This window comes from Nonomuraea sp. NPDC003754, assembly GCF_053605785.1.
Genome location: NZ_JBSGJX010000042.1, coordinates 1 through 55910 on the forward strand (window position 1 = coordinate 1; position 55910 = coordinate 55910).

Consider the following 55910-nt stretch of genomic DNA (forward strand, 5'->3'; position numbering starts at 1 on the left):
GTACTCGTGGATCACCATGCTGCTCGGGCTCGGGCACGCGCCCCTCCGCCCGCGTCCGGCGCTCCACCACATCGATCCGGCGCGGGCGCGGGCCGAGTTCGCCGGGGTCCGCGCCGCCGCGGAACGCATGGTCGCCGCCCTGCCCACCGCGCACGAATACCTGACGAGCCTGCGATGACCACCGCCCTGGTGGAGTCCTGCCGCATGTTCATGAGCGCCTACCCGACGGGGGTGGCGGTGGTCACCGCCATCAGCCCGGAGGGCGAGCCCTGCGGCCTGACCTGCTCGTCGCTCATCAGCGTCACGCTCAGCCCGCCCACGTTCCTGGTCAGCATGAACATCCACAGCCGGACGCTGGCCGCCGCCCTCGGCTCCGGCGGCTTCGGCGTGAACCTCCTGCCCGCCCGGGCCCGCCCCGTCGCCGAACTGTTCTCCTCCCTCACCGCCGACCGTTTCTCCTCCGTCCAGTGGTCACCCTACGGACGGCTGGGCCTGCCCCGCCTCGAGGAGGACCTGCACGGCTGGGCCGAATGCCTGGTCGAGCAGGTCTGGACGGTCACCGACCACGCTCTGGTGCTCGGCCGGGTGACCGAGATCCACAGCGCCCCCGAAACTCCCCTCCTCTACGGCTTCCGCCAGTACTCCGTCTGGCGAACGGAAGGCGAAAGGACTCTCAGTGCTTGACGTTGCCCTGGTCAACATGCCGTTCGCGGATCGGCGACGACCCTCCTTCGCCCTCAGCCAGCTCGGCGCGCTGGTCCGCCGCGACTTCGGCGCCGAGATCGACGTGCGCGTCTGCTACCTCAACCACGACTTCGTGCGCTTCTTCGGCACCGAGCTCTACGACGCCATCGCCGAAGGCATGGAGCAGCACGTGGCCGGCATCGGCGACTGGCTCTTCCGCCAGGTCGCCTTCCCCGAGGAGCCCGACAACGGCGAGCAGTACTTCGCCCGCTACTTCGCCGGCCCCGACCGCGCCCCCTTCCGCGCGGAGCTGCTGCGCCGCCGGGACCGGCTGGGCGAGTTCTGCGCCTTCCTGGCCGACAAGTACCGCCTGGCCGAGGCCGACCTGGTCGGTTTCAGCTCGATGTTCATGCAGACCGTGCCCAGCCTGGCGATGGCCAGGATCGTCAAGGACCGCGCCCCGGACACCGTCACCGTCATGGGCGGCGCCAACTGCGAGGCCCCGATGGGCGCGGCCCTGGTCGAGCACGCCACGCAGCTCGACTTCGTCTTCTCGGGCCCGGCGCTGAACACCTTCCCCCGCTTCCTGCGCGCGATGCTCGACGGCGAGCTGCCGGCGGCGCACACGATCCTCGGCGTCGTCTCCCGCGACAACTGCCACGAGGAGCGCTACCGCCGCGCCATCGGGGCCGACACCGACATCGACGACAGCGTCGAGCCCGACTACGCCTCCTTCGCCACGTCCTTCGACGAGCTCACCGCCGCGGTCGAGGACAAGGTGGAGCCCATCCTCTTCTTCGAGACCTCCCGCGGCTGCTGGTGGGGCGAGCGCTCGCACTGCACGTTCTGCGGTCTCAACGGCCAGGGCATGGCCTACCGGGCCATGTCGCCGGACAAGGCGGTCGCCCAGTTCGAGCGCCTGTTCTCCTACGCGCCCTGGTGCACCGTCTACTCCTGCACCGACAACATCATGCCCCTGGAGTACCTCACCGAGGTCCTGCCCAGGATCCAGCCCCCGCCGCAGGCCTCGATCTTCTACGAGGTCAAGGTGGGCCTCGACCAGCAGGACATGGCCGAGATGGCCAGGGCCGGCGTCAACCGCATCCAGCCCGGCATCGAGGCCCTGTCCACCGGCACGCTCAAGCTGATGAAGAAGGGCTCCTCCTCCTTCCAGAACATCCAGCTGCTCAAGAACTGCGTGCGCTACGGCATCTCGCCCGCCTGGAACCTGCTCATCGGCTTCCCCGGCGAGCCCGAGTCGACCTTCGCCAAGTACGTGGACGACCTGCCGCTCCTGACCCACCTGCCGCCGCCCGAGGGCGTCTTCCCTGTGCGGTTCGACCGCTACAGCCCCTACTTCAACAACGCCGCCGAGTTCGGGCTCGACCTGCATCCGGTGGACCACTACCGGCTGACCTACCCCTTCCCCGAGGAGTCGCTGCGGCGGCTCGCCTACTACTTCACCGACCGGGCGGTCTCGCCGTACATGATCGGGGTCGCCCGCTGGATCCGGCCGCTCAGCGCGGCCGTGGGCGCCTGGCTCGGTTCGTGGGAAGGGACGCCGCCGGAGCTGCGCATGGAGCGGGACGACGACGGCGCGTGGGTCGTCCACGACTCCCGGTCCGGCTCGCCCCTGCGGTACCCGCTCGATCCCGCGGTGGCCGACGTGCTCGTCACGCTGGAGCGCCCGACGCGCCTCGACCGTCTCGCGCCCGAGGCCGCCGAGCACGTGGCCGCGCTGCGGGAACGGGGGCTGATCTTCGTCGAGGGTGAGCGGGCGATGAGCCTCGTCCTCGTCGAGACCGGGGTCGACCCGCTGCCCCGGCCGCGCCGCTCCCTGGTCAGCTCCCGTCGGAGGCTACCGGTGCTGACCACCACCTGACGGCCGGGCTAGGAGGCGGAGAAGAAGTCCATGATCAGCGAGTTGACCTCGTCGGGCTGCTCCAGGTACCCGTAGTGGCCGGACTTGGCGACCTGCGCGTACCGGCAGCCCGGGATGGCCGTGGCCACCTCCTGGCCCAGGTGGGGCGGGGTGATGAGATCGTCCTCGAAGGCGATGACGAGGCACCGCCCGCTGATCGACCGGTAGGCGTCGAGCCGGTCCGAGATGTTCTCGAGCCGGCTCTGCGCCCGCATCACCGCCGCGGCGGTGGGGAAGACCTCGAAGAGGTCCAGCCACTTGCGCGCCTCCCGCTCGTCGTTGAGCGTGTGCGGGGAGAGGCTGAGCACGGCCCGCAGCGCCGCGCCGTAGGCGGCCGGCAGTTCCACGGCGCTGGAGTACAGCTCGGCCTCGGCGGCGCACAGCCGGGCACGGAAGTGGTCGGGCCGCCCGCGGGTGGCCATGAGCACGGCCTGCGAGACCAGCGCGGGCCGGCCCAGCAGCAGCTCCTGGACCACGTGGGCGCCCATGGACACCCCGACGACCCGGCACCGCCCGCCGCACAGCGTCTCGATCAGCGCGGCCAGGTCGCCGACGAGGTCGTCGATCTCGGGCATGGGCCCGCCGTCCGGCGCCAGGCCGCGGTTGTCGAAGGTGATCACGCGGTAGCCGGCGGCGAGGAGGGCGGGCACCTGGTGCAGCTGCCAGACGTGGCCGGGGCTGCCGGTGCCCATGACGAGGATGACCGGCTCGCCCGAGCCCTGGTCAGTGTAGGTGATCGTGGTTCCGTTCACTCTGGCGACGGCCATCCGGCTCTCCAATCGAAGCTCTGGCGAGCGCCATCCGCAGCAGGGGAGGCGCCATGAGCGAGGTGGTGACGGCGATCAGGACGATGATCGAGTAGGCGGCCGGGGTGAGGATGCCCAGCCGCAGGCCGACCGTGGCGACGATGACCTCGATCAGGCCGCGGGAGTTGAGCCCGGCGCCGATGGCGAAGGACTCCCAGTGCGACAGCCCGCTGGTGCGGGCACCGACGTAACCGCCCGCGAGCTTGCCCAGGACGGCGATCGCCAGCGCGGCCGCCGCCGCGGCGGCCACCACGGGGTCGGCCAGGGCGGCCGGGTCCAGGTGGAGCCCGGCGAAGGCGAGGAAGACGGGGGCGAGCACGGCGATGACGACCGTGCGGAGGGTGGCCAGGTGCCTGGGGTCGGCTCCGCCCTTGACGCCCACGAGCAGGCCGGCGATGAAGGCCCCGACGACCGGCTCCAGCGCGGCGGCATGGGCGGCCAGGGCGGCGGTGAGGATCATCACCACCACGATCGTCATGGTGGGCGCCTGCTCGCCTCCGCGCAGCACGCGGCGGGCAAGGGGCCGGGCGGCCAGGACCACGGCCAGCAGCACCGCCAGCCAGAGGACGGACAGGCCCAGCGCGCCGACGTCCAGGCCGGTGGCCGCCATCGCGCCGACGACCGCGAGCAGCACCCACCCGACGGCGTCCTGGCACGCGCCGGAGGCCAGGATGAGCTGGCCGATGCGGTGGTCGAGCAGCCGCAGGTCGGTCAGGGTGCGGGCGATGACCGGGATGGCGCTGACGCACAGCGCCACGCCGAAGTAGATGGCGAAGACCTCGCGCCGGGTGCCCGGCCCGAGCAGCACCTCGGGGGCCGCGAAGCCCGCGGCCACCCCGAGCGCGAGCGGCACCAGCAGCCCCCAGGCGCTGATCCGGGCGAGGGTGCCCGCCTGCCGGCCGAGCGCGGCCAGGTCGAGTTGCGCCGCCGTGAGCCCGACCAGCAGCAGCACGCCCAGCTGGGCGATGGCGTCGATCAGGGCGCCGGAGCCCGGCTTGGGCAGCCACTGCGACCATTCGGGCGCCAGCTGTCCCAGCACCGCCGGGCCGAGCAGGAGTCCCGCTGACAGCTCCCCGACGATGGCCGGCTGTCCGAAGCGGGCGGCCAGCCGGCCCAGCAGCACGGCCAGCAGGAGGATCACGATGAGCTGGAGGAGGAAGAGGGGGACGCCGGTGGGCATGGCGCATCCTGTCTAACCGGGGAATTCATATGCCCGCCCAGCGTAAAAGGGCCGGCCCGGCACCCGGTCGCGCCGGGAATGAATGGCGATTTCTCGCCACAGTCGCGCCGGGCGCTTTTCCGCCCCCACTCGCGGCCCTACGTTCCGTAGCAGCGAGATCCCCATCAGGCGAAGCGAAGGATCCCCGCAGTGAATGCCCTCATACTGCAGGAGCTGAACCAGCATGCACGCCGCCCCGGACTGGCCGACGAATTGTCGGCGGCCCGGCAGAAATTCGCCGCCCACGGCTTCGCGACGGCATCTTTCCTGGTGCCGCCGAGCATCAAGGAGGCGGTGTCGGGCGACGTGCTCTCCCTCATCGAAGAATCCGGCGTGCGGCGCGATCTGCGATTCAAGGAAACCGGCGGCACACCGCGCAGGATGCGCAACGTGACGCGGGCGGAGATCGCGGAGCGCAGCAGCGTGATCCCGGCGTTGTACGAGTCGGAAGCGCTCGTCGGGCTGCTCTCGGAGATCGTGGACGAGCCGGTGCTGGCCTGTCCGTACGAGCCGGAGCAGTACGTCATCACCCGCCTGGAGCACAACGGCGACACCCACGGCTGGCATTGGGACGACTACAGCTTCGCGCTGGTCTGGGTCGTCGAGTGCCCGCCCGCCGAACACGGCGGATTCGTCCAGTGCGTGCCCGGCACAACATGGAACAAGCAGGATCCGGCCATCCATCGCGCGTTTCTCGGCAATCCCACCCTTTCGTTCGAGGTGCGGGCCGGGGACCTGTACGTCATGCGCACGAACACCACCCTGCACCGGGTTTATCCGATCAGCGCCGGGGTGCGCACGATCATCAATATGGGTTACGCCGCCAAGAGCGACCTGGAGACGGTGCTGACGCACGAGACCATGGACACGCTCTGGGCCGATTCCGGAAAAGCGTGAGCGAAATGTCGGCGAAAAAGGAGAATCCCATGAGCGCGGATTTCACGCGCGGCCCGGTTGCGGACCTGTTCTCGTCCTATCTCGTCGCGGTGTCCCTGTCGGCGGCCGCCGAGCTGGGCATCCTGGAGGCGCTGAAGGAGCAGGGCAGCTACTCCTTCGAGACCGCCGAGGCGGACGGGCTCGACCGCGGGGTGGTGCGCCAGCTTCTGGTGACGCTCTCGTGGGCGGAGGTCGTGGAGGTCGCCGACGACAAGGCGGTCACCGGCCCGCTCTTCGAGAGCGCCTACGCCGCGCGCGGCTACTTCTACTGGATGGTCCGGGGCTGCGGCGAGCTGTTCTCCGTGGTGCCGGAGGTCGCCAGGACCGAGGACCGGACCGGCGACTTCTACACCAGGGACATGCGGGCGGTGGCGGTCGGCTCCCGGCTGATCGGCGACACGGAGGTCGAGCCGCACTTCGTCGAGCTCCTGGCGGAACTGGACTACGAGGTCATCGCCGACCTCGGCTGCGGCTCCGGCCAGCGGTTGATGGGCGCCGCCGGCCGCCGGCCAGGGGTGCGCGGGGTGGGCGTGGACATCGCGCCGGCCGCGGTGGAACTGGCCAGGGCGTCGGTGGCGGAGGCCGGTATGGCCGACCGGATCAGCATCGTCACGGGTGACGTGCGGAACCTGGAGCCCAGGCCGGAGTTCGCCGACGTCGACCTGATCACCTGCGTCTTCCTCGGCCACGACTTCTGGCCCAAGGCCACCTGCGTGGCGGGCCTGCGCAAGCTGCGCACCGCCTTCCCCAACGCGCGGCGGCTGCTGCTGTGCGACGTGGTCAGGAGCGAGACGCTGCCCGGCCCCGACACGCGCATCTTCACCCTCGGCTTCGAGCTCGTGCACGCGCTGATGGGGGTCTACCTGCCCACGCGCGAGGAGTGGCACGAGGCCTTCCGGGAGTCCGGATGGGTGTGCGCCGACGAGCGCCACTTCGCCGCCCCGCCCAGGGGCATCCTGTTCGATCTGCGCCCGGAGGGCTGACATGAGCGCCAACCCCTTCGACGACGCGAACGGCGTCTTCCTCGTCCTGGTCAACGCCGAGGAGCAGCACTCCCTGTGGCCGGCGGCCTTCGAGGTGCCCGAGGGATGGAGCGTGGTCTTCGGCCCCGACAGCCGCGCCGCGGCGCTGGAGCACGTCGAGCGCAGCTGGACCGACATCCGCCCCGCCAGCGTCAGGAGAGCGCTCGCATGACGGCGGAGACGGTCGAGTACCTCCTCGACGGCAAGGAGGTGGACGCGATACTGGCCGTCGCCGAGCGCATCAGGGCCCTGGACGAGGACCCCGCCGACCCGGGCTTCTACGACCGGTGCTGGCACGTCCGCGAGGAGCTGCCGGTGGGGCTGCGGCGCTTCCTGGAGGACTTCCGCCGCACGGAGCCGGCCGGCGTCTGCATGGTGCACGGCTTCCCCGTCGACGACCGGGCGCTCGGCCCCACCCCCGACCACTGGTCGGGCGCCGGGCAGTCGCGGACGGCGAGCGAGGCGGAGATCTTCCTCGCCCTGTGCGGGATGGTCCTGGGCGAGCCCTTCGCCTGGTCCACCCTGCAGGGCGGCCGGATGGTCCAGAACATCGTCCCGATCCGCGGCGACGAGATGCGGCAGAGCGGCCACGGCAGCCAGTCCCTGCTGGAGTTCCACACCGAGGACGGCTTCCACCCGCTGCGCTGCGACTACCTGCTGCTGTTCGGCCTGCGCAACCACGACCGCGTGCCGACCACCGTCTCGTCGGTGCGTGAGCTGGAGCTGCCGCCCGAGCAGGAGGAACTGCTGGGCCGGCCCCGCTTCCACATCAGGCCCGACGACGAGCACCTGCGCCAGCTGGAGCTGCGCCAGCCGGACCATCCGGCGCTGGAGCTGATGCGCCGGATGCGGGACGAACCCGAGCCGGTGCCGGTCCTCGTCGGCGACCCGCGCCGTCCCTACCTCCGGCTCGACCGGCCGTTCATGACGTGCGTGGACGGCGACGCGGAGGCGGAGCGGGCGCTGGACGCGCTGGTGGCCGAGCTGGAGGCCAGGCAGCAGGACGTGGTGGTCGGGCAGGGCAGCCTGCTGGTGATCGACAACTACCTGGTGGTCCATGGCCGCAAACCCTTCTCGCCCCGCTACGACGGCACCGACCGGTGGCTGAAGAAGCTGACGGTCAGCAGGAACCTGCGCAGGTCCATCGGCAACCGGGCGACCGCGAGCCCGCGGGTGATCTTCTGAGGGGGACCGTCATGCGTACTGTGGTCATCTCCGGCGCCTCCAGCGGGATCGGCTTCGCCACCGCCCAACGCTTCGCGCGGTCGGGCGACATCGTGATCAACCTCGACGTGCAGCCGCCCCGCACGGTTCCCGAGGAGCCGGTCCGCTGGATGGAGGCCGACGTCACCGACTGGCCGGCCGTCGAGGCCGCGGTGGCCGAGGTCTGGGCCGAGCACGGCCGGCTGGACGTGGTGATCGCCAACGCGGGCATCAGCGTCCGGCACGGGGTGCTCAACATCGACGAGGCCACGGCGCGCCGCGTGGTGGACGTCAACCTGCTCGGCGTGCTCGGCCTGTGGCGCTGCGCCGCCGGCTACATGGCGCGCCAGGGCCACGGGGTGCTGCTGGCGACCGCCTCCGTCAACGGCTCGCGCGGCTATCCCTACTACGCGGATTACAACGCCACGAAGGCGGGGATCTTGGCGCTGTGCCGCACCTTCGCGCTGGAGCTGAGCCCTCAGGTGCGCGTGGCCTGTGTCAGCCCGGGAGCGGTCCTGACCCCCATGCAGGAAGCCGAGTACACCCCGGGGATGTTCGACGAGGTCAACCGCACCATCCCGCTCGGCAGGCACGCCCAGCCGGAGGAGATCGCCGCCGCCTTCCACTATCTGGCCTCCCCGGAGGCCTCGTTCATGACCGGCCAGGAGCTCGTCGTCGACGGCGGCGAGACGGCCGGCGCGACCACGTCCGCCTTCGGCACCGGAGGCACCACGGACGTGCCGGGCCCGCTCCCCTGGCCGCTCGCCCCGCCCCTCCCGTCGCGCAACCATCCACTCAGAAGGGACCCACGATGATGCGCCGATTCGCGACCACGGTCGTCCTTGCCGCGATCCTGACCGCCCTCTCCGGCGGCCTGGCCCAGGCCGGTGCGGACGAGCCCGGCGGCCCCGGCGAGGGCGCCAGCAACTTCCACTGGACAGGGACCGTCATCGTCGTCCCCAAGCCGTAGCGGCGCGCTCAGCAGCGTTCAGCCGCGCTCCGCAGCGAGCAGGGCGGAGGCACGGGCCCACAGCTCGTGCGCCCCCTGGTCGTTGTGGAGCATCGCCTCGGTGGCGGCCAGCGCCTCCAGGGCGCGCGCGTGCCAGACCCTGGCGCCCAGCTCCTCGAAGACCTTCGCGGCCAGGGTCAGGTTGTTGCGGGCGAGCGCGGCGTTCCCCGTCCCGAAGTAGAGATTGCCCAGCGCCAGCGAGACCGCCCCCACCACGAACTGCTCACTGACCCGGTAGGCGATGTCCCGGGAGGTGAGCAGCGCCTTCTCCGCGTTCTCCGTACGGCCCTGCTTGGCGTAGGTCTCGCCGAGCACCCGCAGCACGTAGGACTCGCCCACCACGTCGCGCAGCTGCTGCACCGTCTCCAGTGCCTTCTCGAGGGTCTGCCGGGCGGCGTCGATCCGCTGGGTGCGCAGCAGCACCTCGCCCAGCCGGTGCAGCGCCTGGGCCACCCCGCGCTGGTGGCCGATCTCCTCGAACATGCCCAGGGCCAGCCTGAGCAGCGACTCGGCCGCGCCGTACTCCCTGCGCTCCATCCGCACCTGCGCGACGCAGGCCGTGACGTGCGCCTCGGCCGCCCGGTCGCCGTGCGCCCGCAGGACGCCGCGCGCCTCCTCGTAGCGATCCAGCGCCAGCTCGAAGCGGCCGGCGATGCGGTCGAGCAGGGCGAGGTTGCGCAGCGCCAGGGCGCGGCCGTGGTCCTCGCCCTGTTCCGCGAACATGCTCACGGCCCGCAGGAGCAGCGGCTCGGCCGCGTCGTAGCGCTGGCGGAAGAGCTGGAGGCTGCCCAGGCCGTAGGTGATGGCCGCCTCGCCGCGCGCGTTCCCCGCGCGCCGCGCGGCGGTCAGCGCCAGCTCGTGCGTCACCCGCCAGTCGTCGTAGTAGCTGCGTGACTCGAAGAACGTGGCCGAGGTCATCACCAGGTCCCAGCAGAGCTCGGTGTAACCCGCCGCGGCGGCCTGTCCGATGGCCGACAGCAGCTGCTGGCGTTCGGCCTCGAACCACTCGATGGGGTCGGCCAGCAGCCGGTCGAGCACCGCGGGAGCCAGCGGGTAACGCGCGGCCGAGCCGTGCAGGACCGCGAAGTCCCCGCCGAGCAGCCGGGCGTGGGCCGCCTCCGCCAGCCCGAGCCAGCAGCCCAGGGCGCGGCGCAGGGCGGCCTCCCGCTCGTGCTCGCTCTCCTCGGCCAGGGCGCGTTCGCGCGCGTACAGGCGGACCAGGTCGTGGAAGCGGTAGCGGGCCTGCCCGCCCAGACGGGGCTGGCCCAGTTCGAGGAGCTGGGCGTCGACGAGCTGCTCGATCAGGTCCTGCGCGCGGCCCTCGGGCACCTCCAGGAGCGCCGCCCCCAGCCATGGGCCGAACTCGGCCACGTCGATCAGCGCCAGCCGCCGGAACATGACCGCCACCTGCGGGGCCAGGTCGCGGTAGCTGAGGATGAACTTGGTCCGCAGGTCCACCTCGCCCTGGCTGAGCTCGTCCAGGCGACGGCTCTCGTCGGTCAGGCGCGCGACCAGGTCCGCGCTGGTCCAGGACGGCCTGATGGCCAGCCGGGCGGCGGCCACCCGCAGCGCCAGCATCAGCCCGCCGCAGAGCTCGCTGAGCCGCATGGCGCCCTCGATGTCCTCGCTCACCCGCTGCTCGCCGGCGATGCGGGCCAGCACGCCCACGCCTTCCTCCGGCTCCAGCACGCCCAGTCGCAGCGGGGTGGCGCCCTCCAGGGTGATGAGGCCGGTGAGCTGGTCGCGGCTGGTCACCACCACGGCGCAGCCCGTCGCGCCCGGCAGCAGGGGACGGACCTGGCCGGAGTCGCGGGCGTTGTCGAGGACGAGCAGCACCCGCCGTCCGGCCAGCGCGCTGCGGAACGTGGCCGCCCGCTCCTCCAGCGTGGACAGGGGGTGGTTGCGGGAGACACTCAGTGCCCGCAGCAGGTTGTCGATGACGTCGAAGGGAGACAGCGGCGGGCCGGTCTCGGAGTAGCCGTTGAGGTCGACGAAGAGCTGCCCGTCGGGGAAGCGGGAGGCGATGGTGTGCGACCAGTGCACGGCCAGGCCGCTCTTGCCCACGCCGCCCATGCCCGTGATGACCGCGATGAACGGCAGGCCGTTCTCGAGCTTGCGCTCCAGCAGCTGGTCGAGGTAGCCGAGTTCCCTCTCCCTGGCGACGAAGCCGGCGACGTCGGGCGGGAGCTGCGCGGGGACGGCGGGCGGAGCGCCGGCCGCGGAACGCTCCACCGGCAGCCAGCCCTGCCGCGCGCCGGCCTCGCCACGCAGAATGGCCTCGTGCAGGCCGGCCAGTTCCTCGCCGGGTTCCAGCCCGAGCCGCTCCACGCTGAGCCGGTAGCCCTCTTGGTAGGTGGCCAGGGCCTCGGCCCGGCGCCCGGCCCGGCTCTGGGCCAGCATCAGCAGCGCGCGCAGCCGCTCGCGCAGCGGGAACTCGGTGACCAGAGCGGTCAGCTCCCCGACGATCTGGTAGTCGCGCGAGAGCTCCAGTTCGACCTCGAAGAACTCCTCCAGGATGGCCAGGCGCCACTCCCTGAGCCGCTCGGCCTCCGAGCGGATCACTTCGCCCTCCACGCTGGTCAGCGGCTCGCCCCGCCACACCGCCAGGGCGTCGGCGAGGAACTCCGAGGCCTTCTCCGGACGGCCGGCCGCGCGCACCGCCCTTCCCTGGCGCAGCATCTCCTCGACCTGCTTGACGTCCAGCACGTCGTCCTCGCCCAGGCGCAGCAGGTAGCCGGAGGGCGCGGTGACGATGGGGTCGTGGGCGACTCCTGCGGCGGCGAACTCGCGGCGTAGCCCGGAGACGCAGATCGCCACCTGGTTGCGGGCGGTGGCCGGCGGCCGGTGCCCCCAGATGGCCGTCCCGAGCCGGTCGGTGGTGACCACCCTGCCGACGTTGATCAGTAACATCGCCAGGACCGCGCGCTGGCGGGGCCCGCCCAGCGGGATATGCCGATCACCGGAGACGGCCTCGAGGGGACCGAGGATGCGAAACTCCATGCGCATGCCCACCTGGGTTCGTCTCAGACGTGGTCAGATGCCGTTCCTGAGCTCTCTCCACCGAAGATCGTACGGTACCCGCGGAAGATCAGTAATGCCACAAATGCCGAGAAGGGTGGGCGGTATTTGTGGCGGTGCACATGGACTTCTACCGAGCGGATCCGAATCACCCCCGACATGTACCGATAAATACCGATAACTCGCCGAAATCGCATCCACATAGCGCCCATCTACCGTTCATGGCAGATGGTCCCCCTCAGGTGAGCTGGTTGGTATCGATGTCTCTGACCGCACAGCACAGGCCCCGCACGACCCGGAACGCGGATCGCGATCACTCCCCCTCCGACCTCGGCATCTCGCTCGTCGAACTGGAACTGGCCGAGCAGACCCGCTCGGAGCTGCTGGTCCTGTCGGCCGAGCCGGACCGGATGCATCCTTCCCTGCCGCGGCTGTTCGCCAAGCTGGCCAGGCGGCGCCTGGCGATCCGCATCCTGCACGGGCCCGGGCAGCCGGGCCGCACCTCGCCCTTCACACAGGCATGGCAGGCGGGCGCGATGGTGCACGCCGTGGCCGGCCTGCCGTACCAGGTGCTGGTGCGGGACCGGATGGTCGTCTACGTGCCGCACCCCGACCAGCCCGCCGCCGACCGGCTGGAGCGGGTGGCCAACCCACTGGTCGCCGCCTCCGTGGCGGGGGTGTTCGACACCATCCACCGGATCCTGACCGACCAGCAGCGCGGCTGCGTGCCCGGCGGGCAGGAGGAGCACGAGGTGCTGCGGGCGCTGAACGACGGGCTGACCGACGACCGGGCCGCGGCCCGGCTGCACCTGAGCAAGCGCACCTTCGCCCGCCGCGTGGCCAGCGTGATGGAGAACCTCAACGCCACCAGCCGGTTCCAGGCCGGCGCGGAGGCCGCTAGGCGCGGCTGGATCTGACCCAGCGCGCCAGCGGCACGAGCGTCTCCTCGGGGCTGCGGGCCCCGTGCTCGAAGGCCAGCCGCGGGTCGGGGATCGGGAAGCGCGGCGAGGTGGCGACGGCCACCACCGCGCCGATCCGCTCACGCACCGGCCCGGTCGGCTCCAGCAGGCCGAGTTCCCCCAGCGCGGTCGCGGGCAGCACCTGCGCGTGGCCGTCGAGCGCGGCGGCCAGCCGCTCGGTGGCCTCCCCCTCGCGGCCGGGCCGGGGATACAGCCAGCGCACCCGGCCGGCACCGCCGCCGGGCAGCTCGCACAGCTCCGGCGACTCAAGCCGCGCCCACCGCTCCGCCAGTTCCCTGTCCGGCGTGGCGGGCACCAGCCCGTGATCCGACCAGGCCATCACGTGCCAGCCCCGCCGGGCCCAGTCGAGCGCGTGCCGCTCCAGCCGGCCCAGCGCGTCCATGGCCCGGCCGTCGTAGCCGTGGCGGTGCACGTGGTCGTCCAGGTTGACGTAGATCCACAGCAGCAGCGGGCGCGCCCGCCGCGTCCCGATGACCGCCTCGACGTCCGCCGCCACCCCGGCCACCAGCTCCTGCGGGTCGCGGGTGAGCCTCCCCGAGGCGGGGGTACGGCGCGCGCCGCGCGTCAGGGCGGTCACCCACGGGCTGGCGAGCGTGTCCAGCTCGCGGCCGGCCACGACCGCATCGGCGACCCCTGCCGCCCGCTCGAAGAGCGTCGGCCATCCCGCGAGCGCCCTCCCGCCGGCAACCCCACCGGCCATCCCGCCGACCATCCCATCGGCCATCCCCCCGGCCGGTCCCACGGCTGTCTCCGCGGCCATCCCGACGGCCGGTCCCGCGCCTGTCCGCCCGGCCGGTCCCGCGGCCGTCCCCGCGGCCGGTCCCGTCGGTTCCCGTGCCGCCGGGCGCCCGTCGACCGGTCGCGCGAGGGTCTTCCCCGTGATCACGTCGACCAGCGGACCTCCGGCCCGCTCCCGGTAGGCCGCGCCCACGACCAGGTGCTCGGCCACGGACGCACCGGTGATCGACGACATCCAGGCGGTGGCGGACGTGCTCGGGAACGTCGAGGTGAGACAGCTCAGCTCGGCCGCCCGCCATGCCCGGCCGGCGGCCTGCCAGGACAGCCCGTCGACGGCCAGCACGACCACGCCGCGACCCGCCCGGCCCAGCTCGTCGAGAACCAGGCCGGGCACATCGCACAGGGAAGGCCCGGGACGGGGCGCGATCCCTGTCCCGGGCCCGGTCATCTCAGTAGTTCGGCACACAATCGGTGCACGTCGTCCGGAATTTCACGACCTGCACCTCCTGGCGTGCGGCCAGCATCTTCTCGACGAATTCCGGAGTTGTCATAATTGGCGTCTTTACCGTGGTCTGGACGCTTTCCCTGATCACATGCGCCTCCTGCGCCGGGTGGACAATTTGTCCACTACCCGATGCATTTAACTCTAGAAATCCGGAGTTTTCGGGTCAATTAGCATGAGAAATGCTGGCATCAACCCGCCATTGCCTTGCCACCAGCACATACGCCGCCACTGCCGCGAAGGCCGTCGCGCTGAAGGCATAGATCACGCGATACTCCACCAGCCCCACGATCCACGCCCCGGCCGCCATCGACAGCACGAAAGGCAGGTCGATGACCGCGTCCATCGCCGTCAACGCCCGGCCCTGCAGTCCGCTCTCGGTGCGCCGCTGCACGAGCGTGGTGGTGGCCACCATGAAGATGGGAATGGAAAGGCCGACGAAGATCCCCGCCACGCACATCGTCACGTCGGTCGTGGGAACGACCAGCGCCAGCCCGGCCGTGCTGAGGGCGAACCCGATCGCGGCTGTCCGGTGCTCGCCGAACCGTCTGATGAGCCGGCCCACCACGAACCCGCCGGCGACCGATCCCGCGCCCTGGAAGGCGCCGATGACCCCGATGAAGGCCGCCGGACGCCCCAGCCCCTGCTCCACGGCGGCGAACATGGCCGGGTTGACCAGACCGGCCGCGCCGAGCGCCGCCGCGACCGCCAGCACGCCGCCGCGCAGCTCGCGGTCGCCCAGGATGTGCCGGACCCCGGCCACCAGATCGGCCCGGAACCGGCCTCGCTCGTGCGGTTGCGGCCGGGCCAGGTCGGGCGCCCGTTTGAGCATCAGCAGCACCAGCACCGACACCAGGAAGGTCCCGGTGTCCAGCAGCGCCACCGCGCCCAGCCCGAGGCTCGCGTAGACCGCGGCGCCCAGCAGCGGCCCGAAGATGCGCAGCCCCTGGCCGAGCGAGCTGAACAGCCCGTTGGCCTCGCCGAGCATCCCGTCGGGCACCATCGAGTGCAGCAGGCCGCCCCGGGCGGCGGTGAAGATCTGGTTGGCGAAGCCGTACCCGAGGGTCACGACGAAGACGATCCACAGGTCGCCCGGATGCCGCACCAGCAGCAGGCCCAGCACCAGCACCCCGGCGGCCAGGTCGTTGACGATCAGCGTCAGCCGCCGGGGGAAGCGGTCGACCAGCAGCCCGGTCAGCGGCGCGAAGAACGACGGCACCGACAGCAGCACGAAGACCACCCCGGCCATCGCGTCCGAGCCGGTCAGCTCCTTGACGTAGATGGCCAGCACCACCAGCAGCGCCCGGTCGCCGACCATGTTGATCGTCTGGCCGAGGAACAGCAGCAGGAACCGCCGGTCACGCAGCAACTGGCGCATCAGCCCTCCTCCGCCCAGCCCGCCTCGACGAGGACGGTCAGGAAGTCGTTCGCGAACTCGCCGGGGACCGGCAGCTCCGCCGCGTGGGCGGCGTACGTGGTGACGGCCGCCCGGTCCCGTTCACCGTCGATGCCGTGGGCCAGCGCGAGCATGAGCGCGTAGGAGCGGGCCCGCTCCGCCGCCACCTGCCCGTCGATCCACGCCCGCCCGGCCGGACCCGCCGCCTCGGCCAGCCCGCGCAGGTTGAAGGGCCCTGACCAGGTACGGCGCAGCCGCGGCCCGCCGGCCCCCGCCGGATCCTCGCCGGGAAGCAGGTCCGCCAGGTGCCCGGACAGCGCGCGCAGCCAGTCGCGGGACCGGCCGCCACCCGGCCCGTAGAGCGCGTCCACCCCGTCGAGCGCCCCCAGCGCCACGGCGGTACGGTGCCGCAGGAACCCCCGGGTGGCCCGCTCCCGCCCCGGCAGGCACTCCATCACGCGGGCCGCGCCCCAGCCCATCGCGATCCGCTCCAGTTCGCCGCGATCGCCTGCCGCCCCCGCGAGCACGGCCGCGGTGGCGCAGGCGATCGTGGCCGTGCGCCTGAGCTCGTCGGGGTCGAGCTTGTCCAGGGTGTCGGCGGCGCTGTGGTTGAACCGGTCAGGCCAGTGCCCGAGCGACACCGTGGGGCAGGCGATGGCGGAGTCCACCAGCAGGCTGTGGTCGGAGGCGCCGACGAACGGCGTCGCCCGCCAGGCCCAGGTGTCGCAGGCCACCGCGCCCGAGTACGAGCGGGCGGCCTGCGGCAGGGCCGCCACGACGTGCTCGGCGAGGGCGTTGACGAGACCGGGCAGGTGGTCGGGACTGCGCTCGACGATGAGCGGCCCGCCGCACCGGCGCTGGTCCTGCCCTGCCATGTCGACGTTGACCGCCGCGACGGGCACGGTGGTGGCCACGTCGTGAAGGTAGGCGGCCATGCCGGTGAACTCCGGCCCCCACACGAACCTGATGCCCCTGCGCCTGGGCAGGTCCCTGGCCACGGCCGCCGCTCCCAGCAGCGCGGCGGCGCCCGAGGCGTTGTCGTTGACGCTCGGCCGGGGATGGCACAGGTGGGCCGACAGCAGCACCTCCTCGGCCGCCTCGCCCGGCAGCACGCCCGTCACCAGCGGCATCGGCGCCCGCTCGTGCACCTGGACCACGACCAGGACGCGGCCCCGCCGTACCAGCTCGGCGACCTGCGCGGAGGTCAGGCTGAAGGCCACCAGCGGGCCGCCCGGCGGCAGCTCGATCCGGCCGGGCCCGGGCAGGCGGTCGGTGACCAGGCCCAGCGCGCCGTGGCGGGCGGCGAGCTCGATCGCGGCCGCCACCGGCGTCTGGGGGTCGTCGTGCACCACCAGCGCGCCGCGCAATTCCCCGGAGCGCAGCCGGACCACCGGCGCCACGATCCCCTCGCCAGGGATCGGCGCCGAGTAGGCCGCCAGCGCGAAGGGCTGGTCGGGGTAGCGTGCCACCCCGGCCAGCTCGGCGCGCACGGGCGTCCACGAACGGGGCGACCGGAAGCTCCACCAGCGCCGGGTGCCGTCCGCCGGGAACTCCAGCAGCCGGACATCGCGCAGTCCGGCCTGCTCGGCGCGGTCGGCGACGTACCGCGCGGCGGCCATGACGCCGTCGGAGGCCTGGTAGCGGTCGAACCCGGCCAGTTCGGCGACGTCCTTGACGGCCTGGTCGACGTCGAATCCGGCATGGACCAGGCGGACGGCTTCGCCGACGTTCACCTCTCCACCGTCCGGGCCACTGGTCGGGCCACTGTTCGAGCCTCCGTCCGGGCCGCCGTTCGGGCCACTGACTGGGCCTCCGTCCGGGCCGCCATCCGGCGCAGGGCGCTCCTGCGTGCCGCCGACAGCGGCACGCTGACGCGGGTCAGTCCGGGCAGCCGCCGGCCCGCCAGCCCGGCGGGCAGCTCGTCCTCGGTCACCACCCACGGCAGGTCGGGGTGTCCTGCCTCGGCCCGGCAGCCGAGCGCGGCCAGGGCGGCCACGAGCTCCGGCTTGGCCGCGGCCACCGCCGCCCGCAGCGGGGCGAGCACGTCACCCTGGTCGAGCAGGCGCAGCGCGAGCTCGAGGGACAGGGCCGACACGCCGAGTGGCGGCACCGCGGCCCGCACGGCGGCGGCCACGTCGGGAGAGGAGATCGCGAACCCCGCGCGCAGCCCGCCGCAGCAGTAACCCTTGGAAAGGCTGCGCAGCACGACCAGGCCGGGTACCCGGGTGGTCAACGGGACGGCGCTGGCCGCCGGGCCGAGGTAGGTGGCGCACGCCTCGTCGACCACCAGCACCCCGCCCACCGCGCTCACCGCCTCGGCCAGCTCGGCGACGTGGTCGAGGGGCAGCAGGTCGCCGCGGACGCCGGGGCGGTCGAGCAGGACCATGGTGGGCCGCTGCGCCGCCACGTCCTGCCACCGGTCGAAGACGCGCACGTCGGCGCCCCGCCGGGCGGCCCAGGCCGGCAGGTCGGGATGGGCGTGCGGGCCGTGCAGCAGCCTGCCCGGCTCGGCCAGGGCGTGCAGCAGCCCCGTCGTGCCGGCTCCGGTCACCACCTGGCCTGGGCTGAGCTCCACGGCGAAGTGGCGGCTGAGGACCGGCGCGGAGCGGGCGCCGCCGTAGGGGTCGTCCAGGGCGTAGTGCCGGGCCGCCTCGCCGGGTTCGCCGACGCCGTGCCAGGCGCGCTCGACGGCGTCCCGTACGAACTCGACCTCGTCCGGCGCCCACCGCAGGTCCACGCCTGGCTCGGCGGTCGCGTGGCGGAGCACGGCCGGCTCGGGGCGGGCCGGCGCGACCGCCACGAGCTGGACGTAACGGGTCCCTGGCCGGACCGCAGACCCGGCGGTGAAGTCCGCGTCCGCGCGCAGGAGCTCGAAACCCGCCTCCCCGACCAGGCGCGCCACCTCGCCCGGCAGGTAGAGCCGGACGTCGTCCCGCAGCACCGCGACCGTGCCGTCGCGCCGCGTGACGCGCAGCTCCCCGCGGCTGCGCCCCGACAGCGGGTCGTAGGAGCGCAGGAAGTCGAAGACCTCGCCGTCGGCCTCGAAGCGCGCCGTCGGCCGGTAGCCGGCCAGGATCGCCGCGACGTTGGAGTGGTCGAGGACCAGCACGCCGCCGGGCGCCAGCCGGTCCCTGACCCGGCGCAGGAAGGCCAGCTGCTCGTCGTCGCGTCCCCATCCGAAGGACTGCACGCAGATCGCCGCGTCCACGACCGGCAGCTCGGCGCGGGTCAGCAGGTCCGCGGGCACCAGCTCCAGCGGCACCCCGGCCCGGACGGCCGCCGCGCGGGCCTGCTCCAGCGCCCACGGGCAGACGTCCACGCCGGTCACCTCGTACCCGTGCCGGGCCAGCTCGACCGCGTGCCGCCCCGTCCCGCAGCCCAGGTCGAGCACCCGCCGCCCTGGCGCGTGCTCGGCCAGGACCTTCACCAGGTAGTCCACCTCGGCGGCGGTGCGCTCGGCGGTGTACTCGTGCCGCGCGAACCGCCAGTAGTCCTCGGTGAAGTAGCCGGTGTACCAGCCTGTCACGCGAACTCCTGCCGGGCGAAGAAGTCGCAGACGTCGCAGACGCCGATGGGGTTGCGCACGCCCTCCTGGAGCACGAACACCCCCTCACAGACCCGGCACTTGTCCTCGACCAGCGGGAACATGGAGCGCTGCATGGTGGCGAAGGCCTCGAACAGGTAGTAGTCGATCCCCGGCCAGAGCCCGTAGAGGTGGTCGGCCATCGCGTAGGCCATCGAGCGCTCCTGGGGTCCGGTGGTGAAGCGGCCCGGGGTGCCCTGGCGGTTCAGCTCGGGCGCCACCAGCTCCAGGTAGATGGTCAGTTCCTTCTTGGGGATGCGGTAGAGGGGGAAGATGTAGCGCATCCCGCCGATGTGCCGCACGGGGATGCCGCCCATCCGGTAACCGCTGGTCAGCCAGGTCACCATGCTGGCCACCAGGTCGTCGGCGTTGAAGCCGAAGGCGACCGTGCCGGCGCCGATGCTCTCGGCGTGGTTCTCCAGCATGCGCCGCAGCACCTGGTGGCCGACGACCATGCTGAGGTGGCGCCGATCCCCGCCCACGACGCTGTTCATGGCCTCCACGAAGGGCCGGCGGAGCTTGAAGACCCGCTCGATGTCGGCGGCGTCGACGATGACCTGGTCGATGCCGAGCCCCTCGGCCGAGGCCCTGGCGGCGGCGAAGGTGGCCGGCTCCTCCCAGTCGGGCAGGCCGGTGATGGTCACCGAGGTCATCGAGAAGTCGGGCAGCCGGTGCCGGGTGCGCTCCAGGAGCTTGAGGAAGGCGACGCTGTCACGGCCGCCGGACAGCCCGATCACGACCGAGTCGCCCGGGTTGAGCACGCCGTGGCTGAGGACGCTCTGGACGAAGGTCTCCTCCACGTAGCGGACGAAGCTCTCCTCGTCGAACTGCTCGACGCGCCGCTCCAGGCTTCCGGCGGTGTCGAACAGGATGGATTTGGTGTAGATCGGGTCGGGCGTGCCGTACACGGTGGTGGCGGGCCGGCGGGTGACGTCGAGGTCGTAGTGGCGCACCTGGCGCAGCTCGATGACGTCGTGCTCGCCGACGACGGTCGTCTCCTCGGGGACGATCTTCCCGTTCCGCAGGGTGATCACCGCGTTGACCGGAATGCCGTGGGCCGTCAGCACCTCCGTCAACGGCCGGCCGGGGGCGGCCTCCAGGGTTTCCGATCCGCCCACCTTATTGTGGAAGACGACATGAGCCACGACTTCCTCCTTGCCTCAATTAATGCTTAATATCGTTCTACATCCAAAGAAAGGGCGATATGAGAGAGAACGTGGAAGTTGGCATATTCACGTCAATCGAAGCCCTTGACGACGCGGAATGGGATGGCGTCGTGGCAGCCTCGGGGGCGCCGGTTTTCTATCAATCTCGTTATCTGCGGGCATACGAGAGCTTTCCGCTGACGCCGGTGAAGTTGTTTCGCTATTTCGTGGTCCGCGAACGGGGGCGGGCCGTGGCCGTCCTGCCCGTCTCGCTGATCGACGGCCTGGACCCGCTCGGCCAGCTCCGCGCCCGCTATCCCCTGACCGGCCAGGAGCCTGGCCTGCTCAGCCACGTCTGGCACTGCTACGACGCCTGGCTGCCCGGCGCGCCCCACCTCGAAGCGGTCGTCGACGCGATGCGCGAGCTGGCCGGCGAGCTGGGCGCGGCCTGGTACGGCTTCGTCAACGTCGCCCACGGCTCGCCCCTGCGCGAGTCCCTGATCGAGCTGGGCTTCCCTGCCGAGCACATCGAGGATCGCTTCCGCCTCGACCTGCGCGGCGTGACGGACCACACCGCCCCCGCCACCCCGAGGGGCCGGGCCAACCTGCGGCGCAACCGCCGCCGGGCCGCCGAGGCCGGCGTGTCGTACACGGTCAGGCCCGCGGGCACCGCCAACCTCGCCGAGATCGGCAGGCTGTGCGCCATGACCGCGGCCAAGCACGGCTCGAGCGGCTTCTACCCGCCCGAGCTCTTCGCCGGTTTCGTCACCGCGCTCGGCGATCTCGCGCAGGCGGTCGAGGTCCGTCAGGGCGAGCGGCTCATCGCCGCCGGTGTCTGCCTGCGCGACCGGCACCGCTTCCACGCCTGGGCCTGCGGGGTCGACTACCGGGTCGACGGCCGCTTCAGCCCCTACCCCCTGCTCCACGCCGCCACGGTCGAGCAGGCCATGTGCGAGGGCCGGACGCTCTTCGAGGGCGGGCGCGGCAACGCCGCCTTCAAGCTCAAGCACGGGCTGCTCCGGCTCGGCCTGGACGCCTGCCTGCTGGAGGTCTGATGCGCGTGACGGCCGGCCTGCGCCCGATCGCCGACGGGCCGCTCTTCGCCACCGGCCGGTGGCTGGCCGCGATGCGCGACCGGGTGTCCGGCCTGCCGTACACCTTCGAGCTGGACGGGGCGGTGCTCCACGGCACGGTGGTGCGCGGCGCGCATCCGGGAGAGCCCTTCGACCTGCCGTACATCCTCACCGCCGACCCGGCGCAGCTGCCGCTCAGCGAGGCCGCCCGCGCCGCCCGCCGGCGGTTCGCGGGGTCCCCGGCCTGGACCCCGCACCTGGTCGTCATGCTGCCCGGCTACGAGTGCCACCCGCTCGGCCCGGCCGCCCGCGACGGCGCGACGCTCGGCGACCTGGTGGACGAAATCGTGGCCTGGTCACGCGCCGAGGGCCTGCGCGCCGTCGCCTTCCTCTACACCACCACACCGGAGCTGCAGCAGGTCCTGGGGCGCCGGGGCTTCGCCCGCATCCCCCTGTCCTACTCGTGCGAGCTCTCACCCGGCGTCCGGCTCCCGGCCAAGCGCCGCAGCGAGGCCCGGCGCGAGCTGCGCCGGCTGGCCGAGGCAGGGGTACGGCTGCGCGTGAGCGACATCTCCCGGCCGGTGCCGGGGATGGTCGACCTGAAGTGCCTGCACTCCCGCAAGTACGGGGGCGCGGCGGACCCGGCGGCCGTCGCCCACCGCCTGGCGGCCCTGTGCGACGGCGGAGCGCTGCTGTTCAGCGCCGAGCACGACGACCACCTGGTGGGTTACGCCCTCTTCATCCCTCACCGGGAGACGTGGTACTGCGTCAGCACCGCCAGGTGGTACGGCTCCGCGGCGGCCCGCCACACCTACTTCGCGACCGTCTTCTACGAGCCCGCCCGCCACGCCGCCGAGCAGGGCGTCACCCGCCTCCACTACGGCCAGGGCAGCTGGCGGGCCAAGCTGTCCCGTGGCTGCCGGGCGGTCGAGCTGCCGGCCTGGGTCCTCGCCCTCGACCCGGCGCTCGAGCCGGTCGTCGAGTGGAGCGCCCGGACCACCGAGCTGTCACCCTGAACGCCGGAGGGGCGGGAAGAGCACCGAACTGTCACCCTGAACGCCGCAGGAGCGGGAAGAGCACCGAACTCTCACTCCGAACGCCGGAGGGGCGGGAAGAGCATCGAGGTCTGCAGAACCGCCTGTTCCCAGCGGTCGAGCGCCAGGCCGTAGCAGGCGAGCAGGGCGGCGGTCCTGCGCAGGTCCACGCGCGGCAGGCCGGGCAGGAACTCGCAGGCCAGCAGGTCGGCCAGCGGATGGCGGGGCGGCAGCAGGGCGGCCAGTTCCGCGCCCGCGCCCGGCCGGGCGCTCGCGGCCAGCTCCGGGGCCAGCTTGCGCGCCTCGTCGTCGAGCTCGTGCCAGATCGCGGCCACCACCCGGGAGCGCACTCCGGCGCGCACGTCGTCGAACTCCCTGCTCTCCTTGGGGATGCCCGCCTCCAGCAGCGCCACCAGGTCGCGCAGCGCCCGCTGGTCGCCGTCGAGCGGGGTGCCGCAGCCCGGGCCGAGGAAGATCTCCGCCTCGTGCCGGGAGTCCTGCGGGCTGTCCGAGCTGTGCACGATGTCCAGCATGACGTTGACGCCGCGCAGGTCGCCCCGGATGGTGCCGGGCGCCGCCTGCGCCGGGTCGCTGGCGCCCTTGAGGGCACGCAGCCTCGCGTGAGCGTCAGCCGTGCACCTGTCCTCTACCAGCAGGACGAGGCTGGGCCCGAGGTCGAACACCAGGTCGACCTGCCGGTAGAAGTAGGCCTTCCAAGCGGAAGTGATCTTGCTTTCGTGAAAGGCGTCCTGGTTGGGCGGCCGGTGCCACACCACCTCGTAACGGACCGGCTCGAACCCGCGCTCCTCAAGGATGTCGAGGACGGGAGTGCACAGATGCCGCATCAGCGCATCGGGCGGAAACAGGAACAGGACGGTCCTGTCCCACACGATCCCGGTCATCCGTCACTCCCTGGAAGACGCCTCAGCCCTTGCGGGACTTCGATACTCGGGGACGTCGCGACACGACTCGGTTACGGTCCATTCTCTGCTCCTCACTTCGTCTGCGGGCGGCCGGACAAGCGCCGCCCGCGGCCCATTCCTAGGCTTATGTTCGCCCCATTTCCCGGGGATTTTCCGGGAGCGGGAGTTCTTGGCAGGAAACCGCCATTCCGGCGACGGCCACGATCGACGGCGCGACCATTCCCGGTGCGACCGCCCGCGCCGCCTCGTCCAGCACGACCACCCGCGCGATCCCCTCCGGCGCGACCACCCGCGCCGCATCGTCCGGCGCGACCACCCGCGCGATCCCCTCCGGCGCGACCACCCGCGCCGCATCGTCCGGCGTGACCGCCCGCGCGATCTCCTCCGGCGTCACCGCCTCGATGGCCGCGAGCTCGCCCGCGAGCGTCCAGTCCGGGCAGCCGGCCACCAGGGCGTGCCTGCCGTACAGCAGGGCCTCCTCCAGCGACTGCTCCGCCTCCAGCCGCAGCAGCGCGGCCGTGCGCCGCGCGGCCCGCGCCACCTCCGCCGGCGACCAGGCGGGCTGCGCCAGCAGCGCGACGGCGGTCGCCACGACCTCCTCGACATGCTCGGGCGCCGTGGCGACGAAGGCGCGCCACACCCCGGTGTCGCGGTAGGGCGCGGCCAGCGCCCACAGCTCGTAGCAGAGCCCGCGCCGGTTGCGCAGCTCCTCGGTCAGCAGCGCCGAGCTGGCCCCGGCCAGCAACTCCATGAGCACCAGCCAGGCAGGTCGCAACGGGTGCCCGTACGGCACCGCAGGCCCGCCCAGCACCACGCCAGCGGTGTCGCTGTTGAGCTCGAGCGCCTTCCGCCCGGCCCCCACCACCGGCGGGCCGGCACAGGCGGGCGGCGTCCACGGCGGGAGCGCGGCCAGCGGCCCCTTCTCCAGGGCGCCGGCCACCGCCTCGGGCGCGGCGCCGCCGCAGACCACGACCCCCGCCGAGCCCAGCCACCGGGCGTGGTGGGCGCGCAACGCCTCCAGCTCCACCCGGCCGACCTCCTCGATCGTGCCGCCGACCGGGCGGCCCAGGGGATGGCCGGGGAAGGCGAGGTCGAAGAAGACGTCGTGCACCACGTCCAGCGGGTCGCTGGCGGCCAGCCGCAGCTCCTCCTGGACCACCTTGCGCTCGGCCGCCAGCACCGCGCCGCTCAGCTCCGGCTCGGCCAGCGCCCTGGCCAGCACGTCAAGGGCGCGCACCGCCGCCTCGGTGGGCACCCGCGCGTACAGCACCAGGTGCTCGCGGCTGGTGATCGCGTTGGCCTCCCCGCCCAGCGCCTCCAGCAGGTCCACCGCCCGCTCCCCGCCCGCCGACGGCGCCTGCAGCAGGATGTGCTCCAGCAGGTGCGTGCCGCCCGCGGTGGCCTCGTCCTCGTCGCGGGATCCGGTGCGCAGCCACACGCTCACCGTGGTCACGTCGGCCTGCGGACGGTGCAGGACCCACGCCGGCGGGCCGCCCGCCGGGTCGGCGCGGACCGGTCGCGTCACAGCGCGCCCGCCGCCTTCGCCCCGCCCAGCAGCTCCTCGTCCACCTCGTCGCCGTGGACCAGGATGAACCGCCCGACGGGCGTGTGCGCCCACAGCGCCCCGCCGCTCTCGCCGATCGTCAGCCGGTCGGTGCGGACACCGCCCTCGACCGGAAGCGCGAACAACGTCAGCCCCGCCTCCAGCGCCGCCTTCGGGCTGAGCCGGTCCAGCACCGCGGCGCCCGTCATGCGGCTCTGCAACACCGTCGCGGCCAGGCTGACCGGCCTGCGCAGCGCCTTCACCACCGTCGTGCGCCGCCTGAGCCGGCTGGCGCGCACCAGCGCCCTGCGCTCCCCCGGCAGTTCGGGCACCTCCAGCGGGCCGGCCGCCAGCAGTGCCGCCAGCTCGGCGTACTCCGGCCAGAGCGCCAGCTCACTGACCGCCAGGGCGCAGGCCCGCAGCGTCCCTGGGGAGGCCGCCCCCAGCAGCACCGCCACGTCGATCAGGTCCCTGGCCCGGTAGGGCTGCTCGAAGCGCTCGTAGAGCAGGGCCACGAGGTTCTTCACCACCGGGTCGCCCGGCACGCTCGTGCGGTGCGGCGCCCCGAGGCCGTCGCCCAGGTAGGCGAGCGTGCTCAGCTCGATCCCGTACGGCAGGCCGTACGGGTCGTCGGGCCGCCTGCGCAGGCTCAGGATCACCTCCGGCTCCCGCTCCAGCCGGATGAAGGTGGCCGTGTGCATGGACCAGCCATCGTCGAGCAGCCAGGCCGCCAGCTCCCACAGCCGTTCCCGCTGCGGCACCCAGAAGTCGAGGTCGTTCATGTACCTGAGCAGCGGGTCAGGGTACCTGTCGGCGATCTCCAGCCCCTTGAGCGAGACGACCGCGACGGGCAGGCGCGCCTGCTGCTGCCGGTAGAACGCCATCCGCCCGCGGTGTTGCGCCAGCTCGTGCGCCAGCCCCGGGCCCAGCCGCCGCCCCTCTCCCTCCCACGCGCTCAGCAGTGTCGCCACCAGCGAGGGCTGCTCCCGCCTGGCGACGTACAGCATCTCGCCGGGAGTCTCCAGCTCCTGACCGGTGACCAGCGCCAGCGTGCCCTCCAGCTGGGCGGCGCTCACCCCGCTCACCCCGCTCACCCCGACCCCGCTCACCCGGCTCATCGCGGCGGCCTGCGCAGGCACCAGACCGCGGTCGAGGACTCGGGCGCGAGCGGCCTGCCGGTGAAACCGGCGTACGCGCCCTCCACCTGCCAGCCCGCCGCCTCGGCCCAGCCCGCCACCTCGGCCATGGTGAGGAAGCAGAACCGGATGGGCGGGAAGTAGCCGCGCTCGACCACCCTGCGGTCACCGTCCAGCCGCTCCACCAGCCCGACCAGCTCGGCCTCCAGCCCCTGCTTGTCGAGCATGCGGGTGATCTCGTAGATCGCCCGGCCCTCGTCCCAGACCCGCAGCCGGGGCACCCCGTCCCTCGCCTTCTGCCGCTCCGGCCGGGGCTGCACCACCTCGAACGCCAGCCGCCCGCCCGGCCTGGCGTTACGGAAGGCGCACCGCAACGCCTCCGGCACCGACCGCCGGGACAGGTGGTTGAGGGTGTTCTGGCCGCAGTACTGCAGCGCGGCCGGTTCGGGCAGCTCGCACGCGGCGAGGTCGGCCCTGATCAGCCGGATGCCCGGCCCCAGCCGCGTGCGGGCCTCGGCCAGCATCGCCTCCGACACATCGACGCCCACCTGGGGATCCAGCTTGGCCGCCAGCCGCCCGACCCCGATCCCGAGATCGGCCACCGGCCCGTCGGCCGCGCCGGCCAGGCGCTGGTAGAACTCGATCTCGGCGGGGTCGTCCTGCGCCATCGCCGTCCACGCGCTGTAGATCTCGGCCCAGTGGTCGAAGTCCGCCATCGACGGCTCCTTTCGCGTCGGGCCTCGATCACACCATCCGGGTCCGGCGGCGGCCAGGGTTCCCGCGTGGCACGAAGATGCCGACCTCAGGCGGGTTCCGCGGCGTCGGCTCACCAGTTGGTGAAGGCCCCGTCGCGGGTGCGCAGGTGGGGGCGTTCGGCGGCGACGGCCTGGTACTTCCTGGCCTGGACGCGGTCGATGTCGACGCCGAGGCCTGGCAGATCCGGGACGTCCAGGCGACCGCCACGGACCTGCGGCCGAGCGGTGAAGACGTCCGCCAGCTCGGGCTGGGCCTGGTGTTCCTGCACCCCGACGTACGGCGCGGCCAGGTTCAGGTGCAGCGACGAGGCGGCGGTGACCGGGCCGAGGGGGTTGTGGGTGGCCAGTTTGACGTAGTGCGTCTCGCACATCGCGGCGATCTTCCTGGCCTCGGTGAGCCCCGCCGCCACGGCGACGTCCACCCTGGCGTAGTCGACGAGGTCCTGCTCGACGAGCCGCTGGAACTCCCATTTCGACCCGAACTGCTCGCCCGCCGCCAGCGGCACCGCCGTGCGGGACCGCAACGATCGATACGCTTCGAGGCCCTCGCAGCGCAGCGGGTCCTCCACGAAGTACGGCTTGGCCGCTTCGATCTCGCGGCACAACGTCACGGCCTCGGGCAGGTCGAGCCGCGTGTGCACGTCGAGGATCAGCTCCACGTCGTCACCCACGGCCTGCCGTACCGCGTGGAACAGTTCGATGCCCCAGCGCATCGAGGCCCGCTGGTCGAGGGTGCCGTCCCTGTCGTGGGGCACGGCGAAGCGCAGGTGCCGCCAGCCTTCCCCGACGAGCGCCCGCGCCCGGTCCAGGAACGCCTCGAGGTCGTGATAGTCGTCCCCCAGGTGCGCGTAGGCGGGGACGTGGTCACGTACCCGCCCGCCGAACAACTCGTAGACCGGCACGCCCAGCGTCTTGCCCCGGATGTCCCACAACGCCACATCGATCGCGGCGATGGCGGACGACACGATCCGGTCGGCGGGGAAGAAGCCCCGGCGGAACATCACCTGCCACAGGTGCTCGATCCGGGCGGGGTCCTCGCCCAGCAGCAGCTCGCCCAGGTGCTCGATCGCCCCCGAGACCGCCTTCTGCCGCGAGCGGATGCCCACCTCGCCGATGCCGTGCACGCCCTCGTCGGTGTCGACGACGAGCAGCATCATGCTGTCGCCGTGTTCGGGCAGGGTGAGCACTTCCCAACCAGTGATCTTCACAGGCGAACTCCTATGAGAACGTTACCGGGATTCTCAGAAACGCCATCATGCATCATCTCCACACCGTCCGCCAGACACGGGTTCACCAGGTTTCGAACCGCGAAGATACGCTCTTGACGCTTCCGGGAACGTTTGCAACCATCCTCCGTACCGACGACGTGGCGGAGGGCAACGTGGCAGTGACGATCAGGCAGGTGGCGCAGGCCGCCGGAGTGTCGGTCTCGACCGTCTCCCGCGCGTTCACCACCCCCGACCAGGTGCAGCCCCAGACCCTGCAGCGCATCCGCGACACGGCCGCGAAGCTGGGCTACGCGCCCAACCCGGCGGCCCGCTCGCTGCGCGGCGGGAAGACCGAGTCTCTCGGGCTGATCATCCCCGACATCGCCAACCCGTTCTTCCCGCCGATCTTCAAGTCGATGCAGGCCCGCGCCAGGCGGCTGGGCTACACCGTCCTGGCGGCCGACACCGACGAGCGGGAGTCCGACGAGCTGGAGACCATCACCGCGGTCGCCAAGCGGGTCGACGGCATGATCCTGTGGGCCTCCACCCTGCCGGAGGACAGGCTCGCCGAGCTGGCGCGGACCATGCCGGTGGTGCTGGTGAACCGGCACGTGCCCGGCATTCCGGAGATCCACATCTCGCTGACCGCCGGCATCTCCCAGGCGGCCGAGCACCTGAAGGCCTACGGCCACACCAGGTGCGTCTTCGTCAACGGCTCGCGGCCCGAGCTCAGCCGCGGCAAGTCGATAAGAGAGGCGTTCGAGGCGCACGAGTTGTCCCTCGTCGAGCTGGGCCCCTACGAGCCGCGCTTCGAGACCGGCGTGCACGCCGCCACCCTGGTCACCTCCTGCGACGCCACCGCGGTGCTCGCCCACAACGACCTGGTCGCGCTCGGCGTGCTGCACCAGCTCGCCAAGCTCGGCGTCGACGTGCCGCGGGAGGTCAGCGTGATCGGCATAGACGACACCCTGCTCGCCGAGACCTCCACCCCGTCGCTGACCACCATCCGCATCTCGGCCGAGGAGCTCGCCACCCAGGCCACCGACCTGCTGCTCGACACCATCGCCGGGCGCGGTGCCGGTCGCGTCCTGGAGATCGGCTCCCGGCTCATCCCCAGGGCCTCGACCGGTCCCGTCCTCCGCTGACCGCGGTTCCCGAGGTACGGCGCGCGCCGTACCGCCATCCCGTCATGCCGTCTTCAACACCGTTTTTCCTGCTATGACCTGAATGCGGGAGTTCAGATGAAGAAGATCACCGCCTCCCTCGGCGTCGCCGTTCTGGCCACGACCGCCGCCGCGTGCGGATCGTCCTCCGGTGCCGGGCAGGAGTCCGCCACCATCACCCTCAGGGTCCAGGGCATGCCTCCGGCGACGGACAAGCCGGGCCTGGCCGCGTTCGAGAAGACGGTCGCCGACTTCGAGAAGCAGAACCCCGGCATCACCGTCGAAGGCTCCCCGGCCACCTACGACCCCCTGACGTTCTCCGCCAAGCTGGCCGGCGGCAAGGTCGAGGACGTGATCAAGGTGCCGCTCACCGAGCCGCAGGGCCTGATCGCCCGCAAGCAGGTCAAGCCGCTGACCGCCGAGCTGGCCAAGTGGCCGCACTACAAGGAGGTCAACCCGCAGGTGCTGCGGCCGCTGAGCGACGCCGCCGGCCAGGTGTACGGCGTGCCCCAGTCGCCCTTCGCGATGGGACTCGTCTACAACAGGGAGCTGTTCGAGAAGGCGGGCCTCGACCCGGACAAACCGCCGGTCACCTGGGAGGAGGTGCGGGCCCACGCCGAACGGATCGCCGAGAAGACCGGCAAGGCCGGATTCGTGCACGAGTCCAAGAACAACCAGGGCGGCTGGCAGCTCACGAAACTGACCTACACCTTCGGCGGCGACATGGAGCGGCTGGACGGCGACAGGTGGGTGGCCGCCTTCAACGCCGAGCCCACCCGGCAGGCGCTGACCCTGCTGAAGGAGATGCGCTGGACCGACGACTCCATGGGCGCCAACCAGCTCAACGACCAGAACGACGTGATCAAGCGGTTCGCCGCCGGCGAGGTCGGGATGTACCTGGGCACGCCCGGCACCTACCGGCTGGCCAAGATGACCTACGGCATGCGGAACATCGACGCGTTCGGCATCGGCCCGCTCCCCCAGGCCGGCGGGAACGCCACGCTGACCGGCGGTGACGTCTACATGGTGCCCAGGTCGGCCTCCGCGGGGAAGACGGCGGCGGCGGTGAAGTGGCTGCTGTTCGCCTACGCCCAGCCGCAGTACGACACCGGCGCCGCCGCCGAGCGGGCCAAGGCGCTGGCGGCCGATCCGAACGCCGCCGTCGGCGTGCCGACGCTGCCGATGTTCGACGCCGCCCGGCAGGCGAAGATCGACGAGGCCGTCAGGCCCTACGTGAACGTCAAGCTCGAGCACTTCCGGCCGTGGATCGAGGGCACCCCCAGACTCCGGCTCCGCGCCGAGCCGCCGGTGCAGGCCCAGGCCGTCTACGCCGTGCTCGACAGCGTGGTGCAGGCCGTCCTGACCGACAGGGACGCCGACGTCAGCGCCCTGCTGGCCAAGGCCGAGACCGACGTGAACGCCAAGCTCGCCGCGAGCCGGCAGTGACCGTCGCGACGCGCGCCAGGAGGCGGGGGAACACCGTCATGGCGTTCCTGTTCCTCATCCCGGCCTTCGTCGCCTTCGGGGTGTTCTCCTACTGGCCGATGATCCGGGGACTGCTGATCTCCTTCCAGGAGACGAACCTGGTCGACCCGGCCACCTGGGTCGGGCTGGACAACTTCGCCGCGCTCCTGCGGGACCCGCTGCTCTCCACGGCGATCGCGAACACCCTGCTGTTCGTCGGGCTCGGCCTGCTGATCGGGTTTCCGGCGCCGCTGATCCTGGCCACCGTCATGTCGACGGTGCGGAAGGGCGCGGGGATCTACCGCTTCCTCGTCTACCTCCCGGTGGTGATCCCGCCGGTGGTGGCGATCCTGCTGTGGAAGTGGTTCTACGACCCGGGGCACGGCCTGTTCAACGAGTTGCTGGGCCTGGCCGGCCTGGGCCCCTTCCCCTGGCTGGAGTCGCCCAGGACCGCGATGCTCAGCCTGGTCATCCAGTCCACCTGGGCCTGGATGGGCAGCACGGTCCTGATCTACCTCGCCGCCATGGTCACCATCCCCGCCGAACTCTACGAGGCGGCGCAGATGGACGGCGCGTCGATCGCGCGCCGGCTGTGGCACATCACCCTGCCCCAGCTCCGCCCCACCATCGGCCTGCTGCTGCTCCTGCAGCTGGTCAGCACCACCCAGGTCTTCACCGAGCCCTACGTGTTCACCGACGGCGGCCCGGAGAACAGCACACTGACGATCCTCCTGCTGATCTTCAGGTACGCCTTCAGGGACGGCGCCTACGGCCAGGCCGCCGCGCTCGCCTTCCTCCTGGCGATCTTCCTGGGCCTGATGTCGGCGATCTACCTGCGGGCCACCCGCGCCTGGAGCTCCTCATGAGCCTGATCTCCCACGTCGAGGAGCGCCGGCCGGCGGTCAGGGCAGCGGTGCGCGCGGTCCAGTGGCTCACCCTGGCCGTCCTCCTGCTGATCGGCGTCGGCCCGCTCTACATGACCGTCAAGGGCGCGGTCTCCCCGGCCACCGACCTGATCGCCGAGCCGCTCCAGCTCTGGCCCGGCGACCCCAGGCCGGAGAACTTCGGCACCGCCTGGAACGACCTGGGCATCGGCCACTACCTGCTCAACACGGTGCAGGTCGTCGGCGGTTCGTGGGCCGTCCAGCTGGTCGTCGCGATCACGGCAGGCTACTCCCTGTCGGTCCTGAAACCCCGGCTCGGCAGGCTGATCTACGGCGCGATCCTGGCCACGATGTTCGTCCCCTACACCGTCTCCATGGCCAGCCTCTTCCTGACCATCATCGACCTGGGCCTGGTCGACTCCTACTGGTCGATCTGGCTGCCCGCCGGAGCCGGCGCCTTCAACGTGCTGCTGGCCAAACGCTTCTTCGACGCGCTGCCGCCGGAGCTCTTCGCCGCCGCCCGGGTCGACGGCGCCGGCTCCTGGCAGCTGCTGACCAGGATCGTGCTGCCGATGAGCCGCCCGATCCTGGCCGTCATCAGCCTGATCGCGATCATGCACAGCTGGAAGGACTTCATCTGGCCGCTCGTGGCCATCACCGACCCGGACAAGCAACCCATCAGCGTGGCCCTGGCCACGCTGGCCGACCAGGCGCCGCAGGACCTCCTGATCGCCAGCATGGCGATGGCGCTGGCCCCGCCGGTTCTCCTGTTCTCGGTCTTCCAGAAGTACGTCGTCGCCGGGCTCGGCTTCACCGGCGTCAAAGGCTAACCCCCCGAAAGGCGGACCCCCCATGCCTGATGTCTCCCGCCGCACCCTTCTCCAGACCGCCGCGCTCGCCGGCGCGGCCTCCGCGCTCACCGTCACCCCCGCCCAGGCGGACGCCCTGTCGATCTCGGCCGACGGCATCACGCTCGTCGCCGAGGCCGGCGGCTCGATCCTCGTCCGCGACGGTTCGGGGACCGATCTCCTCAGGATCGGCCACTTCATGATCAAGGACACCGTGCTCGGGCAGCAGCGCACGTTCGGCGGCACGCCGAGCCTGACCACGGTGAACGGCCGGCCCGCCCTCCAGGTCGCCTACACGATGCCGGCGAGCGCCTCGGCGGTGACCGTGCGCGGCACGTTCACCGTGGCCGCCCGCCGGGCGAGCCTGAGCTGGGAGGTGACCGGCAGCGCCACGCTCTCCCCGACCGGCTACATGTTCTCCCGCGCTCTGGTCGGCAACACCGCGCCGGAGAAGTACGTGCCCGCCACCGTCTGGACGAAGGACCCCCGCGGCGGCGTGCCGTACGAGGTCAACGCGGGCTCGCTCTACCAGGAGACGTGGGCCGGCACGCGCGCCTGCTTCCGGCTGGCGGCCTCCAATCCGTCGTTCACCAACGCCACCTGGATCCACGCGCCGGCCGGCCAGGACGGAGCGACCCGGGTGGAGCTGGTCCTCGGCGACCTGCGGCCGAGCGCGGCCAACGCCGTGGCGACCGCCGCGCCGCTCGGCGTCGACGTGTGGAGCGACCAGCCCTTCGGCCTCTACGAGCCGGGCGCGACCATGGCGGTCAACGCCCAGGTGGTCAACGGCGCCGCCGACGCCAAGCCCGTCACCCTGACCTGGTGGGCCCGCGACTTCAACGGCACCGTGCTCGGCACCGGCCGGCTCACCAGGACCGTCGAGCCCGGCGCGGCCTGGCAGGAGACGCTCACCGTGCGGGGGCCCGCGCAGGGCCTCGTGTTCACCGAGGTCAAGGCCACCTCGGGAGATGAGGAGGCGTTCGCGCGGACGAACCTGGCCACTCTCAAGCCCTACGCCTACCGCGCCGACGGCAGGTTCGGCATCGCGAACTACACCTGGCTGCTCGTCCCGGACAAGCAGCAGGTCGGCCGGCTGATGCAGAGGATCGGCGTGAGATGGGTGCGCATCGCCTACGACGGCGCGCCGGGCATCCCGCCCGCGGAACTCGACGCGCTGGGCATCAGGCACAACGTCCAGCTCGGCGGGGTGATCTTCAACGGTACGGCGGAGCAGATCGCCGCCTGGGCCGACGACCGGGCCAGGATCGCCGTGCAGTCGGGTGCCGCCTACTTCGAGGTGGCCAACGAGCTGAACCAGCCCTGGATGTCCGGGCAGAAGGCCGCCGAATACGTGCGCGACGGCCTGAAACCCATCCACGACAGGCTCAAGGACTCCGGCGTCAAGCTGATGAACTGCGGGCTGGGCGGCATGGACTACCGCTGGACGGCCAACTTCCACGCGGCGGGCGGCTGGGACCTGATCGACGCGTTCGCCTTCCATCCCGGCCGGGGCAACTTCACCGCCGACTACGCCCCGCCGCCGGAGGAGTGGGAGCAGGGCGCCAACGGCTCCTACTGGAACTTCCTGGGCGCGCTGCGCAAGGCCAGGCAGACCCTCGACGAGTACGGCGGCGACAAGGAGCTCTGGCTGACCGAGGCCTACGCCTGCACCAGGCCCAACCGCTGGTGGAACGACACCCACCGCCAGGCCGCCGAGAACGTGCTGCTCCAGCTCGCGCTCTGCCTGTCGGAAGGCGTGGACGGCGTCAACTGGTACCAGCCCCACGACAGCACCATCCACCACCCGCAGGAGGCCGATCCGAACAACCCGGAATACCACTTCGGGCTGCTGAACCGCGACACCAGCGCCAAGCCCGCGCTGCTGGCGTTCGCGACGGCCACACGCCACCTCGAGGGCGCGACGTTCAAGCGCTGGCTCACCTTCGCCGACCCCGACCTGAAGGGCCTGCTCTTCGACACTCCGCGCGGCAAGCTCGCGGTCCTGTGGAGCCGTAAGGACGGCTACATCCTCAACCGCGACCACGGCGCCGACCAGTGGTACCCGCACCCCGAAGGCTGGGTGGACCACTGGCCGACCAAGACGTGCGTGTCCCTGAAGTCCTCCGGTCCGGCGATCCGGGAGATCGACTGCATCGGGCAGGAGCGCACGATCACCGCCACGGGCCGCCGCGTCCAGGTCACGTTGGACGGCGCCCCGCGTCTCTACTACGGGCTGGAGCTATGAGAACCGAATCCCTCTCCCACGACGTGACCGTGATCGGCGGCGGTCTGGCCGGCGTCAACGCCGCCGTCGCCGCGGCCCGGCTGGGCCGTACGGTCGCCCTGGTCACCAACCGGCCCGTGCTCGGCGGCAACTCCAGCAGCGAGGTCCGGGTCTGGGTGGTCGGGGCGACCGGGCACGGCAGGAACCACCACGCCCGCGAGGGCGGCATCATGGGCGAGCTCTTCCTGGAGAACCAGTACAGGAACCCGCAGGGCAATCCCTACTTCTGGGACACGACCGTTCTCGACCTCGTCCGGCAGGAACCGAACATCGCGCTCTTCCTCAACACCGACGTGCGGGAGGTGTCGTGCCCGGCGGGCCGGATCAGCGCCGTGACCGGCTGGATGATGGGCTCGGAGCGGCTGATCACCTTCGAGTCGCCGATCTTCCTGGACTGCACCGGCGACGGGCTCGTCGGCCACCTGGCCGGCGCGAGCCACCGCGTCGGCCGCGAGGGACGCGCGGAGTACGGCGAGCCGTGGGCGCCGGAGGTGCCCGACGACATCACGCTCGGCAGCACGCTGCTCTTCTACACCAAGGACGCGGGCGAGCCGGTCCGTTACGTCCCGCCCAGCTTCGCCAAGGACATCACCGGGACGTCGATCCCCGAGCGGCGGATCATCAGGGCCGGCGACAACGGCTGCGCCTACTGGTGGATCGAGTTCGGCGGCGAGCTGGACACCGTGCACGACAACGACCGCATCCGCGACGAGCTGTGGTCGGTCATCTACGGCATCTGGGACCACATCAAGAACTCCGGGAAGTTCGACGCGGAGACCATGACCCTGGAGTGGGTGGGGTCGCTGCCCGGCAAGCGGGAGTACCGCCGGTTCCTCGGCGACCACGTGCTCACCCAGCACGACGTGCTGGGCCAGACCCCGTTCGACGACAGGGTCGCCTTCGGCGGATGGTCGATCGACCTGCACCCGCCGCAGGGCATGTACGCCAAGGAGGACGGCGCGAAGCAGCGCTACGCCGACGGGATCTACCACATCCCCTACCGGTGCCTCTATTCGCGGAACGTGCCCAACCTGCTCATGGCCGGGCGGAACATCTCCGCGTCGCACGTGGCGTTCGGCTCGACCAGGGTGATGGCCACCTGCGCCACGATCGGCCAGGCGGCCGGCACCGCGGCCGCCCTGTGCGTGGCCGGCGGTCTCTCACCTCGCGAGCTGGACGCGCGCGACCTTCAGAGAACCCTCCTGCGGGAGGACGGCTCGATCATCGGCCTGCCGTACGAGGACCCCTCGGATCTCGCGCGGACCGCCACCGCCTCCGCGTCGAGCACGTTGACCCGATTCGCGGTCGAGACCTCGGCCGAGGTGTGGCCGCTGGAGGCGGACGCCGGACTGGTCGTGCCGGTCGACCCGGCTCTGGACGCGATCGAGCTCATGCTCGACGCGGCTGCCGGCACCGAACTGGTCGTGGATCTCTACGATCCGGTGCTGGGCCAGAACTACGTGCCGCGGGAGCTGATCGCCTCGCATGCCGTACCGGTGGAGCCGGGGAAGAACCAGTGGGTCCGCGTGGATCTGTCCTTCCGGCCCGGTCGGGCGCAGAACGCGTTCCTGCTGATCAGGGCGAACCCTGACGTCCGCCTCCATGTCGCCGACCGGCCCACGCCTGGCGTGCTCTGCCTGACCCGGGTCCCGCTGCGCCCCCAGGACGAGGCGCCCCAGCTGCTGCGGGAGTGGTCCGACGCCGGTCTGCTGCGCCGCACCTTCTGCTTCCGGGCCGGCCCGACGGACGCCTTCGCGCCGTCCAAGGCGCTCGACGGCTTCCAGCGTCCGCACGCCGGACCCCACATGTGGGTGTCGGACACCCTGCCCGCCACCCTCGAACTGTCCTGGCCGTCGCCGGTGACGATCGGCCGCGTCGACGTTCTGGCCGACGACGACGTGAACGAGGACCTGATCAACCTGCACCACCACCGCACGCCGTTCGAGGTCATGCCGACGCTGCTCCGCGACTACCGGCTGCGGGTACGGCAGGACGGCGGCTGGCGGACGGTGGCCGAGGTGCGCGGCAACCGGCGCCGACGCAACGTCCACGACCTCGAGCCGGTCGCCGCCGACGCGCTGAGGATCGTGGTCGAGGCCGGCAACGGGACACCGTACGCCCATGTCGTGGCGGTTCGCGTGTATGAGTAGACCCATGAAGCGTGTCCTGGTCACCGGTGCGGCCGGCCGTATCGGCCGGGCCGTCCTCGACCTGCTCGGCCGGCGGGGGATCCCGGCCAACGCCCTCGTGCTGGAAGATCCCGGAGACCTCAGGGCCGAGCTGGTCGTCGAGGGAAGCGCGACGGACCCGCGCGCCGTGCGGGAAGCCCTCAGGGGGGCCGACGCGGTGATCCACCTCGCCGCGATCCCCACCCCCGAGCGGCATCCCGCCGAGACGGTCTTCGCCACCAACACCCAGGCCACCTACACCGTGCTGGAGCAGGCCGGCCAGGCGGGGATCACCCGGGTGTGCACCGCGAGCAGCACGGCGATCTCGGGGCTGCCGTTCGCCGCGCGCGCCCTCCACCCGCGATACGTCCCCGTGGACGAGGAGCAACCGCCAGGGCCCGAGGATCCCTACGCGCTGTCCAAGCAGGTCGACGAGCTGACCGCGCAGATGATGTCGCGCCGCTACGGCATGTCGGTGGTCGCCCTGCGCCTGCCGTACGTCGGCGGCTTCGACGAGCGCCTCCTCGACTTCGCGCGACGGTGCGAGCTGGACCCCGGCCTGCACGCGCCCGGCCTGTGGGCCTACCTCGAGACCCGCGACGCGGCCCGGGCGTGCCTGCTCGGCCTCAGCCCCGCCGGCTTCCACGTCGTCACCGTCGCGGCCCCGGAAACCCTGGTCTCCCACTCCACCGAGGATCTGCTCCGCCGCTATCACCCCGCCGCCGAGATCCGCTGCCCCCTGCCGGGACGCACCGTCCCGCTGAAGCTGACCAGGGCCACCGCCGTTCTCGGCTTCAGCGCGGAGTTCCGCGTCTGACCCGACGGTGGGCGAGGCGGGTCAGAAGAGGGTCAGCGGTTCGGCGGGCACCGGCTCGGGCAGCGGCTCCACCTCGGGCAGGCGGGCCCGCACTTCGTCGTGGAAGCGGCGGGCGAGCGGCAGCGCGTCGGCGTTGTCGGGCGTGTGGATGAACACGGTCGGCGAGCGGCCCTCGCGCAGCCACTCGGTGACCGTACCGACCCAGTGCCGCCAGCCCTCGACGGTGCGCCCGGTGTCGTCCCTGCCGAGGTAGCGGACGATCGGACGGCCGGTCAGCGCGCGTGACCGGCGGGGCACGCGAGGCTTCTTCGTCCAGGCGTCCCGTTCGGCGTCGCTGGTCGGCGGGCTGCGGAACAGGGTGGTGGTGTCGAACGGGATCCATTCGGCCTCGACGCCCGCCAGCACCTGTTCGAGGAGCCGCTCGGAGCGGGCGTCGTCGAAGAAGGCGCGGTGGCGGACCTCGACGGCGTACCGGTGAGAGCGCGGGAGGCGGCGGAGGAAGGCGGCCAGGGCGCCGAGGTCGGCCGGCCCGAACGATCCGGGAAGCTGCACCCACAGGGCGTGCGCCCGCGGCCCCAGCGGCTCGATCGCCTCCAGGAACGCGCTCAGTTCCTCCTCGACGCCGCTCAGGCGGCGCTCGTGCGTGATGGATCTGGGCAGCTTCACCACGAAGCGGAAGTCGGGGCCGGTCTGGGCGGCCCACGTCTCCACGGTGGCGCGCGTCGGCGTCGCGTAGAAGGTGGTGTTGCCCTCCACCGCGTCGCACCAGCTCGCGTAGGCGCGCAGGCGCTCGCCCGGTGGGAGCGGATGCGGCAGGAAACGCCCCTGCCATGGGGTATGAGTCCACATCGCGCATCCCACGTGAAGCCGCATGGAATCGACGCTATCGGATCCGCGCCGGTGATCCTTTCGTGACCCGGCAGGCGGCGAGCGCCTACCCTGGACGCCACGGCGAGCTTGGAGGACGTGGTGGGGCGCAGGCCGACGATCGACAGGGCGGAGCTGGCGCGGCTGGTCAGCGAGGGCATGAGCGTGCGGGAGCTGGCGGCCCACTTCGGGGTGAGCGAGTCGGGCGTGCTGCAGGCCAAGCGGGCCGCGGGTCTGGCCAAGGCGCAGCTCGACCACGGCGGGGCGCTGCCGTGGACGCTCAGCCGTACCCACGCCCAGTCGGGGCCCGCCACCAACCTGCGGAACCTGTCGGCGGCGGCGCAGGGCAGGCCGGTGGCGCCCGAGCGGCTCAACACCGCCCTGCGGTGGGCGCGGCGGCTGGTGGACCAGGGTCTCGACGTGGCCTATGACCCGGTGGAGGGGTTCACGGAGGTCCCGGCGGCCCCGTCCGGCTCGCATGTCGCCGAGGTGCTGGGCCGCGCGGTGAAGGCCGTCGAGGGTAGCTGACGGAGGCGTTTCGGCACGCGCCTCCGGGGCAGTCGGAAGGCCGATCACGGCACATCCCGACAGACTCCGGAGGCGTCTGATGACCACCTCAACTCTGATCTGGGTGGCCGTCATCGTGGTGGTGGTCATCGCCATCGCCGCGGTCGGCTACGTCATCCTTCAGCAAAGACGCCGGGCCGGCCTGCGCGACAGGTTCGGGCCGGAATACGAGCGCGCGGTCGCCGAGCACGACAGCACGCGCGAGGCGGAGCAGGAACTGATGGCGCGGGAGCAGCGCTTCTCCGAGCTCGACATCAGGCCGCTCGACGAGGGCAGCCGGCAGGTCTACGCCGTGCGGTGGGGCGAGGTGCAGGAGCGCTTCGTCGACGCGCCAGGGTTCGCGGTGACCGAGGCGGACCAGCTGGTCACCTCGGTGATGGGTGACCGCGGCTACCCCACGGGCGACTACGACGACAAGGTCTCGACGCTGTCGGTCGCGCACGCCACGACGCTGGACCACTATCGCAAGGCCCACGAGATCAGCGGCCGCGCGGCCAGGAAGGAGGCCTCGACCGAGGAACTCCGCCAGGCCATGGTGCACTACCGCGCGCTGTTCCAGGACCTGCTGCACGACGACGCCCCTCACTTCCCCCGTCAGGAACCCAGAGGACGGTGAACGATATGACCGAGCACAGACCCGCCGAGGACGCGCTGCAGGTGCCCCCACCGCGCGCCGACCAGGCCAGGAACGATCCCGACGCCACCGACGACGCCACCGACCGCGACTTCCAGGCCACCGCCGCAGAATCGCGTGACCAGAACGCCGAGCGGCAGTGGCAGGGCCGCACGCGCGACGACCTGGCCCAGGAGGACCAGGCGCGCGCCGGCCAGGCGTGGGAGGGCGGCCACGAGGAGCGGCACCAGCCGATGATGGACGCCGACGCCGGCCGTCAGCAGGAGGACACCCGCTACCACGACCCCTACGAGACGCAGGCGCCGGACGACGTCCTCGCCGGCCACCGCGGCGAGACCGCCCGGCCGGAGGCCGCCGGGCAGGGCGCGGGAACGGCCGAGCCGGAGCGGACGCAACCGGCCACGGCCGGGCCCGCCGGGCCGGGATCCGCCGCGGGCCAGGACATCCGCCGCGAGGCCGCCGAGCCGGGCGGGTTCCTGCTCGACCAGGACCCTGAGCAGGTGCGCATCCGCTGGCGTGAGGTCCAGGCCTACTTCGTCGACGATCCCCGCGAGTCGGTCGACCGGGCCGACGCGCTGGTGGAGGAGCTGCTGGCGACCCTGACCTCCCGTGCGGCCCAGCTGCGCGACCGGTGCAAGAACGCCGGCGGGGGCGACACCGAGGTGCTGCGCCAGGCCCTGCGTGAATACCGGTTGATGGTCGACCAGTTGCTCACTCTCACCCCGGCGGAAAGGTGACATGACATGCTCGCCATCGTCGCGGCGATCGTGTTCGGGCTCGGGTTCTTACTCGACCTGCTGAACACGAGGATCGCCGGCATCAGCGGAATGGCCTTCGTCCTGCTCGGCCTGTGCCTGCTCGCCCTGCACCAGGCGGGCGTCGGGACGGCCGGCATCAGCGGCTACCGCGGCGGCTGGCGCCGTACCAGGCGCTAGCGCCACCACGATCCACCCTGAGATCACGAGGGGCGCCCTGCGGGAGGGCGTCCCTCGTGCGTGCCCGGCCTGGCACGTGCTCAGCGGGCGTGGGAGACGGTCCGTTCGGTCATGGCGGCGTACTCGAACTCCCGGCGGGGATCGCTCAGCGCGGCCAGCGCCGTGATGTCCCTGCGGAAGAACAGCGCGAGCGTCCAGTCCATGAGCACCCGCGCCTTCCTGTTCATGGTGGGCATCCGCGACAGGTGGTAGGTCCGGTGCACGAACCACGCCAGCGGCCCGCGCAACTTCACGCCGTAGATCTGCGCGACGCCCTTGTGCAGGCCGAGGCTGGCGACCGAGCCCGCGTAGGCGTGCCGGTACGGCCTGCGCGCCGTCCCCCTGATCGTGGCCAGCAGGTTGTCGGCCAGCACCCTGGCCTGCCGTACGGCGTGCTGGGCGTTGGGCGCGGTGTACTGGCCCGGCTTGGTCAGGTCGGGTACGGCGGCGCAGTCACCCGCGGCGAAGACCTCGTCGTGGCCCTCGACGTTGAGGAACGGCGTGGCCCGCACCCTGCCCTTGCCGTCGAGGGGCAGGTCGCCGTGCGCGACGACCGGGTTGGGTTTGACGCCTGCCGTCCACACCAGCGTGGCCGCGTCGAACACCGAGCCGTCGTCGAGCACGATCCGCCCGTCCACGGCCGACTCGAGGCTGGTCTTCAGCCGCACGTCGATGCCGCGGGCGCGCAGCTGCTCCAGGGTCCAGGCGCCCATCTCGGGCCCCACCTCGGGCAGGATCCGGTCGGTCGCCTCGATGAGGTACCACTTCAGGTCGGACGGCTCGACGCCCGGGTAGTAGCGGCACGCGTCGTGGGCCATGTCCTCCAGCTCGGCCAGCGCCTCGACGCCGGCGAAACCGGCGCCGACGAACACGAAGGTCAGCGCCTCACGCCTGATCGCCTCGTCGTCGGTGGAGGCGGCCAGGTCGAGCTGGCCGAGGACGTGGTTGCGCAGGTGGATGGCCTCCTCCACGGTCTTGAACCCGATGCCGGACTCGGCCAGCCCGGGGACGGGCAGGGTGCGGGAGATCGAGCCGGGGCACACGACGAGCAGGTCGTAGCCGACGCTTCGCGCCTGACCCCGGTGCGGCCGGAAGCTCACCTCGCGCCTGCCGGTGTCGATGTCCTCGATGACGCCGTTGAGAATCGTGCAACGTGGCAGCACCCGGCGCAGCGAGACGACGACGTGCCTGGCCTCCAGGTTGCCCGCCGCCGCCTCGGGAAGGAACGGCTGGTAGGTCATGTAGGAGTCGACGTCGATGAGGGTGATGTGCGCCTCGCCCGCGCGAAGCCGGCGCTGGAGCCGCAGCGCGGTGAACATCCCCACCGAGCCGCCGCCAAGGATAACGATGCGAGGAGTCATCGCGCTCCTCTACCCCCGAAGCGCATCGTAACCGTGCTGCCTTCCTCGCCGGTGCGGATGTCGACGCTGCCGGCGAGCCGTCGGGCCACCCACAGGCCCATGCCTCTGGTCGCGTCGGGCGCGGGCGGTGTGGCGCCCGGTTCGCCCTCGAGCTTCCACCGGCCGTCGTCGTGCACCTCCACGACGACCTGGTCGTCCTCCCGCCAGATGCGCAGGCGGGCCTTGTCCCGGGCGCCGTGGGTGACCGCGTTGGTGGTCACCTCGTTCACGGCGACGAGGAGGTCGGTGACCTCCGTCTCGGACAGGCCCGACGCACGCGCCTGGTCCGCGGCGAAACCCCGGACCTCCGGCAGGTCGGACAGCCGGAAGATCACTTCTCTGAGCAGGGCGTTCCTTTGTTCCCCGTCCATGGGAAGCCCCCATCTAGCGCTCCGCGATCAGTTCTGCCCTGAGCTGGTCGAGGACCTTGCGCAGAATGCGCGAGACGTGCATCTGCGAGATTCCGAACTCCGCCGCGATCTCGGCCTGCGTCATGTTGCCGAAGAAGCGCAGCAGCAGGATGTTCTTCTCCCTGGAGGGCAGGGCGTCGATGAGAGGCTTGACGGCCTGCTGGTCGACCAGGGTGTTGAGAGTGTCGTCGTCCTCCGGGATCACGTCCCCCAGGGAGGCGGCGTCGTCGTCGGCGCCCAGCGGGGCGTCCAGCGAGAGCGTGCTGTAGGCGGCGGAGGCGTCGAGGGTGAGCAGGACGTCCTCTTCCGAGATGTTCATCTTGGCGGCCAGTTCGGCCACCGTGGGAGCGCGGCCGAGATCCTGGCTGAGGTCGGAGACCAGCCTGTTGAGCTCGGAGCGGCGCTCCTGGTAGAGCCGGGGCACCCTGATCGCCCAGGTGCGGTCGCGGAAGTGCCGCTTGACCTCACCGGTCATCGTGACGACGGCGTAGCCCCTGAAGGCGTGGCCGAGGCCCGCGTCGAAGCCGTTGATGGCCTTCATGAGGCCCACGTAGGCGGCCTGCAGAAGGTCCTCCATCGGCTCGCCCCGGTAGCGGTAGCGTCTGGCGATCTCCATCGCGAGCGGCCGGTGCATCTCGACGACGCGCTCTCGCACCCTTTCGCGCAGCGAGTCAGGGGTGCCGTCCCTGACCATCTCGGCCAGGAGTTCCTCCGCGGTCATGTCGTCGAGGACGCGTTCCTGAACAGCCATTGGCGTCTGCTCCTCATATGGTCGCAGCCCGCCCCCGCACAGCGAAAAAGCCCAGGCAGAGGCGCGCCTCACGAGAGGTCGCTCGGAAGCCCTCTGCTGGACTTCGACTTCAGTTTTCCCCCTTTGGGATGGAGTATTCAACCCCTGGGCGGTGACAGTAGGGTTGCCCTGCCAGACAGGGGACGACGGAGGAGGCTTCGGGTGACGGTGTCGGAGAACGGTGAGTGGCCGAAGGCCGCCCTGAGTCTGACGTCGTCGATCGCCGGCGGACTGCCCGTGGTGGCCGTGGAGGGCGTGCTCGACGCCACGACGAGGGAGCAGTTCGCCGACCATCTGGCCGAGGTGGTGGCCGTCCACGGCCACGATCTCATCCTCGACCTTGCGGGGGTCACCTTCATGGACTCGCGCGCGCTCGGCCTGATCGTGCACCACTGGCAGGGGTGCACGTCGGCGGGTGGCAGGTTCGCGCTGGTGGGCGTGCGCTACTCGCCGTCGAAGGTGATGTGGATCACCGGGCTGGCGCAGCGGCTGCCGCTGTACGAGACGCTCGACGAAGCGCTCGCCGCGCTGAGCTGACCGGCACCTCCCGGCCGGCCTCGCGCCGGGCCGGCAGGTGCTCTCACCGCTCCAGGACCGGCGCCTCTCAGCGGGCCTTGCGCTGGTGCTCCTCCACCAGCAGCCGGGCCAGGTCGGCGACCTTGACCTGGTGGTGCTGGGAGACCCTCCGCAACTCCTCGAAGGCCGCCTCGGCGCCGCACCCGCTGGTCTTCATGATGATGCCCTTGGCCTGGTCGATGACGGACCGCCCGGCCATGGCCTCCTGCAGCTGGGCGGCGTCGGTGCGCATCTCGTCGAACTCCCACATGTTCGCCATCGCCACCCCGACCTGCTCGGACAGCATCTCCGACAGCGGCGCGGCGGCCTGCGCGGTGAAGGCGCCCGGCCGTACCGAGTACAGGCCCACCACCAGGAGCACGGGCTGGATCTCGATCGGCAGCACCAACGCCGAACGGACGCCCCACCGGGTGGCCAGGCCCGCGTAGCGCGCCCAGCGGCGGTCGCGCAGCACGTCGGCGACCACCACGCGGCGCCGCGTGCCCCGCGCCTCGATGGAGGGCCCCTCGCCGATCCGCCGTTCGCCCTCGACCAGCATGATGAGCTCGCTGTGGGACCCCGACACCAGCACCCGGTCGTCGCGCCACAGCTCGGCCGACCCTCCCGAGCAGCCGGGCACCCCCCGGGCCAGGGTCGTGGTCAGCCCGCGAAGTACGCTCTCACTCGAGGTGTCGTCGCCGACCCGGCCCAGCGCAGCCAGGTCGCGCGCCAGCACGGAGGTGATCATTCTCGCCATGGCGAATCCCTTCCCGATGAGCCTAGATTAAACAGGTGACCGAACCCATCGGCCTGGCCGCCCTCGAACACGCCCTCGATGAGCTCGGGGGGCGCGTCTCGTCGCTGCGCGCGGCCCGGTCCGCCTACCCGGGGGAGCTGGCGCAGACGCTCGACGCCGCGCTGGCCGAACTCGACACCGCCACCGAGCTGCTGGCCGCGGCCAAGGCGGAGCTGTCCGGCGCCGCCAGGAACAAGGCGGGCAAGGGCGCCTCCCAGCGGGAGCTGAAACTGCTGCGCCAGGTGTTCAGGGTGTTCCCCGTGCCGGTGATCGTGCTGGACGGCGGCGGCGTGATCAGGCGGATCAACGCCGAGACGGCCGCGCTGCTCGGCAGCCCCGACGGGTTCCTGATCGGCAGGTCGTTCCCGCTGCTGGTGGACGTGCCGCGGCGGGCGGCCTTCCGGTCCCATCTGACGGCGGTGCTGCAGACCGGGCAGTCGGCCGCGTTCGAGACCAGGCTGGCCCACCAGGGCCGCACCCACATCGCGCAGCTGGTGCTGACCAAACTGACGATGCCGGGCGAGCCGCAGCAGATGGTGGCGGCGGTGGCGCTGCCGACGCAGGTGCAGGTGTCCGAGCCCGGCACGCCCCGTCCCGAGCTGTCCGACGCGGCGCTGCTGATGACGGCCGCCAAGCGGCAGGAGCTGCTGGCGCGGATGACGTCGCTGCTGCTCGACGAGGAGAGCCTGCGGCTGCCCGTGGCCCTGTCACGGGCGGCGCGGCTGCTGGCCGAGGAGTGGGCCGACTGGGTGATCGGCGACGTCCTGCGCGACGACCTGCTGAGCAGGTCGGTGGTGCTGGGGCCGAAGGACCAGCCGGTGGCCGAGCTGGTACGGCTGGTCGAGCGGGCCGACCCGGCCGCCGGCCCGCTCGTGGCGCAGGTGCTCGACCAGGGCACCGGCGTGGTGCACGAGATGGTCGAGGACGAGTCGCTGCTCGGCTCGTCCGCCGACGGGCCGCTGCTGACCACGATGGGGGCCGGCTCCATGCTGTGCGTGCCGATCGGCGTGGAGGGGGCGGTCCGCGGGGTGCTCACACTGGTGCGCTCGCACGACCGCCAGCCGTACACGCTGGCCGACCTGGGGCTGGTGCAGGAGCTGGGCGCGCACCTGGGCATGGCGATGGCGGCCAGGGAGCGCTTCCGCGACCGCTCGCAGGCCGCCGACGCGCTGACGGCCAGCGTGGTGCCGCGCAACCTGCCGCAGATCCCGGGCTTCGAGGCGGCGGCGATCTACCACCAGGGCGCCTCGGTGGGAGCGGAGTTCTACGACGTGTTCCCCGTCAAGGACGGATGGGGGTTCTCGCTGGGCGGCGCGGTCGGCTCCGGTGAGGAGGCGGCCTCGGTCAGCGCGATGGTGCGCGGCGGGCTGCGCGTGCTGAGCGTGTGGGAGAGCGATCCCGACATCGCGGTGCGCAAGGTCAACGAGGCGCTGGTCGCGCAGCGCTCCGGCATGTTCGTCATGGCCGCGGCCGGCTACGTGAAGGGCAGGACGATCACCGTCAGCTCCGCCGGGCACCATCCGGCCGCGCTGGTGCAGCCGGACGGCGGGGTGCGCTTCGTCTCCGGCGGCGGCGTGCCGCTCGGCATCGCGGCCGAGGCCGAGACGGCGGTGGAGGAGATCACCCTGACGGCGGGCCAGACGCTGGTCTTCTACTCCGAGGGCCTGGTCTCCTCGCGCGGCGAGCACGGCGAGCCGTACGGGGAGGAGCGGCTGGCCGACGTGCTGGCCCGCAGCGTGCAGCAGCCGCCCTCGACCGTGGTGAAGTCCATCGAGCAGGACAGGCACGCCTTCTCCGGCGGGCGGGTGTGGGACGAGATCGTGGTGCTCGCGCTCCGCGTGGCGTGACCACCGCCCGGTTTGGGCCCCCCGAGCAGGTTTACTTTTCCCGGGCACCGGGGTAAGCCTAGAAGGAAGTGAGTGCCTAAGACGCAGGCACACCCCGCAGCTGTCACCTGCCCGAGGTGTGTCATGCATATCGCCATCGTCGCTTCCGACCAGCGGCGCACTCATATCCTCGCGGTGGCCCGCGAGCTGGGCCGCGAACACAGGGTGACGATCTTCTCCCGCCGCAGTGACGGCCAGGCGAAGCTCAGGACGAAGGTGTGCCATGGCGTCACCGTCGAGTCCATACCCGCGGGCCCGGCCCAGGATCTGCCCGCCGACGACGTGGTGCCGTTCCTGTCGGACGTGGGCGCGTACCTGATGCGCCGCTGGCTCGAGGAACGGCCCGACGTGATCCACGCCCACTCGTGGACCGGGGGGCTGGTGGCGGTGGCCGGGGCCAGCGGGCTGGGCGTGCCGGTCACGCAGACCTTCCACCACGACCTGGGCGTCGCCGTACCGCCGGCGCATCTCAGGCTGGAGCGTGTGCTCGGCCGGCGTGCCGACGCGGTCATCGCCGGCTGCGGCGACGAGGAGTCCGAGCTCATCAGGATGGGCGTCCCCCGCGACCACATCGCGGTCGTGCCCTGCGGGGTGGACGTGGACAGGTTCCGCCGCCAGGGCAGCGCGGCGGCCCGCGGCACCCGCAGGCGGTTGCTGCACGTCGGTCCCCTCTCCCCCGACCGGGGCGCGCACACCGTGGTGCGGGCGCTGGCCGCCGTCCCCGACGCCGAGCTGGTCCTGGCCGGCGGGCCGCCGGCCGAGGGGCTGGAGGAGGACCGCGAGGCCAGGCGGCTGCGCATGCTGGCCCGGCAGGCCGGCGTGGCCGAGCGGGTGAACGTGCTCGGCCGGGTGCCGAAGACGTCGGTGCCCAAGCTCATGCGCAGCGCCGACCTGGTCATGTCGCTGCCGCGCGAGGCGCCCGAGGGGACGGTCGCGCTGGAGGCCATGGCCTGCGGCGTCCCCGTCATCGCCTCTGCCGTGGGCGCGCACCTGGACGCCGTGGTCGACGGCGTCACGGGCCTGCTGGTGCCGCCGGACCGGCCCGCCCAGACCGCCAGGCTCATCCGCGAGCTGCTCGCCGACCCGACCAGGCGCACGGCGCTCGGCTACGCCGGCGCCGACCGGGCGCGGTCGCGCTACTCGTGGGAGCGCGTCAGCCAGGAGCTGCTCCGGGTGTACGAATCGCTGTGAGCCGCCCCGCGTCCCGCCCGCCGCTCCTCGGGCTGCGGCCGGCCGTCGGCGAGGGGCGCGGCACGGTCAAGGACGACGGCCACAAAACCGCGGAACACCGCGAGAGGGTCGAAAGCGCCGTTACCAAAGCGCAATCTGTGCTTTCCTGAGACTCATGTCGATTCCTGGTTATCTCGTGGCGGCGGCGCTCCTGGCGACGCCCGCCGCCACCACCGCGACCGAGCGGCCGCCGTTCGAGCAGGTCTTCACCGAAGGCTTCGACTCCCTGGACACCGGCAGGTGGATGGTCTACCACTCCCCCGGCGCCGAGACCAACCCCCGCACCGGCAAGGCCACGTCCGTCTCCGGCGGCGTGCTCAGGCTGAAGGGCGGCTTCTACGGCGGCAAGGACCTGTCGGGCGGGCTGGCCACGCGCTCGTCCCAGGAGTACGGCAGGTGGGAGGTCAGGTTCAAGGCCGAGGCCGGCGCCGGCTACACCCCGGTCGCGCTGCTGTGGCCCGACAGTCAGAGCGACGGCGACTACGCCGAGATCGACTTCGCCGAGATCGTCGACCCGCAGCGGCGCGGCGGCGGCATCTTCGTCCACGCGGGCCGCGAGCGGGCGCAGAAGCAGCTGCGCGCCGACTTCACCCAGTGGCACACGGTCGCCGTCGACTGGCTGCCGGGACGGCTGACGTTCTGGCTCGACGGCCGGAAGGTGTGGGACTACCGCGGCCCGCACGTGCCCGAGGGCAGGAAGATGGGACTGGCCCTGCAGAACGACGTCGTGTGCAACGAGTGGTCGCCGTGCAGGAACGCCGCCACCCCCGACACCGTGTCGATGTACGTCGACTGGGTGAAGGTCTACCGGTTCACCGGAGCAGCCTGACCGCCTTCAACCCCAGGTGGACGGCCAGCCGGTCGTCGCCGTCCGACAGGTCGAGCCCGGTCAGGCGTTCGGCCTTGCCCAGGCGGTAGTAGAGGGTCTGGCGGTGGATGCCCAGCTCCGCCGCCGCCTTCTGGGCGTGCCCGCCGAGATCGAGGTAGGTCTCGACGGTGTGGGCCAGCTCGGTGTCCAGCGGCGCGGTCTCGGCGGCCAGCTCGCGCAGGTCGGCGCCGCCGAGCCGGGCCAGCAGCCGGTGCACGCCGAGATCGGGCCAGCAGGCGACGGGATGGAAGCGCGGGAAGTGCTCGGCGATCCGCAGGGCGTGCCTGGCCTCGCGGAAGCTCTGCCAGGCGTCGGCCGGATCGGCCCGCGGCGCGCCCATGCCGGCGGCGGTGCCATACGCGGTCTGGAGGTTGCCCGCGATCTCGCCCGCCAGGTGCGCGGGGGCGAGCACGGCGACCGGCTGGCCCGCGCGGGCCAGCACGCCGCGCGGCAGCGTCCAGAGGGCGGCCACCCGCTCCTGCGACTCCCTGACGGCGATCGCGGTCACGGGACCGGCCAGGTCGAGGGCGGCTCCGGCCCGCTGCTCGGGGTCCGACGACAGCAGCGCGGCCAGCTCCCTGCCCAGGTCGTGGCGGCTGCGGGCCTCCTGGGCGAGCATGGCGGCCGCCCTGGACGTGAGCGGCCTGATGCGGGCCAGCTCGGCATCGCCGAGCGTGCCGAGCAGCCACAGGTAGCCGTAGGTCACCGACGTGTGCCGGAGCGGGACGCACACCCTGGCCAGGACGCCGAGCTCCCGGTCGGCGGGGATGCGGACGGGGCCCTCCGCCCTGGCGATGCCGAAGCGCTCGAAGTAGTCGCGGACCTCGCGGCTGGCGCGTCTGCGCAGGATGGACTCCTGGCGGACGGTGTCGATGTCGCCGTGCTGCGCGCCGTACGCCAGCAGCCGGAAGGAGCGGTCCTCCAGCGTCGCGGAGACCCCGAGAACGCGGGCGATCTCGTCGACGGTCTCCTGTAGGTCATCGGTGTTGTGCATTTGTATGACAGCCTGCCACAACCCGCGTTACGGACGTCAATGGGCCCCTCGTGAGCAGGGGTTTTAGCCTGGAAACATGCTGGGTCACGTACTTCTCGCCGGGTCGCGCAGCGCGCTCGTGCGCCGCACCGTGTCAGGGCTGCCGCCGACCAGGAAGGTCGTCGACCGGTTCGTCGCCGGCGAGAGCGTCGCCGAGGCGAGCTCCGCCGTGCAGCGCCTGGTGGACGGCGGGCTGACCGTCACCATCGACCACCTGGGCGAGGAGACCCGCGACGCGGGCGCCGCCGCCGCGACCGCGAAGGCCTACCTCACGCTGCTGGAGGCGCTGCGCCCGCTGGGCCTCGGCACGCGCGCCGAGGTGTCGGTGAAGCTGTCGGCCGTCGGCCAGGAGCTGAGCGACTCCATGGCGCTCGACCACGCCCGCGAGATCTGCGCGGCCGCCGCCGCCAACGGCTCCACGGTCACCCTCGACATGGAGGACCACACCACGGTCGACTCCACGCTGGGCATCCTGCGCGCGCTGCGCGAGGACTTCCCCTCCACCGGCGTCGCCGTCCAGGCCTACCTGTTCCGCAGCGAGGCCGACTGCCGCGACCTGGCCGTCGAGGGCAGCAGGGTGCGCCTGGTCAAGGGCGCCTACCGCGAGCCCGCCTCGGTCGCCCACCAGAGCAAGGCCGAGGTCGACAAGGCCTACGTGCGATGCCTGCGGATCCTCATGGCGGGGAAGGGTTACCCCATGGTGGCCACGCACGACGACCGGCTCATCGCCATCACCGAACTGCTCGCCGACAGGTTCTCCCGCGCCGTCGGCGACTACGAGTACCAGATGCTCTACGGCATCAGGACCGACAAGCAGGAGTCCCTCGCGGGCGCCGGCCACACGGTCCGCGTCTACGTCCCCTACGGCGACGACTGGTACGGCTACTTCATGCGCCGCCTGGCCGAGCGTCCCGCCAACGTCGCCTTCTTCCTTCGTGCCCTTGGGGGTAAGTGATCATGGATGCGATCAGCAACGTCCCGACGCCGGCCAACGAGCCGGTGTACGGCTACGCGCCCGGCAGCGCCGAGCGCACCACGCTGGAGAACCGCATCAAGGAACTGGCCGGGTCCTCGATCGACCTGACCATGACCATCGGCGGTGCGCAGCGGATGGGTGGCGGCGCGGCCCTCGACGTCGTGCAGCCGCACAACAAGACCGCCGTCCTGGGCCGTACCAACGACGCTACGGCTCAGGACGTGCAGGACGCCGTCGACGCGGCGCTGGCCGCGGCTCCCGCCTGGCGGGCGCTGTCGTTCGACGAGCGGGCCGCCATCTTCCTCAAGGCCGCCGACCTGCTCGCCGGGCCGTGGCGCGCCACGCTGAACGCGGCCACGATGCTCGGCCAGTCCAAGTCGGTGCAGCAGGCCGAGATCGACGCGGCCTGCGAGCTGATCGACTTCCTGCGCTTCAACGTCGCCTACGCCCGCCAGCTCTACACCGAGCAGCCGACCTCCTCGGCCGGGGTGTGGAACCGCATGGAGTACCGCCCGCTGGAGGGCTTCATCCTGGCGATCACGCCGTTCAACTTCACGGCCATCGCCGGCAACCTGCCGACCTCGGCCGCGCTCATGGGCAACGTCGTGGTGTGGAAGCCGTCGCCCACCCAGCAGTTCGCCGCGCACCACACGATGCGGCTGCTCGAGGCGGCCGGCCTGCCGCCGGGCGTCATCAACATGGTCACCGGCAACGGCCAGGCGGTCTCCGAGGTCGCCCTGGCCCACCCCGAGCTGGCCGGCATCCACTTCACCGGCTCCACCGCGACCTTCCAGCACCTGTGGGGCACGGTCGGCGCGAACATCGCCCGCTACCGCGGCTACCCGCGCCTGGTGGGCGAGACGGGCGGCAAGGACTTCGTGCTCGCGCACCCGTCGGCCGACCCGGGCGTGCTGTCGACCGCCCTCATCAGGGGCGCCTTCGAGTACCAGGGCCAGAAGTGCTCGGCGGCCTCGCGCGCCTACGTCCCGCGCTCCATCTGGTCGCGGATCAAGGACGACCTGGTGGCCACCGCCGAGTCGCTGACCGTGGGTGACGTGGCGGCCGACCTGTCCACGTTCATGGGCGCGGTCATCGACGACAGGGCCTTCGCCAAGCACAAGGCGGCGCTGGACCGGGCCAGGGCGACCGGCTCCATCGACGTGCTCACCGGCTCCTACGACGACAGCGTGGGCTACTTCGTCAAGCCCTCGATCCTGGTGTCGGACGACCCGACGGACGAGATCTTCGTCAAGGAGTACTTCGGGCCGATCCTCGGCGTGCACGTCTACGACGACTCGTCCTTCGACACGGTGCTCGACCAGATGGAGGCCGCCTCGCCGTACGCGCTGACGGGGTCGCTCATCGCGCAGGACCGCTACGCGATCGCGTCGGCGTCGGAGCGGCTGCGGTTCGCCGCGGGCAACTACTACATCAACGACAAGCCGACGGGCGCGGTCGTCGGGCAGCAGCCGTTCGGCGGGGCGCGGGCCTCGGGCACGAACGACAAGGCGGGCTCGATCTTCAACCTGATCCGGTGGGTGAACGCCCGCACGATCAAGGAGACGTTCGTGCCGCCGACCGACCACCGCTACCCACACATGGGCTGATATTTCCGCACACGCGGTGAGTTAGGGGATTCCTGCTCCCCTGACCAGCGCGCGCACCCACGCGCACCGCGTACCGGCGCCCCGGGTCCCCGCACGGGCCCGGGGCGCCGCCGTTTTCCAGGCCACGATTCCCCGCGGGGAATTGCCCGGCGGCAGGCCACCTCGGCAGGATCGCTTCCATGAGCGAAGTGATCGATCGGTTCAACGCTGCCTTCCAGACGCACGACGCGTCCGAGCTGGCCGACGTGGTGGCCGAGGACTGCGTCCTGGAGAACGTCGACGGCGCCACCTATTCCGGTCCAGGCGAGGCGCTGGGATTCTGGTCGGCGCTGGCCGCCGACCACGGCACCACCTGGACCGTCGAGGACGTCACCGGCGACGGCGAGCGGGCGACCATCCGCTGGCGCGCCAGGTCGGCCGACGGAACAGTGACCAGAGGCGTCAACCTCATGTGGCTCCGGGACGGCCGGATCGCCGAAGCCACCGGCTACGTCAAGATCTCCTAGGCAGGGTTACGGCATGCGCGCACACCGCCTGGACTCCGGCGGTGGCGGCAAGGGGGATCGGGCCGGGCGTGGTCCCCGTACGCGGCCCGCGGCAGCACGGGCTCGCTGCCCGGATCTTCGCCCGGCCCGAGCAGCAGGCGCGGCTTCACGCGTCAGGACCCGGTTGCCCTCGATCACGCGTGGCAACCGTCGTCCAGACGCCACCTGCGCCATCAGACCGGCCTGTCGCAGCGTGAGCTGGGCAGACTGTCGTCTACGACCACTCGCCACACCGTGCGTAGACGCGAAAACGCGTTGCCGTTGATGCTCTCGAAACGTATGGTTTTGCGCTCGTGATCACAGTGGTGGAGCGAGTCCTGCCTGCCCGGCTGGGGACCGGATTCCGATGGTTGCTGGCCTCGAGCTGGCTGACAAATCTCGGCGATGGGGTCGCGGCCGCGGCGGGCCCCCTGCTGATCGCGACGTTGACGCGCGACCCGCTGATGATTTCGCTGTCGGCCCTGGTGGGCTGGGCGCCGCCGCTGCTGTTCAGCCTGTACGCGGGCGTGCTGTCGGATCGGTACAACCGGCGCAGGATCGTGCTCGTCGCGAACGCGGTGCGGGCCGTGGTGCTGGCGGCGCTCGTCACGCTCATGGTGACTGGCACCGTGACCGTGGCGACGGCGCTGGTGGCGCTCACGCTCCGGTCCATCGCCGAGGTGTTCGCCGACAACGCGACGGCCACGCTGACTCCCATGATGGTCAGCAAGGACGATCTCGTCATCGCCAACGCCCGCCTGGGCACGGGGTTCATCACGCTCAATCAGCTCGCCGGGCCGCCGATCGGCGCGGCACTGTTCGGCCTGGGCTTGACCTGGCCGTTCGCGGGCCAGCTGCTCCTGGCGGTGGCGGGGATCGTCCTGGTCTCCCGGATCAGGTTGCCGCCACACGGCCGGCAGGCCGACGATCTCGTGCCTGACACCGCGCGGGAACTGATCGCCGGATTCAGCTGGACGATCCGCCACGCGGCGGTCCGCACGCTGGCGCTCACAATCCTGATCTTCAACTTCACGTTCGGCGCGGCCTGGTCGGTTCTCGTCCTCTACACCCAGGAGCAGCTCGGACTCGGCGCCCTGGGCTTCGGTCTGATGACCACCATCGGCGGGATCGGCGGCTTGATCGGCACCGGCCTCTACGGGGCCATCACCCGCAGGGTGAGCCTCGGCGCCCTGATGCGCATCGGGCTCATCATCGAAACGTTCACTCACCTGGGCTTGGCCCTGACCCATTCGCCGTGGGTCGCCGGGGGCATCTTCCTGGCCTTCGGCGCGCACGCGTTCATATGGGGCACGACCTCGGTCACCGTCCGCCAGCGCGCGGTCCCACCTGAACTGCAGGGCCGAGTGGGCAGCGTCAACACCGTCTGCGTCTACGCCGGGCTCGTGGTCGGCTCGTTGATCGGCGGTGTCCTGGCCACCCGCCTCGGTGTCGCGGCGCCCTTCTGGTTCGCCTTCGCCGGTTCCGCGGTGTTCGTGGTGCTGCTGTGGCGGCAGCTCATGCTCATCGCCCACGACGACTGAGATGTCCGGTGGATGTGAACGTTCGATCTGGTCGACGACACCGGCGATGCCTTCTTCCCTGGGAAAAGATCCTCACGGCGGGAGGCTCGACGTCCTCCCATCCCTACCCAGCCGGTAAAACCCGATAAGTGCACTGAAAGCGTCCTGCAAGGGACTTTTACTATCATCCGGCAAGATAAAGGGATATATCACCACAAAAGGCTGAAAGGGCACGGGGTAAGCGCACAGCATCGCCTCATCGCCGAACGCCACCTACGACTGCATCTCGAAGGCACTTCCATGGACACCATTTACCGCATCGCCGCGGCGGCCCGCCGCCGGCTCCAGCGAGCGGTCAACAGTGGCCACACCGACCTTGCGCCTTCAGCGATGTTCGATCTCGGCGTCTTGAAATCTGAGCGGGGCCGGGTGGCGGCGGCTCGCACCTGGTACCGCCGGGCGATCGACACCGGCCACGCCGACATCGCGCCTGCGGCGATGCTCAACCTGGGCGAGCTGGAACATGACCAGGGACGGGTGGACGAGGCCCGCGTCTGGTACCGCCGAGCGATCGACAGCGGCCATGCCGACCATGCGCCGAGAGCGATGTTCGACCTGGGCGAGTTGGAGGAGAACGAAGACGGGCGAACGGAAGAGGCCCGCACCTGGTACCGCCGGGCGATCGACACCGGCCACGCCGACTATGCGCCCGCGGCGATGCTCAACCTGGGCACCCTGGAAGATGAGCAGGGACGGGTGGAGGAAGCCCGCACCTGGTACCACCGGGCGATCGACACCGGCCACGCCGACATCGCGCCTGTGGCGATGCTCAACCTGGGCGAGTTCGAGGAGAACGAAGACGGGCGGGTGGAGGAGGCCCGCACCTGGTACCGCCGGGCGGCCGACACCGGCGACGCCCACATCGCGCCGAGGGCGATGCTCAACCTGGGCACCCTGGAAGATGAGCAGGGACGGGTGGAGGAGGCCCGCACCTGGTACCACCGGGCGACTGATACCGGCGACGCCGGCATCGCGCCGAGGGCCATGCTCAACCTGGGCACCTTGGAAGATGAGCAGGGGCGAGTGGAGGAAGCCCGCACCTGGTACCGCCGGGCGGCCGACACCGGCCACGCCGACTATGCGCCGTGGGCGATGTTCGACCTGGGCAAGTTGGAGTATGAGCAGGGGCGGGTGAAGGAGGCCCGCACCTGGTACCGCCGGGCGATCGACAGTGGGAACGAAGCAGTCCGAGCCTCTGTGCAAGAGCACCGACGCCGCGAGAAGCATCGTCGTTGAGCGCGCGGGAGGACACGTTCGGTGGTTGGCACGGCGGCCACCGCGGATCCGGCCCGGCCTTCGAGGAGTCAGGTGCAGAAACCGGCGGCAGGGATGATCGTGGAGGAGCACCGGCCCACCCGCCGCGGGCCTGACGCCAGACCGCCTGTCAGCCCCCGGTCACCGCGGTGACCAGGACCAGGACGAGGGTGACGACGGCGAGCAGGCCGTGCCCGGCCACGACGGGGACCGGGATGGCCCGCTCGGGCGGCGCCGCCGTGGCGGCGGCGCGGGCGCGGTACACCGGGATCCAGCGGGCGAGCATGACGAAGCCCAGCAGCGCGACCGGGAGCAGCACGATCAGCGCGATCCATGCCAGGGCCCCGCTGTCGAGCGCCAGGTAGAGGATCCAGAAGATCAGCCCGGTCGCGGCGAGCAGCATGTGACCGAAGATCACCGGCGTCGGGAAGCGGCTGGATGCCGCCTCCTTGCGGCGGAGCCCGCCGTGGGAGATCCACACGCCGAGCATGAAGAAG

The 55910-nt window shown here is 71.8% G+C and carries 51 protein-coding genes (1 of these 51 running past the window's edge); 31 read left to right on the forward strand and 20 right to left on the reverse strand.

All coding sequences use genetic code 11. The features are described from left to right. The first annotated feature begins 174 nt into the window (after positions 1-174). Entirely contained in the window at positions 175-684 is a 510-nt protein-coding gene (locus ACWEVS_RS36625; protein ID WP_354910865.1) for a flavin reductase family protein, read from the forward strand. After that, complete coding sequence (locus tag ACWEVS_RS36630) at positions 677-2566, forward strand: RiPP maturation radical SAM C-methyltransferase (RefSeq protein WP_452555314.1); 1890 nt, start codon at positions 677-679, stop codon at positions 2564-2566. The genes ACWEVS_RS36625 and ACWEVS_RS36630 overlap by 8 nt, the downstream gene beginning before the upstream one ends. 8 nt (positions 2567-2574) lie before the next feature. On the opposite strand, the gene ACWEVS_RS36635 is transcribed toward ACWEVS_RS36630, so the two are convergent. Then, positions 2575-3372 (reverse strand): alpha/beta fold hydrolase, encoded by a 798-nt coding sequence (locus ACWEVS_RS36635; protein ID WP_452555316.1) that lies wholly within the window; start codon positions 3370-3372, stop codon positions 2575-2577. Next, positions 3329-4591 carry a cation:proton antiporter gene (locus ACWEVS_RS36640; RefSeq protein ID WP_449920597.1) on the reverse strand — a complete coding sequence of 421 codons (1263 nt, stop codon included), beginning with the start codon at positions 4589-4591 and terminating at the stop codon, positions 3329-3331. The genes ACWEVS_RS36635 and ACWEVS_RS36640 overlap by 44 nt, the downstream gene beginning before the upstream one ends. Positions 4592-4780: 189 nt before the next feature. Between ACWEVS_RS36640 and ACWEVS_RS36645 the strand changes: the two genes are divergently transcribed. From ACWEVS_RS36645 to ACWEVS_RS36670, 6 genes are read left to right on the forward strand one after another with little or no spacing between them, the layout of a single operon-like run. Then, on the forward strand, positions 4781-5527 hold the full coding sequence (locus tag ACWEVS_RS36645; RefSeq protein ID WP_354910855.1) for a HalD/BesD family halogenase: 747 nt from the start codon (positions 4781-4783) through the stop codon (positions 5525-5527). A gap of 29 nt (positions 5528-5556) precedes the next feature. After that, entirely contained in the window at positions 5557-6549 is a 993-nt protein-coding gene (locus tag ACWEVS_RS36650) for an SAM-dependent methyltransferase (protein WP_452555318.1), read from the forward strand. A gap of 1 nt (position 6550) precedes the next feature. Then, positions 6551-6760 (forward strand): MbtH family protein, encoded by a 210-nt coding sequence (locus ACWEVS_RS36655; protein ID WP_449920604.1) that lies wholly within the window; start codon positions 6551-6553, stop codon positions 6758-6760. Continuing rightward, positions 6757-7773, forward strand: a complete 1017-nt coding sequence (gene gntD / locus ACWEVS_RS36660; RefSeq protein WP_354910847.1) for a guanitoxin biosynthesis L-enduracididine beta-hydroxylase GntD — start codon at positions 6757-6759, stop codon at positions 7771-7773. The genes ACWEVS_RS36655 and gntD overlap by 4 nt, the downstream gene beginning before the upstream one ends. 11 nt (positions 7774-7784) lie before the next feature. Next, positions 7785-8606 carry an SDR family NAD(P)-dependent oxidoreductase gene (locus ACWEVS_RS36665; RefSeq protein WP_449920606.1) on the forward strand — a complete coding sequence of 274 codons (822 nt, stop codon included), beginning with the start codon at positions 7785-7787 and terminating at the stop codon, positions 8604-8606. Next, positions 8603-8761, forward strand: a complete 159-nt coding sequence (locus tag ACWEVS_RS36670; protein ID WP_449920609.1) for a hypothetical protein — start codon at positions 8603-8605, stop codon at positions 8759-8761. The genes ACWEVS_RS36665 and ACWEVS_RS36670 overlap by 4 nt, the downstream gene beginning before the upstream one ends. Positions 8762-8779: 18 nt before the next feature. Here the strand turns inward: ACWEVS_RS36670 and ACWEVS_RS36675 are convergent, their stop codons facing one another. Further along, on the reverse strand, positions 8780-11800 hold the full coding sequence (locus ACWEVS_RS36675; RefSeq protein ID WP_452555320.1) for a BTAD domain-containing putative transcriptional regulator: 3021 nt from the start codon (positions 11798-11800) through the stop codon (positions 8780-8782). A gap of 278 nt (positions 11801-12078) precedes the next feature. Here ACWEVS_RS36675 and ACWEVS_RS36680 point away from each other — a divergent pair, with 278 nt between their 5' ends. After that, positions 12079-12735, forward strand: coding sequence for a helix-turn-helix transcriptional regulator (locus ACWEVS_RS36680; protein ID WP_354910839.1), 657 nt, complete (start codon positions 12079-12081; stop codon positions 12733-12735). Here ACWEVS_RS36680 and ACWEVS_RS36685 read toward each other — a convergent pair. The 5 genes from ACWEVS_RS36685 to ACWEVS_RS36705 form a co-directional block, all read right to left on the reverse strand. Continuing rightward, complete coding sequence (locus ACWEVS_RS36685; RefSeq protein ID WP_452555322.1) at positions 12716-13930, reverse strand: alkaline phosphatase family protein; 1215 nt, start codon at positions 13928-13930, stop codon at positions 12716-12718. The two genes, ACWEVS_RS36680 and ACWEVS_RS36685, sit on opposite strands and share 20 nt — an antisense overlap. 274 nt (positions 13931-14204) lie before the next feature. Beyond that, the gene (locus tag ACWEVS_RS36690; RefSeq protein WP_452555324.1) at positions 14205-15416 is read right to left on the reverse strand and encodes an MFS transporter; all 1212 of its coding nucleotides are present in this window, start codon (positions 15414-15416) and stop codon (positions 14205-14207) included. After that, a complete protein-coding gene (locus ACWEVS_RS36695; RefSeq protein WP_452555326.1) occupies positions 15416-17167 on the reverse strand; it encodes a DUF4910 domain-containing protein in 1752 nt (583 codons plus the stop codon). Before ACWEVS_RS36695 ends, ACWEVS_RS36690 begins: the two co-directional genes overlap by 1 nt. After that, on the reverse strand, positions 17164-18960 hold the full coding sequence (locus tag ACWEVS_RS36700; RefSeq protein ID WP_452555328.1) for an aminotransferase class I/II-fold pyridoxal phosphate-dependent enzyme: 1797 nt from the start codon (positions 18958-18960) through the stop codon (positions 17164-17166). The genes ACWEVS_RS36695 and ACWEVS_RS36700 overlap by 4 nt, the downstream gene beginning before the upstream one ends. Further along, on the reverse strand, positions 18957-20162 hold the full coding sequence (locus tag ACWEVS_RS36705) for a hypothetical protein (RefSeq protein WP_449920624.1): 1206 nt from the start codon (positions 20160-20162) through the stop codon (positions 18957-18959). Before ACWEVS_RS36705 ends, ACWEVS_RS36700 begins: the two co-directional genes overlap by 4 nt. 206 nt (positions 20163-20368) lie before the next feature. Between ACWEVS_RS36705 and ACWEVS_RS36710 the strand changes: the two genes are divergently transcribed. Both ACWEVS_RS36710 and ACWEVS_RS36715 read left to right on the forward strand, forming a co-directional pair. Beyond that, positions 20369-21217, forward strand: coding sequence for a GNAT family N-acetyltransferase (locus ACWEVS_RS36710; RefSeq protein WP_452555330.1), 849 nt, complete (start codon positions 20369-20371; stop codon positions 21215-21217). Then, on the forward strand, positions 21217-22251 hold the full coding sequence (locus tag ACWEVS_RS36715) for a GNAT family N-acetyltransferase (protein ID WP_452555332.1): 1035 nt from the start codon (positions 21217-21219) through the stop codon (positions 22249-22251). Before ACWEVS_RS36710 ends, ACWEVS_RS36715 begins: the two co-directional genes overlap by 1 nt. A gap of 71 nt (positions 22252-22322) precedes the next feature. Here the strand turns inward: ACWEVS_RS36715 and ACWEVS_RS36720 are convergent, their stop codons facing one another. The 5 genes from ACWEVS_RS36720 to ACWEVS_RS36740 all read right to left on the reverse strand — a co-directional run bounded on the left by ACWEVS_RS36720 (position 22323) and on the right by ACWEVS_RS36740 (position 27834). Next, positions 22323-23171, reverse strand: coding sequence for a nucleoside-diphosphate kinase (locus ACWEVS_RS36720; RefSeq protein WP_452555334.1), 849 nt, complete (start codon positions 23169-23171; stop codon positions 22323-22325). A gap of 145 nt (positions 23172-23316) precedes the next feature. Then, positions 23317-24717: a M16 family metallopeptidase gene (locus ACWEVS_RS36725; protein ID WP_452555336.1), complete on the reverse strand. Its 1401-nt coding sequence runs from the start codon at positions 24715-24717 to the stop codon at positions 23317-23319. Further along, the gene (locus ACWEVS_RS36730; RefSeq protein ID WP_452555338.1) at positions 24714-25853 is read right to left on the reverse strand and encodes a nucleotidyltransferase family protein; all 1140 of its coding nucleotides are present in this window, start codon (positions 25851-25853) and stop codon (positions 24714-24716) included. The genes ACWEVS_RS36725 and ACWEVS_RS36730 overlap by 4 nt, the downstream gene beginning before the upstream one ends. Continuing rightward, the gene (locus ACWEVS_RS36735; RefSeq protein ID WP_449920639.1) at positions 25850-26587 is read right to left on the reverse strand and encodes a class I SAM-dependent DNA methyltransferase; all 738 of its coding nucleotides are present in this window, start codon (positions 26585-26587) and stop codon (positions 25850-25852) included. Before ACWEVS_RS36735 ends, ACWEVS_RS36730 begins: the two co-directional genes overlap by 4 nt. Before the next feature lie 110 nt (positions 26588-26697). After that, positions 26698-27834, reverse strand: a complete 1137-nt coding sequence (locus ACWEVS_RS36740; protein WP_449920641.1) for a mandelate racemase/muconate lactonizing enzyme family protein — start codon at positions 27832-27834, stop codon at positions 26698-26700. Between the two features lie 173 nt (positions 27835-28007). Here ACWEVS_RS36740 and ACWEVS_RS36745 point away from each other — a divergent pair, with 173 nt between their 5' ends. From ACWEVS_RS36745 to ACWEVS_RS36775, 7 genes are all read left to right on the forward strand, one after another. Continuing rightward, positions 28008-28979, forward strand: a complete 972-nt coding sequence (locus ACWEVS_RS36745; protein WP_449920643.1) for a LacI family DNA-binding transcriptional regulator — start codon at positions 28008-28010, stop codon at positions 28977-28979. A 96-nt stretch (positions 28980-29075) separates the two neighbouring features. Next, complete coding sequence (locus ACWEVS_RS36750) at positions 29076-30443, forward strand: ABC transporter substrate-binding protein (protein ID WP_449920646.1); 1368 nt, start codon at positions 29076-29078, stop codon at positions 30441-30443. Positions 30444-30481: 38 nt separating this feature from the next. After that, on the forward strand, positions 30482-31327 hold the full coding sequence (locus ACWEVS_RS36755; protein WP_354910803.1) for a carbohydrate ABC transporter permease: 846 nt from the start codon (positions 30482-30484) through the stop codon (positions 31325-31327). Continuing rightward, on the forward strand, positions 31324-32175 hold the full coding sequence (locus ACWEVS_RS36760) for a carbohydrate ABC transporter permease (RefSeq protein ID WP_452555341.1): 852 nt from the start codon (positions 31324-31326) through the stop codon (positions 32173-32175). The genes ACWEVS_RS36755 and ACWEVS_RS36760 overlap by 4 nt, the downstream gene beginning before the upstream one ends. A gap of 22 nt (positions 32176-32197) precedes the next feature. Then, on the forward strand, positions 32198-34438 hold the full coding sequence (locus ACWEVS_RS36765) for a hypothetical protein (RefSeq protein WP_452555343.1): 2241 nt from the start codon (positions 32198-32200) through the stop codon (positions 34436-34438). Next, the gene (locus ACWEVS_RS36770; RefSeq protein ID WP_452555345.1) at positions 34435-36627 is read left to right on the forward strand and encodes an FAD-dependent oxidoreductase; all 2193 of its coding nucleotides are present in this window, start codon (positions 34435-34437) and stop codon (positions 36625-36627) included. The genes ACWEVS_RS36765 and ACWEVS_RS36770 overlap by 4 nt, the downstream gene beginning before the upstream one ends. 4 nt (positions 36628-36631) lie before the next feature. Continuing rightward, positions 36632-37462, forward strand: a complete 831-nt coding sequence (locus tag ACWEVS_RS36775; RefSeq protein WP_452555347.1) for an NAD-dependent epimerase/dehydratase family protein — start codon at positions 36632-36634, stop codon at positions 37460-37462. A 21-nt stretch (positions 37463-37483) separates the two neighbouring features. Here the strand turns inward: ACWEVS_RS36775 and ACWEVS_RS36780 are convergent, their stop codons facing one another. Next, positions 37484-38335, reverse strand: a complete 852-nt coding sequence (locus ACWEVS_RS36780; RefSeq protein ID WP_449920657.1) for a DUF72 domain-containing protein — start codon at positions 38333-38335, stop codon at positions 37484-37486. Positions 38336-38431: 96 nt separating this feature from the next. Between ACWEVS_RS36780 and ACWEVS_RS36785 the strand changes: the two genes are divergently transcribed. The 4 genes from ACWEVS_RS36785 to ACWEVS_RS36800 all read left to right on the forward strand — a co-directional run bounded on the left by ACWEVS_RS36785 (position 38432) and on the right by ACWEVS_RS36800 (position 40465). Then, on the forward strand, positions 38432-38857 hold the full coding sequence (locus ACWEVS_RS36785; RefSeq protein ID WP_354910787.1) for a hypothetical protein: 426 nt from the start codon (positions 38432-38434) through the stop codon (positions 38855-38857). A gap of 79 nt (positions 38858-38936) precedes the next feature. Further along, complete coding sequence (locus tag ACWEVS_RS36790) at positions 38937-39512, forward strand: hypothetical protein (protein ID WP_449920659.1); 576 nt, start codon at positions 38937-38939, stop codon at positions 39510-39512. Positions 39513-39517: 5 nt separating this feature from the next. Continuing rightward, a complete protein-coding gene (locus tag ACWEVS_RS36795; protein ID WP_449920662.1) occupies positions 39518-40267 on the forward strand; it encodes a hypothetical protein in 750 nt (249 codons plus the stop codon). 6 nt (positions 40268-40273) lie between these two features. Then, on the forward strand, positions 40274-40465 hold the full coding sequence (locus ACWEVS_RS36800; protein WP_452415568.1) for a hypothetical protein: 192 nt from the start codon (positions 40274-40276) through the stop codon (positions 40463-40465). Positions 40466-40545: 80 nt separating this feature from the next. Here ACWEVS_RS36800 and ACWEVS_RS36805 read toward each other — a convergent pair whose 3' ends face one another. The 3 genes from ACWEVS_RS36805 to ACWEVS_RS36815 are packed head-to-tail and all read right to left on the reverse strand — an operon-like array spanning position 40546 to position 43065. Then, positions 40546-41865 carry an NAD(P)/FAD-dependent oxidoreductase gene (locus tag ACWEVS_RS36805; RefSeq protein WP_449920665.1) on the reverse strand — a complete coding sequence of 440 codons (1320 nt, stop codon included), beginning with the start codon at positions 41863-41865 and terminating at the stop codon, positions 40546-40548. Next, on the reverse strand, positions 41862-42275 hold the full coding sequence (locus ACWEVS_RS36810) for an ATP-binding protein (RefSeq protein WP_449920668.1): 414 nt from the start codon (positions 42273-42275) through the stop codon (positions 41862-41864). Before ACWEVS_RS36810 ends, ACWEVS_RS36805 begins: the two co-directional genes overlap by 4 nt. 13 nt (positions 42276-42288) lie before the next feature. Beyond that, positions 42289-43065 carry a SigB/SigF/SigG family RNA polymerase sigma factor gene (locus ACWEVS_RS36815; protein ID WP_449920670.1) on the reverse strand — a complete coding sequence of 259 codons (777 nt, stop codon included), beginning with the start codon at positions 43063-43065 and terminating at the stop codon, positions 42289-42291. Between the two features lie 201 nt (positions 43066-43266). Between ACWEVS_RS36815 and ACWEVS_RS36820 the strand changes: the two genes are divergently transcribed. Continuing rightward, entirely contained in the window at positions 43267-43641 is a 375-nt protein-coding gene (locus ACWEVS_RS36820) for an STAS domain-containing protein (protein ID WP_354910772.1), read from the forward strand. Positions 43642-43708: 67 nt separating this feature from the next. Here ACWEVS_RS36820 and ACWEVS_RS36825 read toward each other — a convergent pair whose 3' ends face one another. Continuing rightward, positions 43709-44416 (reverse strand): GAF and ANTAR domain-containing protein, encoded by a 708-nt coding sequence (locus ACWEVS_RS36825; RefSeq protein ID WP_354910770.1) that lies wholly within the window; start codon positions 44414-44416, stop codon positions 43709-43711. 35 nt (positions 44417-44451) lie between these two features. Between ACWEVS_RS36825 and ACWEVS_RS36830 the strand changes: the two genes are divergently transcribed. The 3 genes from ACWEVS_RS36830 to ACWEVS_RS36840 all read left to right on the forward strand — a co-directional run bounded on the left by ACWEVS_RS36830 (position 44452) and on the right by ACWEVS_RS36840 (position 48400). After that, a complete protein-coding gene (locus ACWEVS_RS36830) occupies positions 44452-46302 on the forward strand; it encodes a SpoIIE family protein phosphatase (protein ID WP_449920672.1) in 1851 nt (616 codons plus the stop codon). 123 nt (positions 46303-46425) lie between these two features. Next, a complete protein-coding gene (locus ACWEVS_RS36835) occupies positions 46426-47532 on the forward strand; it encodes a glycosyltransferase (protein ID WP_449920674.1) in 1107 nt (368 codons plus the stop codon). A gap of 154 nt (positions 47533-47686) precedes the next feature. Beyond that, positions 47687-48400, forward strand: coding sequence for a glycoside hydrolase family 16 protein (locus tag ACWEVS_RS36840; protein ID WP_354910762.1), 714 nt, complete (start codon positions 47687-47689; stop codon positions 48398-48400). Here the strand turns inward: ACWEVS_RS36840 and ACWEVS_RS36845 are convergent. Continuing rightward, positions 48384-49433 (reverse strand): PucR family transcriptional regulator, encoded by a 1050-nt coding sequence (locus ACWEVS_RS36845; RefSeq protein ID WP_452555350.1) that lies wholly within the window; start codon positions 49431-49433, stop codon positions 48384-48386. The two genes, ACWEVS_RS36840 and ACWEVS_RS36845, sit on opposite strands and share 17 nt — an antisense overlap. Positions 49434-49509: 76 nt before the next feature. Between ACWEVS_RS36845 and ACWEVS_RS36850 the strand changes: the two genes are divergently transcribed. The 5 genes from ACWEVS_RS36850 (at position 49510) to ACWEVS_RS36870 (ending at position 55395) form a co-directional block, all read left to right on the forward strand. Next, the gene (locus tag ACWEVS_RS36850; RefSeq protein ID WP_354910757.1) at positions 49510-50427 is read left to right on the forward strand and encodes a proline dehydrogenase family protein; all 918 of its coding nucleotides are present in this window, start codon (positions 49510-49512) and stop codon (positions 50425-50427) included. A gap of 2 nt (positions 50428-50429) precedes the next feature. Further along, complete coding sequence (gene pruA / locus ACWEVS_RS36855) at positions 50430-52055, forward strand: L-glutamate gamma-semialdehyde dehydrogenase (RefSeq protein WP_449920680.1); 1626 nt, start codon at positions 50430-50432, stop codon at positions 52053-52055. 179 nt (positions 52056-52234) lie between these two features. Beyond that, positions 52235-52561, forward strand: a complete 327-nt coding sequence (locus tag ACWEVS_RS36860) for a nuclear transport factor 2 family protein (RefSeq protein ID WP_452555352.1) — start codon at positions 52235-52237, stop codon at positions 52559-52561. Positions 52562-52893: 332 nt separating this feature from the next. Then, a complete protein-coding gene (locus tag ACWEVS_RS36865) occupies positions 52894-54120 on the forward strand; it encodes an MFS transporter (RefSeq protein WP_452415570.1) in 1227 nt (408 codons plus the stop codon). Positions 54121-54399: 279 nt separating this feature from the next. After that, positions 54400-55395 (forward strand): tetratricopeptide repeat protein, encoded by a 996-nt coding sequence (locus ACWEVS_RS36870; RefSeq protein WP_452555354.1) that lies wholly within the window; start codon positions 54400-54402, stop codon positions 55393-55395. A gap of 148 nt (positions 55396-55543) precedes the next feature. Here ACWEVS_RS36870 and ACWEVS_RS36875 read toward each other — a convergent pair whose 3' ends face one another. Further along, a protein-coding gene (locus ACWEVS_RS36875) for a hypothetical protein (protein WP_452415574.1) crosses the window boundary here: on the reverse strand, positions 55544-55910 show its 3' portion. It continues 47 nt past the right edge of the window; 367 of the gene's 414 nt are visible here — the last part of the coding sequence; the start codon falls outside the window, past its right edge — the gene reads right to left on this strand; the stop codon is at positions 55544-55546.

Excerpts from the sequence above, each read along its gene's own strand:
- ACWEVS_RS36625 (WP_354910865.1), top strand. The coding sequence starts at position 175 with ATGACCACCGCCCTGGTGGAGTCCTGCCGCATGTTCATGAGCGCCTAC.
- ACWEVS_RS36635 (WP_452555316.1), bottom strand. The coding sequence starts at position 3,372 with ATGGCCGTCGCCAGAGTGAACGGAACCACGATCACCTACACTGACCAG.
- ACWEVS_RS36640 (WP_449920597.1), bottom strand. The coding sequence starts at position 4,591 with ATGCCCACCGGCGTCCCCCTCTTCCTCCTCCAGCTCATCGTGATCCTC.
- ACWEVS_RS36650 (WP_452555318.1), top strand. The coding sequence starts at position 5,557 with ATGAGCGCGGATTTCACGCGCGGCCCGGTTGCGGACCTGTTCTCGTCC.
- ACWEVS_RS36655 (WP_449920604.1), top strand. The coding sequence starts at position 6,551 with ATGAGCGCCAACCCCTTCGACGACGCGAACGGCGTCTTCCTCGTCCTG.
- gntD (WP_354910847.1), top strand. The coding sequence starts at position 6,757 with ATGACGGCGGAGACGGTCGAGTACCTCCTCGACGGCAAGGAGGTGGAC.
- ACWEVS_RS36665 (WP_449920606.1), top strand. The coding sequence starts at position 7,785 with ATGCGTACTGTGGTCATCTCCGGCGCCTCCAGCGGGATCGGCTTCGCC.
- ACWEVS_RS36670 (WP_449920609.1), top strand. The coding sequence starts at position 8,603 with ATGATGCGCCGATTCGCGACCACGGTCGTCCTTGCCGCGATCCTGACC.
- ACWEVS_RS36675 (WP_452555320.1), bottom strand. The coding sequence starts at position 11,800 with ATGGAGTTTCGCATCCTCGGTCCCCTCGAGGCCGTCTCCGGTGATCGG.
- ACWEVS_RS36680 (WP_354910839.1), top strand. The coding sequence starts at position 12,079 with ATGTCTCTGACCGCACAGCACAGGCCCCGCACGACCCGGAACGCGGAT.
- ACWEVS_RS36690 (WP_452555324.1), bottom strand. The coding sequence starts at position 15,416 with ATGCGCCAGTTGCTGCGTGACCGGCGGTTCCTGCTGCTGTTCCTCGGC.
- ACWEVS_RS36715 (WP_452555332.1), top strand. The coding sequence starts at position 21,217 with ATGCGCGTGACGGCCGGCCTGCGCCCGATCGCCGACGGGCCGCTCTTC.
- ACWEVS_RS36720 (WP_452555334.1), bottom strand. The coding sequence starts at position 23,171 with ATGACCGGGATCGTGTGGGACAGGACCGTCCTGTTCCTGTTTCCGCCC.
- ACWEVS_RS36730 (WP_452555338.1), bottom strand. The coding sequence starts at position 25,853 with ATGAGCCGGGTGAGCGGGGTCGGGGTGAGCGGGGTGAGCGGGGTGAGC.
- ACWEVS_RS36735 (WP_449920639.1), bottom strand. The coding sequence starts at position 26,587 with ATGGCGGACTTCGACCACTGGGCCGAGATCTACAGCGCGTGGACGGCG.
- ACWEVS_RS36750 (WP_449920646.1), top strand. The coding sequence starts at position 29,076 with ATGAAGAAGATCACCGCCTCCCTCGGCGTCGCCGTTCTGGCCACGACC.
- ACWEVS_RS36755 (WP_354910803.1), top strand. The coding sequence starts at position 30,482 with ATGGCGTTCCTGTTCCTCATCCCGGCCTTCGTCGCCTTCGGGGTGTTC.
- ACWEVS_RS36760 (WP_452555341.1), top strand. The coding sequence starts at position 31,324 with ATGAGCCTGATCTCCCACGTCGAGGAGCGCCGGCCGGCGGTCAGGGCA.
- ACWEVS_RS36765 (WP_452555343.1), top strand. The coding sequence starts at position 32,198 with ATGCCTGATGTCTCCCGCCGCACCCTTCTCCAGACCGCCGCGCTCGCC.
- ACWEVS_RS36770 (WP_452555345.1), top strand. The coding sequence starts at position 34,435 with ATGAGAACCGAATCCCTCTCCCACGACGTGACCGTGATCGGCGGCGGT.
- ACWEVS_RS36775 (WP_452555347.1), top strand. The coding sequence starts at position 36,632 with ATGAAGCGTGTCCTGGTCACCGGTGCGGCCGGCCGTATCGGCCGGGCC.
- ACWEVS_RS36780 (WP_449920657.1), bottom strand. The coding sequence starts at position 38,335 with ATGCGGCTTCACGTGGGATGCGCGATGTGGACTCATACCCCATGGCAG.
- ACWEVS_RS36790 (WP_449920659.1), top strand. The coding sequence starts at position 38,937 with ATGACCACCTCAACTCTGATCTGGGTGGCCGTCATCGTGGTGGTGGTC.
- ACWEVS_RS36795 (WP_449920662.1), top strand. The coding sequence starts at position 39,518 with ATGACCGAGCACAGACCCGCCGAGGACGCGCTGCAGGTGCCCCCACCG.
- ACWEVS_RS36800 (WP_452415568.1), top strand. The coding sequence starts at position 40,274 with ATGCTCGCCATCGTCGCGGCGATCGTGTTCGGGCTCGGGTTCTTACTC.
- ACWEVS_RS36805 (WP_449920665.1), bottom strand. The coding sequence starts at position 41,865 with ATGACTCCTCGCATCGTTATCCTTGGCGGCGGCTCGGTGGGGATGTTC.
- ACWEVS_RS36810 (WP_449920668.1), bottom strand. The coding sequence starts at position 42,275 with ATGGACGGGGAACAAAGGAACGCCCTGCTCAGAGAAGTGATCTTCCGG.
- ACWEVS_RS36815 (WP_449920670.1), bottom strand. The coding sequence starts at position 43,065 with ATGGCTGTTCAGGAACGCGTCCTCGACGACATGACCGCGGAGGAACTC.
- ACWEVS_RS36825 (WP_354910770.1), bottom strand. The coding sequence starts at position 44,416 with ATGGCGAGAATGATCACCTCCGTGCTGGCGCGCGACCTGGCTGCGCTG.
- ACWEVS_RS36835 (WP_449920674.1), top strand. The coding sequence starts at position 46,426 with ATGCATATCGCCATCGTCGCTTCCGACCAGCGGCGCACTCATATCCTC.
- ACWEVS_RS36840 (WP_354910762.1), top strand. The coding sequence starts at position 47,687 with ATGTCGATTCCTGGTTATCTCGTGGCGGCGGCGCTCCTGGCGACGCCC.
- ACWEVS_RS36845 (WP_452555350.1), bottom strand. The coding sequence starts at position 49,433 with ATGCACAACACCGATGACCTACAGGAGACCGTCGACGAGATCGCCCGC.
- ACWEVS_RS36850 (WP_354910757.1), top strand. The coding sequence starts at position 49,510 with ATGCTGGGTCACGTACTTCTCGCCGGGTCGCGCAGCGCGCTCGTGCGC.
- pruA (WP_449920680.1), top strand. The coding sequence starts at position 50,430 with ATGGATGCGATCAGCAACGTCCCGACGCCGGCCAACGAGCCGGTGTAC.
- ACWEVS_RS36860 (WP_452555352.1), top strand. The coding sequence starts at position 52,235 with ATGAGCGAAGTGATCGATCGGTTCAACGCTGCCTTCCAGACGCACGAC.
- ACWEVS_RS36870 (WP_452555354.1), top strand. The coding sequence starts at position 54,400 with ATGGACACCATTTACCGCATCGCCGCGGCGGCCCGCCGCCGGCTCCAG.